Origin of the sequence: Fibrella arboris (genome assembly GCF_041321095.1) — a bacterium.
Lineage (GTDB): Bacteria > Bacteroidota > Bacteroidia > Cytophagales > Spirosomataceae > Fibrella > Fibrella arboris.
Genome location: NZ_JBGGWE010000006.1, coordinates 229,072 through 286,742, shown reverse-complemented (window position 1 = coordinate 286,742; position 57,671 = coordinate 229,072). Strand labels below are relative to the sequence as shown.

The 57,671-nt window shown below is 54.0% G+C and carries 44 protein-coding genes and 1 pseudogene; 33 read left to right on the top strand and 12 right to left on the bottom strand.

Annotation, left to right across the window (positions count from 1 at the left end):
• The first annotated feature begins 47 nt into the window (after nucleotides 1–47).
• The 7 genes from ACAW75_RS13280 to ACAW75_RS13250 all read left to right on the top strand — a co-directional run bounded on the left by ACAW75_RS13280 (nucleotide 48) and on the right by ACAW75_RS13250 (nucleotide 11,076).
• Entirely contained in the window at nucleotides 48–746 is a 699-nt protein-coding gene (locus ACAW75_RS13280; RefSeq protein WP_370729212.1) for a hypothetical protein, read from the top strand.
• Nucleotides 747–985: 239 nt separating this feature from the next.
• Entirely contained in the window at nucleotides 986–1,618 is a 633-nt protein-coding gene (locus ACAW75_RS13275; RefSeq protein ID WP_370729211.1) for a TetR/AcrR family transcriptional regulator, read from the top strand.
• A gap of 25 nt (nucleotides 1,619–1,643) precedes the next feature.
• Nucleotides 1,644–3,338 (top strand): TolC family protein, encoded by a 1,695-nt coding sequence (locus ACAW75_RS13270; RefSeq protein WP_370729210.1) that lies wholly within the window; start codon nucleotides 1,644–1,646, stop codon nucleotides 3,336–3,338.
• A gap of 111 nt (nucleotides 3,339–3,449) precedes the next feature.
• Entirely contained in the window at nucleotides 3,450–4,586 is a 1,137-nt protein-coding gene (locus ACAW75_RS13265) for an efflux RND transporter periplasmic adaptor subunit (RefSeq protein WP_370729209.1), read from the top strand.
• Between the two features lie 99 nt (nucleotides 4,587–4,685).
• A complete protein-coding gene (locus tag ACAW75_RS13260; RefSeq protein ID WP_370729208.1) occupies nucleotides 4,686–8,120 on the top strand; it encodes an efflux RND transporter permease subunit in 3,435 nt (1,144 codons plus the stop codon).
• Between the two features lie 406 nt (nucleotides 8,121–8,526).
• Nucleotides 8,527–9,756, top strand: coding sequence for an acyl-CoA dehydrogenase family protein (locus tag ACAW75_RS13255; protein ID WP_370729207.1), 1,230 nt, complete (start codon nucleotides 8,527–8,529; stop codon nucleotides 9,754–9,756).
• A gap of 270 nt (nucleotides 9,757–10,026) precedes the next feature.
• The gene (locus tag ACAW75_RS13250) at nucleotides 10,027–11,076 is read left to right on the top strand and encodes a phosphotransferase family protein (RefSeq protein ID WP_370729206.1); all 1,050 of its coding nucleotides are present in this window, start codon (nucleotides 10,027–10,029) and stop codon (nucleotides 11,074–11,076) included.
• A gap of 1 nt (nucleotide 11,077) precedes the next feature.
• Here ACAW75_RS13250 and lpcA read toward each other — a convergent pair whose 3' ends face one another.
• Nucleotides 11,078–11,656, bottom strand: a complete 579-nt coding sequence (gene lpcA / locus ACAW75_RS13245) for a D-sedoheptulose 7-phosphate isomerase (RefSeq protein ID WP_370729205.1) — start codon at nucleotides 11,654–11,656, stop codon at nucleotides 11,078–11,080.
• Nucleotides 11,657–11,699: 43 nt separating this feature from the next.
• Complete coding sequence (locus ACAW75_RS13240) at nucleotides 11,700–13,466, bottom strand: hypothetical protein (protein ID WP_370729204.1); 1,767 nt, start codon at nucleotides 13,464–13,466, stop codon at nucleotides 11,700–11,702.
• Nucleotides 13,467–13,593: 127 nt separating this feature from the next.
• On the opposite strand from ACAW75_RS13240, the gene upp reads away from it, so the two are divergent.
• Entirely contained in the window at nucleotides 13,594–14,247 is a 654-nt protein-coding gene (gene upp / locus ACAW75_RS13235) for a uracil phosphoribosyltransferase (protein ID WP_370729203.1), read from the top strand.
• On the opposite strand, the gene ACAW75_RS13230 is transcribed toward upp, so the two are convergent.
• Together ACAW75_RS13230 and ACAW75_RS13225 are read right to left on the bottom strand one after the other, a co-directional pair.
• Nucleotides 14,244–16,202, bottom strand: a complete 1,959-nt coding sequence (locus tag ACAW75_RS13230) for a T9SS type A sorting domain-containing protein (protein WP_370729202.1) — start codon at nucleotides 16,200–16,202, stop codon at nucleotides 14,244–14,246. The genes upp and ACAW75_RS13230 overlap by 4 nt on opposite strands.
• A 233-nt stretch (nucleotides 16,203–16,435) precedes the next feature.
• Nucleotides 16,436–19,555: a carboxypeptidase-like regulatory domain-containing protein gene (locus tag ACAW75_RS13225; protein WP_370729201.1), complete on the bottom strand. Its 3,120-nt coding sequence runs from the start codon at nucleotides 19,553–19,555 to the stop codon at nucleotides 16,436–16,438.
• A gap of 330 nt (nucleotides 19,556–19,885) precedes the next feature.
• Here ACAW75_RS13225 and ACAW75_RS13220 point away from each other — a divergent pair, with 330 nt between their 5' ends.
• Complete coding sequence (locus ACAW75_RS13220; RefSeq protein ID WP_370729200.1) at nucleotides 19,886–20,968, top strand: mannose-1-phosphate guanylyltransferase; 1,083 nt, start codon at nucleotides 19,886–19,888, stop codon at nucleotides 20,966–20,968.
• A gap of 81 nt (nucleotides 20,969–21,049) precedes the next feature.
• Here the strand turns inward: ACAW75_RS13220 and ACAW75_RS13215 are convergent, their stop codons facing one another.
• Nucleotides 21,050–23,659, bottom strand: coding sequence for a PAS domain-containing sensor histidine kinase (locus ACAW75_RS13215; protein ID WP_370729199.1), 2,610 nt, complete (start codon nucleotides 23,657–23,659; stop codon nucleotides 21,050–21,052).
• Between the two features lie 339 nt (nucleotides 23,660–23,998).
• Nucleotides 23,999–24,574, bottom strand: coding sequence for a peptide-methionine (S)-S-oxide reductase MsrA (msrA, locus tag ACAW75_RS13210; protein ID WP_370729198.1), 576 nt, complete (start codon nucleotides 24,572–24,574; stop codon nucleotides 23,999–24,001).
• A gap of 237 nt (nucleotides 24,575–24,811) precedes the next feature.
• Between msrA and ACAW75_RS13205 the strand changes: the two genes are divergently transcribed.
• Both ACAW75_RS13205 and ACAW75_RS13200 read left to right on the top strand, forming a co-directional pair.
• Nucleotides 24,812–25,684 carry a PPK2 family polyphosphate kinase gene (locus tag ACAW75_RS13205; RefSeq protein WP_370729197.1) on the top strand — a complete coding sequence of 291 codons (873 nt, stop codon included), beginning with the start codon at nucleotides 24,812–24,814 and terminating at the stop codon, nucleotides 25,682–25,684.
• A gap of 20 nt (nucleotides 25,685–25,704) precedes the next feature.
• Nucleotides 25,705–26,580, top strand: a complete 876-nt coding sequence (locus tag ACAW75_RS13200; RefSeq protein ID WP_370729196.1) for a PPK2 family polyphosphate kinase — start codon at nucleotides 25,705–25,707, stop codon at nucleotides 26,578–26,580.
• 1 nt (nucleotide 26,581) lies between these two features.
• On the opposite strand, the gene ACAW75_RS13195 is transcribed toward ACAW75_RS13200, so the two are convergent.
• Nucleotides 26,582–27,286 carry a hypothetical protein gene (locus tag ACAW75_RS13195; RefSeq protein WP_370729195.1) on the bottom strand — a complete coding sequence of 235 codons (705 nt, stop codon included), beginning with the start codon at nucleotides 27,284–27,286 and terminating at the stop codon, nucleotides 26,582–26,584.
• A gap of 77 nt (nucleotides 27,287–27,363) precedes the next feature.
• Complete coding sequence (locus ACAW75_RS13190) at nucleotides 27,364–28,230, bottom strand: TraB/GumN family protein (RefSeq protein ID WP_370729194.1); 867 nt, start codon at nucleotides 28,228–28,230, stop codon at nucleotides 27,364–27,366.
• 171 nt (nucleotides 28,231–28,401) lie between these two features.
• Here ACAW75_RS13190 and ACAW75_RS13185 point away from each other — a divergent pair, with 171 nt between their 5' ends.
• Both ACAW75_RS13185 and ACAW75_RS13180 read left to right on the top strand, forming a co-directional pair.
• Nucleotides 28,402–30,792, top strand: coding sequence for a TonB-dependent receptor (locus tag ACAW75_RS13185; protein ID WP_370729193.1), 2,391 nt, complete (start codon nucleotides 28,402–28,404; stop codon nucleotides 30,790–30,792).
• A gap of 44 nt (nucleotides 30,793–30,836) precedes the next feature.
• Nucleotides 30,837–31,745, top strand: a complete 909-nt coding sequence (locus ACAW75_RS13180; RefSeq protein WP_370729192.1) for a DUF4249 domain-containing protein — start codon at nucleotides 30,837–30,839, stop codon at nucleotides 31,743–31,745.
• On the opposite strand, the gene ACAW75_RS13175 is transcribed toward ACAW75_RS13180, so the two are convergent.
• Both ACAW75_RS13175 and udk read right to left on the bottom strand, forming a co-directional pair.
• Nucleotides 31,728–31,874 carry a hypothetical protein gene (locus tag ACAW75_RS13175; RefSeq protein ID WP_370729191.1) on the bottom strand — a complete coding sequence of 49 codons (147 nt, stop codon included), beginning with the start codon at nucleotides 31,872–31,874 and terminating at the stop codon, nucleotides 31,728–31,730. The genes ACAW75_RS13180 and ACAW75_RS13175 overlap by 18 nt on opposite strands.
• Before the next feature lie 198 nt (nucleotides 31,875–32,072).
• Complete coding sequence (udk, locus tag ACAW75_RS13170) at nucleotides 32,073–32,687, bottom strand: uridine kinase (RefSeq protein WP_370729190.1); 615 nt, start codon at nucleotides 32,685–32,687, stop codon at nucleotides 32,073–32,075.
• Nucleotides 32,688–32,942: 255 nt separating this feature from the next.
• Between udk and ilvD the strand changes: the two genes are divergently transcribed.
• From ilvD to ACAW75_RS13115, 11 genes are all read left to right on the top strand, one after another.
• The gene (gene ilvD, locus ACAW75_RS13165; RefSeq protein ID WP_370729189.1) at nucleotides 32,943–34,643 is read left to right on the top strand and encodes a dihydroxy-acid dehydratase; all 1,701 of its coding nucleotides are present in this window, start codon (nucleotides 32,943–32,945) and stop codon (nucleotides 34,641–34,643) included.
• Nucleotides 34,644–34,678: 35 nt separating this feature from the next.
• Nucleotides 34,679–34,831 carry a hypothetical protein gene (locus tag ACAW75_RS13160; RefSeq protein ID WP_370729188.1) on the top strand — a complete coding sequence of 51 codons (153 nt, stop codon included), beginning with the start codon at nucleotides 34,679–34,681 and terminating at the stop codon, nucleotides 34,829–34,831.
• A 33-nt stretch (nucleotides 34,832–34,864) separates the two neighbouring features.
• Nucleotides 34,865–35,041, top strand: a complete 177-nt coding sequence (locus tag ACAW75_RS13155) for a PIN domain-containing protein (RefSeq protein ID WP_370729187.1) — start codon at nucleotides 34,865–34,867, stop codon at nucleotides 35,039–35,041.
• Between the two features lie 4 nt (nucleotides 35,042–35,045).
• A complete protein-coding gene (locus ACAW75_RS13150; protein ID WP_370729186.1) occupies nucleotides 35,046–35,621 on the top strand; it encodes an O-methyltransferase in 576 nt (191 codons plus the stop codon).
• Nucleotides 35,622–35,669: 48 nt separating this feature from the next.
• Nucleotides 35,670–37,427 (top strand): biosynthetic-type acetolactate synthase large subunit, encoded by a 1,758-nt coding sequence (gene ilvB, locus ACAW75_RS13145; protein WP_370729185.1) that lies wholly within the window; start codon nucleotides 35,670–35,672, stop codon nucleotides 37,425–37,427.
• A 168-nt stretch (nucleotides 37,428–37,595) separates the two neighbouring features.
• Nucleotides 37,596–37,979, top strand: a complete 384-nt coding sequence (locus ACAW75_RS13140; RefSeq protein ID WP_370729184.1) for a four helix bundle protein — start codon at nucleotides 37,596–37,598, stop codon at nucleotides 37,977–37,979.
• A gap of 3 nt (nucleotides 37,980–37,982) precedes the next feature.
• Nucleotides 37,983–38,516 (top strand): acetolactate synthase small subunit, encoded by a 534-nt coding sequence (ilvN, locus tag ACAW75_RS13135; RefSeq protein WP_370729183.1) that lies wholly within the window; start codon nucleotides 37,983–37,985, stop codon nucleotides 38,514–38,516.
• Between the two features lie 175 nt (nucleotides 38,517–38,691).
• The gene (ilvC, locus tag ACAW75_RS13130; protein ID WP_370729182.1) at nucleotides 38,692–39,735 is read left to right on the top strand and encodes a ketol-acid reductoisomerase; all 1,044 of its coding nucleotides are present in this window, start codon (nucleotides 38,692–38,694) and stop codon (nucleotides 39,733–39,735) included.
• A gap of 118 nt (nucleotides 39,736–39,853) precedes the next feature.
• Complete coding sequence (gene ilvA, locus ACAW75_RS13125; RefSeq protein WP_370729181.1) at nucleotides 39,854–41,122, top strand: threonine ammonia-lyase; 1,269 nt, start codon at nucleotides 39,854–39,856, stop codon at nucleotides 41,120–41,122.
• A 110-nt stretch (nucleotides 41,123–41,232) separates the two neighbouring features.
• Nucleotides 41,233–41,445, top strand: a complete 213-nt coding sequence (locus ACAW75_RS13120; RefSeq protein WP_370729180.1) for a nucleotidyltransferase family protein — start codon at nucleotides 41,233–41,235, stop codon at nucleotides 41,443–41,445.
• A gap of 86 nt (nucleotides 41,446–41,531) precedes the next feature.
• Nucleotides 41,532–42,494 (top strand): helix-turn-helix transcriptional regulator, encoded by a 963-nt coding sequence (locus ACAW75_RS13115; RefSeq protein WP_370729179.1) that lies wholly within the window; start codon nucleotides 41,532–41,534, stop codon nucleotides 42,492–42,494.
• A gap of 4 nt (nucleotides 42,495–42,498) precedes the next feature.
• On the opposite strand, the gene ACAW75_RS13110 is transcribed toward ACAW75_RS13115, so the two are convergent.
• Entirely contained in the window at nucleotides 42,499–42,750 is a 252-nt protein-coding gene (locus tag ACAW75_RS13110) for a hypothetical protein (protein ID WP_370729178.1), read from the bottom strand.
• Nucleotides 42,751–43,193: 443 nt separating this feature from the next.
• Between ACAW75_RS13110 and ACAW75_RS13105 the strand changes: the two are divergent.
• A pseudogene (locus ACAW75_RS13105) lies at nucleotides 43,194–43,331 on the top strand (AraC family transcriptional regulator); the annotation flags it as partial.
• Between the two features lie 153 nt (nucleotides 43,332–43,484).
• The gene (locus tag ACAW75_RS13100; RefSeq protein WP_370729177.1) at nucleotides 43,485–44,024 is read left to right on the top strand and encodes a DUF2059 domain-containing protein; all 540 of its coding nucleotides are present in this window, start codon (nucleotides 43,485–43,487) and stop codon (nucleotides 44,022–44,024) included.
• A gap of 27 nt (nucleotides 44,025–44,051) precedes the next feature.
• Here ACAW75_RS13100 and ACAW75_RS13095 read toward each other — a convergent pair whose 3' ends face one another.
• On the bottom strand, nucleotides 44,052–44,411 hold the full coding sequence (locus ACAW75_RS13095) for a hypothetical protein (protein ID WP_370729176.1): 360 nt from the start codon (nucleotides 44,409–44,411) through the stop codon (nucleotides 44,052–44,054).
• A 349-nt stretch (nucleotides 44,412–44,760) separates the two neighbouring features.
• On the opposite strand from ACAW75_RS13095, the gene ACAW75_RS13090 reads away from it, so the two are divergent.
• The 7 genes from ACAW75_RS13090 to ACAW75_RS13060 all read left to right on the top strand — a co-directional run bounded on the left by ACAW75_RS13090 (nucleotide 44,761) and on the right by ACAW75_RS13060 (nucleotide 57,219).
• Entirely contained in the window at nucleotides 44,761–49,884 is a 5,124-nt protein-coding gene (locus tag ACAW75_RS13090) for a cellulose binding domain-containing protein (protein ID WP_370729175.1), read from the top strand.
• 313 nt (nucleotides 49,885–50,197) lie between these two features.
• The gene (leuC, locus tag ACAW75_RS13085; RefSeq protein WP_370729174.1) at nucleotides 50,198–51,598 is read left to right on the top strand and encodes a 3-isopropylmalate dehydratase large subunit; all 1,401 of its coding nucleotides are present in this window, start codon (nucleotides 50,198–50,200) and stop codon (nucleotides 51,596–51,598) included.
• Nucleotides 51,599–51,703: 105 nt separating this feature from the next.
• Nucleotides 51,704–52,315, top strand: coding sequence for a 3-isopropylmalate dehydratase small subunit (gene leuD, locus ACAW75_RS13080; protein ID WP_370729173.1), 612 nt, complete (start codon nucleotides 51,704–51,706; stop codon nucleotides 52,313–52,315).
• A gap of 93 nt (nucleotides 52,316–52,408) precedes the next feature.
• A complete protein-coding gene (locus ACAW75_RS13075) occupies nucleotides 52,409–53,929 on the top strand; it encodes a hydroxymethylglutaryl-CoA lyase-like TIM-barrel protein (RefSeq protein ID WP_370729172.1) in 1,521 nt (506 codons plus the stop codon).
• Nucleotides 53,930–54,036: 107 nt separating this feature from the next.
• Entirely contained in the window at nucleotides 54,037–55,110 is a 1,074-nt protein-coding gene (gene leuB / locus ACAW75_RS13070; RefSeq protein ID WP_370729171.1) for a 3-isopropylmalate dehydrogenase, read from the top strand.
• A gap of 239 nt (nucleotides 55,111–55,349) precedes the next feature.
• Entirely contained in the window at nucleotides 55,350–56,489 is a 1,140-nt protein-coding gene (locus tag ACAW75_RS13065) for a 2-isopropylmalate synthase (RefSeq protein WP_370729170.1), read from the top strand.
• Between the two features lie 190 nt (nucleotides 56,490–56,679).
• Nucleotides 56,680–57,219, top strand: a complete 540-nt coding sequence (locus ACAW75_RS13060; RefSeq protein WP_370729169.1) for a hypothetical protein — start codon at nucleotides 56,680–56,682, stop codon at nucleotides 57,217–57,219.
• Nucleotides 57,220–57,671 lie beyond the last annotated feature (452 nt).

The following is a 57,671-nucleotide window of genomic DNA, read 5'->3' as shown; positions in this document are numbered from 1 at the left end:
GATGAATGCCGGTCACCCAGCGGGTGAATGCCGGCTTTTTTGCGCTTATGGCACGTACCAAATATCATCCTGCACAGCTTCAGATTGATTTTCTGGCCAACTTCCGCCAGATGCTCGTCAGCCTGGGCAATGCCGATAACCTTCCTCAGAACGAAGCCCTCTTCGTTCGTATGACTGACCAGTGGGAAAGTCGGCAGGTATTACCCGCTGATTTGCTGTTTCAGAAGAGCCCTGTTGAAGCCGTGGTTTACCGACTTCAGAAAGAAGACCAGGCATCGGGCGAAGGCCGCCTGCGCTTTCCGACCGATCTGATTGCCGGTGAGCTGCGCGGCACACCGGGCCTTACTGGATTCTCGGCCAAGTTTCGTGAGCAGGGATGGATTATCCTGCCGGCCGAACTGTCGGGTATGTACAAGAATCTGTTCCTGAACATACTGACGGCATCGATAGGCCTGGAATACCTGTACCCGAACCGGCGTGAACTGCTGACCGAGGCCGAGAAAGTGGCTTTGGCGTCGTTACTGCCCGAGTCGGAGATGAAGAAATTTTTCGGCATCAAGCTGTCGCGCTTCCCGGACTCGTTTCGGAGCGAGGTGTCCAATTACTTCAACCTGCCGTTCGACTACGTTTTGAAACGGGCGCAGCACATGGGTGCCGTTACGGCTGAAGCTGTAGAGGAAGCGGCTAACCCACGCAGTGTTCGGCCAGCTACGCTTCGGAAACCAGTTAGTTCGCGGGCTGCGTAGTTACGCACGCAATCAGCCATTTAGACCGTATATGTAAAAAGGGGGCCCTGAGCAGGGGCCCCTTTTTACGTTTGTGCTGCGCCGCCGCTGGTCCAGAACCGGCAACGTACCGGCAAGAGGACCAGCCTTGTTACGACTGAATTTGGTACTAATCGCAGACGTAGTTTACCTGAATAAGGAAGTTTGAAAAAACTCAGGAAACTTCAAACTTTCTGCGAGTTTCCCGGGTTTCGGCTGCAATGAACGTACCTGCAAACGAAACCATTAAAGACAAAATACTGGCTGAGTCGGCTAAGCTGCTCTGGAAATACGGTGTGCGCACGATCACAATGGATGACATTGCCCGCCGACTGGGAATATCCAAAAAAACAATCTATCAGCATTTTTCTGATAAGGAAGACATTGTTTATCAGGCTGTTAAGCATCATATCGAGCACGAGATGCTGGAATGCGACCGGGTAATGCGTCTGGACATGAACCCAATCGACGAGATGCTGCTGGTCTCTGACATGATGCGTCGGCAAGCCGATGCGATTAATCCAAGCCTGCTGATGGATGTACAGCGCTATTACCCGAAAGCCTGGGCTTTTTTTCTTGACCATAAGGAAAAGCGGATTATCAATGACATCAAGGCCAATCTGAAACGGGGCGTGGAGCAGGGTTTTTACCGGGCCGACATTAATCTGGATACAATGGCCCGCCTACGGGTCGAGCTGGTTCAGTTGGGTTTCGATGACCGCATATTTCCGAACAACAAAGACGTGAAAGACGTGATCGCCACGCAGGAACAGCTACTTCACCACTTCGTCCGGGGCATACTGAGTGAGTCTGGCTTTGTGGCTTACAATGAACGCATCAATAGCTTTAACTAGAGTACAATCTGATTCTTCCATTACTATGAACATTTCTTTACACAAACGGTCTCTGCGACGCCTTATGCTGGCGGTAGGCTGGCTGGGTACGTCTATGGTGCCTGGCCCGGCCGGTACATTGCTGGCACAGGTACCGGCGGCCGGTACACCAACGGGAACGGTACCTACCCAACCATCTGTCGGACAACAACCAACCGGAGCTGCTGCCAGTGGCCAACAGCCGGGGGCTCAGCAGCCTGCTGCAACGGGTGCCATCACACCATCGGGGCAGGCAGTGCCATCGCAACCAGGTGCTACGCCAGCCGGAACTGCCCAGTCAGCGATTCAAACCACACCGGTCAATCTGCAACCCGGCAACGTGTCAACGTTTAATTCGGGACTGGCTCCGGCGCCAACGGGATTGAAACCATCGAATCAGGCGGGAACCGGGCAAACCTTCACGTTGCAGGAGGCCATCGATTTTGCCATCAAGCAGAACATCAACGTACGCAACAGCCAGCTCGACGCAATCAGTGCTGAAGCGCGGATTCACGAGATAAAGGCATCAGCGTTACCACAGGTGAGTGGAAGTGGCTCGTTTACCGATAACCTCATCATCCAACGCGCCTTTTTACCGGCCAACTTCTTTGACCCGAAGGCATCGCCTGATGCGCCTGCTGTGCCGGTGCAGTTCGGGGTGAATTACTCGGCCAATGGTACCGTTGCGGTGAATCAGTTGCTGTATAGCGCAGGCTTGAATGTAGGGCTGCGTGCCGCTGCCACGTACCGGGAGCTGGCGCAACGCACGACCCAGGCAACCAAAGTAACGGTGGCCGAGCAGGTAGCGAAAGCGTATTACGGTGTGCTGGTCGCCCGCGAGCGCTCGAAACTGCTTGACCTGAACATCGGTCGGCTCGATACGCTGTTGCGCGATACGCGGGCATCGAACCAGCAGGGTTTTGTGGAGCGACTCGACGTGCAGCGGCTCGAAGTGCAGGCCAACAACCTGCGGTCGGATCGGCAGAATGTGGAGAACCTGATTCAGTTGAGCTATGCGCTGTTGAAATACCAGATGGGCCTGACGGTGAACGATGAAATCACCCTGAGCGAGCAGTTACAGGACCGTGACTTCGCCGAACTGGAATCGCTAATTGCGCCCGACCCGACGTTCCAATACCAGAGCCGGATCGAATATTCAACCTTGCAAACGCAGCTGAAGCTGGCCGAACTAGACATTGAGTTGTCGAAAAAAGGTTATATGCCAACAGCTTCGGCGTTTGTTAACTACGGGTATAACAACGGTAAGAATCGGATTGGCGACATGGTCACTACGCCCTGGCTGAATTTTGCCACGGCGGGCCTGAGCCTTCAGATTCCCATTTTCGATGGTTTCCTGAAAAAATACCAGATTGCCCAGAAGCGGATTACGCTTCAAAAGGCCCAGAACAGCGGTGAACTGCTGAAGAACTCGATCGACCTGCAAATCCGGCAATCGAGCATTACGCTGAACAATGGCTTTCAGACGTTGCAAACCCAACTACGCAACCGTGATCTGGCCGTCGAAATCGTTCGCGTCACGCGGATCAAGTACAAGGAAGGGGTTGGCTCGAACATCGAGGTACTCAATGCCGAAACGTCGCTTCGCGAAGCGCAAACCAATTATTTCGCCTCCCTCTACGATTTCCTGATCTCGAAAGTAGATCAGGACAAAGCGCTGGGTCGGCTGTATACAGGACAATAAAAGGAGTTGGCTGTTTACAGTTTGCCGTTTACTGTTGCTCCGCTGGGCGACAATACGTTCCCAAGCAACGCAACAGAAAACAGCAAACGGTGAACAGTAAACACAAAAATTATGAAGCACACATACATCATTACTACACTGCTGCTAGGTACGTTACTGGCGGCTTGCGGAGAAAAGAAAAGCGATCTGCAAACGAAAAAGGCGGAACTGGACAAGCTGAAAGGCGAACAGGCCGACCTTAATGCGAAGATCAAAGGCCTGGAAGGGGAGCTGACCAAGCTTGATCCGGTAAAGCGCGAAGAAGCGAAGGTAAAAGCGGTGGCCGTGTCGCCACTGACGGCAGGTACGTTCCGGCATTTCGTAGAGCTACAAGGCTCGGTGGATGCAAAGAACAACGTGCAGGTAACCCCGAAAGGACAAGGCGGTGTCATCACGGCCATGTATGTATCGGAAGGAACACCGGTGAAGCAGGGGCAGCTGATTGCTAAGCTCGACGATCAGATCGTGCGTGAATCGCTGGCGGAAGTGCAGACGCAACTGTCGCTGGCCAACACGGTTTTCGACAAGCAAAGCAACCTCTGGAAACAGCAGATCGGTACAGAATTACAATACCTGCAGGCCAAGAGCAACAAAGAATCGCTCGAACGCCGGATCTCGACGATTAAAGCACAGTTAGGCCAGTCATCGGTAACAGCGCCTATTTCGGGCGTGGTTGATCAGGTGATCGGAAAGGTAGGGCAGGTAGCGGCGCCGGGTATGGGCATTGTGCGGGTGGTTAACCTGTCGCGACTGAAAGTTGTTGCCAAGGTGGCGGATACCTACTCGGGCACGGTGAAACGCGGTGATGCCGTGCAGGTTATTTTCCCCGACATCAAGAAGCAGATCAACGCGCCGATCAGTTTTGTATCGACCTCGGTTGACCCACTGAGCCGGACATTTACGATCGAAATTCCGCTGCCGTCGGATAATGCGCTGAAACCGAATATGCTGGCACAGGTTAAAGTCAATGACTTCTCGAAGTCGAACGCCATCGTGATCAATCAGAACCTGATTCAGAATACGGAGAACGGCCAGCTCGTGTATGTTGCCGTTACGGAGGGTAACAAGAAGATTGCCCGCGCCAAAAAAGTAGTGGTAGGGCAGAGCTACGGTGGCCAGATCGAGATTACGCAGGGCCTCAGCGCAGGTGATCAACTCATCACGCAGGGTTATCAGGAAGTGACAGACGGACAACAAATCAGTTTCTAAGTTTACCGTTTGCCGTTTACTGTTGCTTCGCTCAGGTACGTCATTATGAATTAGCGAAGCAACAGTAAACGGCAAACAGTAAGCTGAAAACTCTTTTCTATGAAATTCACAGACTATAAAACCCTCGGCTTCACCAACTGGTGCGTCGAGAACCGGACGGCGATTTACATCTTCACCTTCCTGATTACGTTCGGAGGGTTGTTCGTCTACAATAACCTGCCGAAAGAGCAGTTTCCGGATATCAAGATCCCGACGGTTATTATTCAGACCGTTTATTTCGGTACGGCTCCCGCCGACATCGAGAATACGATCAACAAGCCGATTGAGAAACAACTGAAAGCGGTTACGGGCGTAAAACGCGTGAAATCGAACTCACTACAGGATTTTTCGCTGATCACGGTTGAGTTCAACCCCGACGCCGACGTAGCCGAAGCCTTGCAGCGGGTGCGTGACGCCATTGACAAGGCCCGGCGCGATCTGCCACAGAAGCTCGATAGCGGCCCAACGGCGCAGGACGTAAACTTCTCGGAGTTTCCGATCATGAACATCAACCTGGCCGGTAATTTTTCGCTGAACCAGTTGAAAGACTACGCCGAAGATATGCAGGATGCCATCGAGGCCATGCCTGAGATCAGCCGCGTGGATATTGTGGGTGCCCTGAAACGGGAGATCCAGATCAACGTAGACCTGCCCCGTATGCAGTCGACCGGCCTGACCTATTATGATATTCAGACGGCCATTCAGGGAGAGAACATCAACGTATCGGGTGGTGATCTTGACGTTGACGGTGTACGCCGGACGTTGCGCGTGAAGGGCGAGTTTACAGACATTGCCCAGATCAGCAATCTTCAGATTCGGACCGGCACGGGCGCTACTGTTCGCCTGGGCGATGTAGCCGACGTACAGGACAGCTTTGAAGAACAGCAGGATTTTGCCCGGCTCGACAACAAAACCGTTGTGACGCTCAACGTCATCAAACGGGCGGGGGCCAACCTGCTATCGGCGTCGGAGCGAATCGAGCAAACAATTGATCAGTACAAAGAAGACCGTTTCCCCCAGGGCCTCGATATTCGGATCACGGCCGACCAGTCGGAGAAGACGAAAGAGAACGTGAACGACCTGGTAAACACCGTGGTGCTGGGCTTCATTTTCGTGGTGCTCGTGCTGATGTTCTTTATGGGCGTGCGGGATGCCATCTTCGTTGGGTTATCGGTGCCACTCTCGGCGCTGGTGGCCTTCGTGTTGATGCCTATTTTGGGACCAATTGTTGGAACGGCCTTTACGCTGAACACGATCGTGCTGTTTGCCTTTTTGCTGGGCCTCGGGCTGGTGGTAGATGACGCCATTGTGGTTATCGAAAATACACACCGGCTGTTCAACGAGAACCGGAACTGGACCATTCAGCAGGCCGTGAAAGCGGCAGCGGGCGAGGTATTCGTGCCCGTGTTCTCCGGTACGTTAACGACCATTGCGCCGTTCTTCCCGCTGTTGTTCTGGCCGGGTATTGTGGGCGAGTTCATGAAATTCCTGCCCCTGACGCTCATCCTGACCCTGTTTGCCTCGCTGTTTGTGGCCTACGTGATCAACCCGGTATTCGCCGTGTCGTTCATGAACCGGCATGATGACGATCACCACGAAGACAACCAGGGTTTTGATACCATCAAACGCCCGCTGATGATCATCGGCGGACTGGCGATCATCGGCTACGCCGTTGATCGGGGTGTGGGTAACCTGTTTGTGGTGGGCCTGCTGCTGTACGTGTTCAACCACTATGTGCTGACGCCAAAACTGATCCTGCCTTTCCAGGAAAGCTTACTCCCCCGGCTGAAGAGCGGGTATCGCAAGCTGATCTCGTTCCTGCTGACGGGCTACCGGCCAGTGTACACCGTAGCCGCCGCATTTGCCTTACTGGTGGTGACGTTCATGCTGCTGGGTGTTTTCCCGCCGAAAGTGATCTTCTTCCCAAGTGGTGAACCCGATTACATCTACGTCTATAACGAGATGCCGCAGGGCACCGACGCCCGCATAACTGATTCGGTAACGAAGGTGATTGAGAAGCGCGTGTACAAAGTGCTGGGCGATAACAAAGCAACGGGCACCGTCAACTCGGTGATCTCGAACGTTGGTAAGAATGCCGGTGATCCGCAAAACCCGGATCGGAACGCCACGCCGCAGAAATCGAAAGTGACGGTTGCGTTTAAAGGCAACGAAGAACGCGAAGGCATCTCGACGGATACGCTGCTGAATAAAGTACGGCTTGCCATGCAGGGAATTCCGGGTACCAACATTTCGGTACAGCGCGAAAGCAACGGGCCACCAACGGGTAAACCCATTGCGATCGAAATTGCCGGCGATGACTTTGTTGAGCTTCAGAAACTGGAGAAACAGGTACGTAACCGGATTCAGCAGGCGGGTATCGAGGGAATCGAGCAGTTGAAGTCTGATCTGGTGACCAACAAGCCCGAAATCGTGCTGAACATAAACCGCGACAAAGCTGAACGGGAGGGGATCTCGTCGCAGCAGGTAGCGTTCAGCGTTCGGACGGCCCTGTTCGGAACGGAGGTGTCGAAATTCCGGGACGCGAAAGATGAGTACCCAATCATGGTTCGGTTGCAGAAAGACAACCGCAGCCAGATTGAGCGGCTGCTGAGTCAGAACATCGTGTATCGGGATATGAACTCGGGTGGGGCGCTGCGGCAGGTGCCGTTGTCGTCGGTGGTTGATATTCAGTATTCGACTACGTTCAGCCAGATCAACCGGAAAAATCAGAGCCGCCTCGTTACGCTCAGTTCTGATGTGGTAACGGGCTATAACGCCAACCAGATTGTGGGGCAGATTCAGCAGATCGTGAATGACCTGGACGTACCCAACGGCTACACCATTAAAATGGGTGGCGAACAGGAAGATCAGAAAGAGTCGATGAACTTCCTGGTATCAGCCTTTGGTATCGCCATCCTGATGATCTACCTGATTCTGGCCACGCAGTTCAACTCGGTCATCAAACCATTTATCATCTTTACCACCATTCTGCTGTCATTGATCGGGGTGTTCCTTGGCTTCATGGTTACGGGTAAACAATTCTCGGTCATCATGTCGGGGGTGGGTATCATTGCCCTGGCGGGTATTGTGGTGAAAAACGGTATTCTGCTCATCGAATTCATTGAAGAGTTACGCGGGCGGGGTGTGCCAACGCGCGAGGCGATCATTGAAGCGGGGGGGACGCGTCTGACGCCCGTATTGCTGACAGCGGCAGCGGCGGTACTTGGGCTGGTGCCACTGGCTTTTGGCCTGACGGTCGATTTCGTGAGTCTTTTCCGCGACTTCGATCCGCATATCGTTATCGGTGGCGACTCGTCGGTGTTCTGGAATATTCTGGCCTGGACCATCATTTACGGCCTGACCTTCTCAACCGTGCTAACGCTGGTGATCGTGCCCTGCCTCTACTGGATCAACGAGCGCGTTCGCGACAAGTGGTTCCGCAAAGGTGACGCGGTTGTTCAACCAGCCCATCAGGAAGAACCGGCCGAAGTGTAGCAGAACGTACCTGGATCAACAGTAAAGCCCCTCAACGAGAAATCGCGGAGGGGCTTTGCTGTGTAAAATAGATTTAAAGGTGAACTGTTACGGAAAGCAAACAGCTTACTGGACTTTCTGCATAAATTGATCCCGCTCAACATCTGCACGTATTGATATGCTTTATCTACTATCATTCATAGTGGTCGTTATTGCTTTTCTGAATTGCCTGTCCATGCTGGTCTGGGCTTACATAACGCACAATAGTTTGTTTCAAAGCGGCCTCATCGCTCTGACTGGCGGGCTACTGGTGATCAGTGCGGCACTTGGCAGAGAGGTCAATAAGCGGTACAGGTAACAGCAAAGCAGCCCCATCAACTGGCATCTTTTCTGTAGCTTTGATTGTACAATTCTGACAACAAACTGCATGGAGCCCATCTTTGCCACCGACCATACCCGCGAACTGATCCCCCGCATCCGCGAATTCATAGAGCAGGAAATCATTCCGCTCGAAACAGCTGAACACCTGACGGGTAACTTCTCGAAAGTGGCCAACATCCTTGATCAGAAACGTGAACTGGTGAAACGGGCGGGACTGTGGGGCTTACAGCATAGTGTAGACGAAGGCGGGCTGGGGCTGACACTCTGCGAGTTCGGTCAGGTAAGTGAGGTGCTGGCCTACAGTCCGTTTGGCCATTATACCTTCAATTGCCAGGCGCCCGACATTGGCAATATGGAATTGATGCACAAATACGCGCCCGAGCATCTGAAGCAGACGTACCTGGAACCGTTGAGAGAAGGGGAAATTCGTTCGTGCTTCTCCATGACCGAACCCGAATTTGCCGGGTCGAACCCCACGCAGCTGGGTACGTTGGCCGAGCGCCAAGGCGCTGAATGGGTGATCAATGGGCATAAATGGTTTACCTCGTCGGCCGATGGGTCGGCCTTCGCCATCGTGATGGCCGTAACAAATCCAGATGCTGCCCCACATCGCCGGGCCAGTATGATTCTGGTGCCGACCGATAACCCTGGTTTTGAGCTGGTGCGTAATATCAGCATCATGGGCGATGGGTCTGACCATTGGGGCAGCCATGCCGAGGTGCGGTACACCAACTGCCGGGTGCCCGCCGCCAACCTGATCGGAGGCGAGGGCATGGGCTTTACGCTGGCGCAGGAACGCCTGGGACCGGGCCGTATTCACCACTGCATGCGCTGGATCGGCATCGCCGAACGGTCGTTCGATCTGATGTGTCGCCGGGCCGCCACCCGCGAAATGGAGCCGGGTGTGATGCTGGGCGAAAAGCAGTTTATTCAGGGATTCATTGCCGAAAGCCGCGCCGAAATCGACGCCTCGCGCCTGATGGTATTGCGAACGGCCCGCAACATCGACGAACAGGGAGCTGCCGCTGTCCGCAACGAGATATCGACGATCAAATTTTACGTGGCCAACATGATGCTACGCGTCGTTGACCGGGCTATCCAAACCTTCGGAGCAGCAGGCATTACCGACGATGTGCTCCTGGCCTGGTATTATCGCCACGAACGCGGTGCCCGCATTTACGACGGTGCCGACGAAGTGCACAAAACCGCCCTCGCCCGCAGTATCCTGAAAGGCTACGGCCTCGACACCCGAAAGGCCAAACCAGTAGTTGGTTGACTTGCATTTTTGTCAACCTCACAAATGCTGGCTATGCTACAGTAGGTCGATTCGTAGGAGCAGGCCACAGTGCCTGCCTACTCTCGGCCGCGACAGCGACCGCCTGTAGCGCCAAAATAAAATCAACCTACAGAAGCTACACTGAACGGTAAAGCGTTGTACGTACTCCGTTTGCTTAGAAAATATATGGCGGTCGCTGTCGCGCCCGAGAGCGGGCAGGCACTGTGGCCTGCCCCTACACATCAACGATAAGGGAGAGCAAGAGCGATCATGGAGGGTAGACAAGATAGTGTACAGCCCGTGCGGGCGGGAGAAGAACTGAACGTATCGGTGCTGGAGACGTACCTGGGGCTTGGGCCGATCACGGGCGTAAGTCAGTTTCCGGGCGGGTATTCCAACCTGACGTACCTGATCACGATCGGCAAACGCGAGTATGTGCTTCGGCGGCCGCCGGTAGGGGCGAAGGCAATCAAGGGCGGGCACGATATGGGGCGCGAGTTTCGGGTGCTGTCCTTACTGCGCGACGCCGGCTATACTAAAATCCCAACTCCGGTAGCCTATGGCGATGATGAGACCGTGCTGGACTGTCCGTTCTACGTCATGGAGCGCGTGCCGGGCGTAATTCTGCGGGCGCAATCGGCGCCAAAGCTTGGTTTATCGGCCGACACCCTGACGCGCCTGTCTACGGCGCTGGTCGATACCTTAGTGGAGCTTCATGCACTGCCCGTTGAACCGAACCTGATCCAACTGGGAAAACCAGACGGGTACGTGCAGCGGCAGGTAGAAGGCTGGCACAAACGTTACCTCGCCGCCCAAACCGACGACGTACCCGCCATGACCGGGCTGGCCCGCTACCTGACTGACTATATGCCCACACAAACCCCCGACGTGACGTTGCTGCACAACGATTTCAAATATGATAACGTGGTGCTGAGCGATGACCTGACCCAAATCAGGGCGGTGCTCGACTGGGAAATGTGTACCGTTGGCGATCCGCTGATGGACGTGGGTACGTCCCTCTCGTACTGGGCCGAGGCGGGTGACGATCCGTTTCGTAAATCGTTTAACCTGACCTGGTTGCCCGGCAACCTGACCCGCCACGAATTTGCCGACCATTACGCTCAACAAGCTGGGCGAAACCTGTCGAACATCCTCTATTATTACGTGTTCGGGCTGTTTAAAAACGCCGTGGTCATGCAACAGATCTACGGACGCTATAAACAGGGCTTGACCAAAGACGAACGCTTTGCGGGGCTGCTCGCTGGTGTAAAGGCCCTGTCGGCCGTTGGGGTGAAAGCGGTAGAAACGGGGCGGTTGTAAATTATGCCAGGCCTAACTGCTTTTCAATGAGCAGAATAAACAGGTGGATCACCTTGATGTGAACCTCCTGAATACGGTCGGCAAAACCAAAATGAGGTACCCGAACCTCTACGTCGGCCTGGCCGGCTAGTTTACCGCCGTCTTTTCCGGTCAGTAATACTACTTTCATGCCTCTTTGCCGGGCCGCCGCTACTGCCTGAATAATGTTAGCTGAGTTACCACTGGTGCTAAGGCCCAGCAGCACGTCGCCGTCGATACCGAGGCCTTCTACAAAACGAGAAAAGATAAAATCGTAGCCGTAGTCGTTACCAACACACGACATATGGCTGGTGTCAGAAATGGCAATGGCAGCCAATGAGCGTCGGTCGCCGCGATACCGGCCCGATAGCTCTTCGGCGAAGTGCATGGCGTCGCAGTGAGAGCCACCGTTACCGCAGGAGATAATTTTACGGCCGTTTTTCAGCGCATCAGCCATAAGCTGAGCCGCATCAGCAATAGCCTGTATGGTAGCCGAATCGGCCATGAACTTGTCTAAAACAGACCTTGATTCGGTTAGTTCGTTGATTATGAGATTGTTCATAAGGTAAGGTAAAGAGCTTCCTGGTGCAAGACCATTGAACTCTTCAAAAGAGCCAGCTCCGGTAAGGCGCGTTCCAGCGGATGGCGAAGTTAGCGACGGTGGTATTATAAATGTCAGGAATATACTGGCTATCCTGCCTGCGGTTGAGGTAACGGGCTTCCAGGAAAAAATTATGCTTCAACATGTAGGTCAGGCGCATGTCGGCATAGGTAATGATTGTCTGCCGCCCCTGGCCGACGAAGTTGCCATAGTCGCGAAGGCGGTCTTCGTAATTCTTTGTCGGATTGCCGCCATAATTTCGGCCGGGTGAATCGGTCCCTTTCATCATGACGCTAAATGTGCCGTTTACCGTCAGCCGTTTGAACTGATACCGAACCACGCCGATCCCTTCCATGAAATTGGCCCCCAGCGGATGAGCCAGCGGCTGATTGTAATGGGTATAATTGGTTTGTGCCGATTTGTGGGCGTAGGTATAGGGGCGGGCTACGTTGAACTCGCCCTGAAGATCGAGATTGGGAACGCCCAGCACGTCGATGTATTTGACACCCAGCTGCGCCGCAAATTTATTGGTCCATGACCCGTTAGCGGCGCGTAGCTCTTTGATCAGAAATTCGTCGAGCATAAGCTGACCGTAGAACAGAAAATGCTGGGCTGCATTCACTTTCACGTCCATCCCCACAAAAGCATTATCGCCGCTGCCGCGTGCCGACTCAACGTACCTGTAGAAGATCACCGGGTTCAAGTAATTGATATCGAACTTATCACGGCTATATATCTCTGATTCAAAAAGGCCAATGTTTACCCGTTTGCTGAGGTTGATGCTGAGGTGGTGCATGGCCGTGAACTTCTGCGGGAAAAAGTTAGTGCCATCCAACACAACCTGTCCATTCTGTAATTCAGTGAACAGGTTGGTGTATAGGAACCGTTTGCCAAACCGGGTTTGAAACTTCAGGAAAAGTGTCGAGGCGGCGTTGTCGGATAGCAGGAGCGATCGAATACCATTGCCGAAGAAATTACGGTCGTGGCCAAACTGTAAATTAATGATCTTCAGGGCATTGAAGGTAATGTAGCCCCGGGCTTCAATGAAGTCGGCAGCATTGTTGAAAAGCTTCACTACGCCCTGCCCGGGGGCAAAGCCGCCACCCGTAGGCAGCGAATACAACAGCCCATAATCCTGAATGTATTTGGGGTAGTAGATCTGGTTGTCGGTAACGAAGGTGTAAAAACCCAGTCGACGACCAATACTTCCCCGCACTTCCACCCCCCGCGTGTTGGTTGTCAGGGGCGTACTCAGTACCTGATCGCGGCCGTAGCCTACCTGGAGAACCGGGCTGATATGCAGGTCAAATTCGTCGTTTTTGATGCTGTAGAAATCAGACTTTTTCCGATAGAAATAGCGCAGCAGCATTTTGTCGCTGTTGCCAGGTTCTTCATAACGCAGAATGACGGGTTGGGTAGACGATGAATCGACCGACTGCCCAAAGGCTACGGACACCGGCGGAAACATGGCCCGTACAGGCTGGGGGGTAGCCCACTCCCAACTATCATCGCGGAGGTAGTTGATGTTAAACTTATCCGTTGCCGAGAGGCTCACGCCGTCGGGATCGTTTTGGAGCGTGTCGATCAATTGCATCACCGCCTGCCGGTTATAGGGCTTCACTGTACTGTGAAACTTATCGGCCCACCGACCCTGTCGAATCTCATAGCGATCAATGAGGTGATACTGGTCCTGGTTGAGCGGAATGTAGGGGCTTTGGGCCCGAACGAAGGGCGATAGCAGGATAAAAAACAGAACGAATAGACAACGCATAGCAAACTCGGCAAGTGACGGGCAGGGCAAAAAGAACCACTACTGCGAAAAATAGCCGTTTGGGTTGGCATTACGGCATCTGGCCAGCTAAATTACACGGAAACTTAGCTACTATTTGTACGACCGTATGTTTGTCTTTGCCCAACACCCGTCGATTGCCAACCAGTACCTTGCCGAACTGCGTGATGCAACGGCCCAAACCGACCGGCTTCGATTCAGGCGGAACCTTGAACGACTGGGCGAGCTGATGGCCTACGAAATTTCGCGTACCCTGGCCTACCAGAACGGCAACGTGCAAACGCCGCTGGCTCTGGCCCCTACCCAAACCCTGTTGCAACAACCGGTGCTGGCCACTATTCTGCGGGCTGGTCTGCCCTTGCATCAGGGTTTTCTGAATGTGTTTGACCAGGCCGATAATGCCTTTGCCGGGGCCTACCGGCGGGTTGCCCGGCCGGGTGACGACGATAATGAGTTTGATATTGAAATGGACTATATCAGCGGGCCTGATCTTAGCGGTCGAACGCTGATCCTGATCGACCCGATGCTGGCCACGGGGCGGTCGCTGGAAAAAGTATACCACACCATGTTGCGCTTTGGCATACCTGCCCAAACCCATATTGCGGCCGCCATTGCCAGCCCGGAAGGAATCCGGTACGTTCAGGATCAACTCCCCCAGTGCCGGTTATGGCTCGGCGCGATAGATAGCCACCTGAACGATCACTATTACATTGTGCCCGGCCTCGGCGATGCCGGCGATCTGGCTTTTGGTGAGAAAATCTAACGTACCAGCACCTTACGTACCTGCGTGGGCAGGCCATCGACCTGTAGCGTGAGCAGATACATGCCCGCGGGAAGTCCACTGACAATCAGTTCAGTAACCTCGCCTGTTTTAACCTGCTGGCGAACGAGCCGACCGGTCAGGTCTGCCAGATCAAAACGGCCCGCTGCCACGCCCGTTTGCCAGCGTACCCAGACCCGATCGGTGGCCGGGTTGGGGTACACCGTGAGCAATTCGGTCGTTGGCTCTGCGGCCGTGATAACATAATTCAGGGCTTCGGATGGCAACGATGAGCACCCGCCCGACATAGCTACTACGTAGTAGGCGCCCCCGCCGCCCGGCCGGAACCGTGGACTCGTGGCCCCGGCGACCGGCTGCCGGGAGTTGGTATACCACTGGTAGGTGACACCCGCCACACTGCTGGTGCTGACCACCAGTTCTTCGCCCGACTGCGCTACGGCCGGTATGGATGGCGCAGTGCCCACCGTGACCGAAATGGGTTCGCCTGTGTAGCTGGGTAGCGGAGAAATAGCCCTGAGCCTGTACCCTGTTCCAGCGGCTACGCTGGCAGCCAGCGGCACTGTACTGGTAAAACTGCTCACCGAAAACAAATTTCCAACGGTACCAATCGGAATGGTCCCAACTGACTGAGCCGCCGTGAAGTCACCCTGTGCGTTGGAGAGTTGGATAACCGGTGCCTGTTCAAAATAACCGGCGTAGGTACCACTGAGTGGCGCGCTGCTGCCGGCACAAAGTACTACCGAAGTGGGGGCCGGACGAAGCACAAACGGCTGCAATTGGGTCAGGTAATAGGCCGGGCTGGCTGGTGTGCCCGTTATCGACAACGTACCCAGCGTTAGCGTTCCGGTGGTTTTGCCGAGCAGCAGCACTGAACCATCGGCAGCGCGGGCAGCACCAATAAGGCGATCAGCACCCGCAGGGGCATTCAGACGTGTCGACCAGCGCAGAGCCCCGGTAGGCGCGTACCCGGCAACGCTGATATAATCGGCCGGGCCATATTCATTTGTCGACTGATCATAAGGGCCATTGTAGCCGCCGTACACCACAAATGCACCCGCCTGATCGGAGAGCACCCCCATAGCTACCGCTGAATCGGCACGGGAGACACCCGTTTTAACCCACTGATTCTGCCCGCTGGCCGCATAACGGAGTAGCACCTGTCCGGTTTCAATGGAAAGGCCTATCGTCTTATCGGTGAGTGTGTAGTTGCTCAGCACCACTGCGTTATCATCTTTATCGAGGGCCAGACCCAGGGGTGATGTGTCGTAGCTGCGGAAGGCATTAACGCCCAGTGCCTGATCTATATACGAATGCCAGCCCAGGGTATCTTCTTTGGTCGCTACCAGTAGCCCATAGGACCCCGTGCGGGTACGTTCGGTAATGGCTAGCAACGCTTCTCCCTGAGAGTCGGGCGCCACAACCACAGCCTGAGGGGCCGGAATGGTGGGTGCACCGTAGGTATTGGCATTTAAAAACCGACCATCAGCATCGAAGGTGCACAGGAAAGGAATGCCGGTGTTGGCCTGTTGGCCAAACACCAGGATCGAACCTGACGAATTGGCCGCCAGGCTAACAGGCTGACTCATCAGGCCTTTGGCCGTCAGTACATACGTAACCCACCGGCGAGCGTGCGCGCTGTCGAACTCAGCAATGAACGTACTGCTCTGAAAGGGATTGTCGAGGCGATACGTTGAATCGCCAATGGTAAACTGACCAGTAAAGTTACCGGCCACAATCAGGCTGCCGGCGGGCGTAGTAGCAATTCGTCGAATAGCTGGCCAGCCTGTGAAGGTCTGTTTCCAGCGTTCGCGGCCTTTGCTGTCGAGCTGAACAATCGTGTTATTCGTTGCCAGTACATAAGCACCCCGTGGGCCATCGGCGGCCACTGCCAGTGGTTCGCTGGAGAGCACTGTTGCCCAGTTAAAGTTAGTAGTCACGTTGGTGGCTACCTGCGCACGGCAAGGGCCTGACAAACACAACAGAACGATAAGTAGCCTGCGTAAACGTTTCTCCATCATCAAAAAGATCCCACAAAATCGACGCCAGCAACGAAGATAAGCAAACAATAAAAAGGCATACCAATCCAACGGGACAGAAAACAGAGAAGGGCGTTGCTGCTGAACCTGTCTCTTCAGCAGCAACGCCCTTCTCTGGCGGTTATAAACAGATACTAGCGCATCAATTCGTCGAACGTCAGACCAATATAGAACATAGAACCAACCGTTGAGCTACCGTACGCCTGGTAGTAAGGAGTGCCACCAATGTTGGTGCCGCCCACTTTCACAATTGATTTCATACTGGTCAGCTTGTAGCTCACCTGCGCGTCGAGGTTGTTGATAGCTGGCACCGTCGTGTTGCTGAACGGCGTTACACTTGCATCAGAAGGCTGCACAATGCTCGACTCCCAGACGAACGCATCCTGGTGCTTCAGATTCACGCTGAAGCCAAATTTAGAGGCGTCGGTAGCCCGCTTGGTCAGTGTCAGGTTGTAGCGATACTTGGGCGTGTTGAAACCCGAATATTGTACTTCTTCAGAGGCGGTGAAGTTGTTCAGGTTGTTGTTGGCGATGTTTCCGCTGACAATGTACCCTTTGTTCAGTGCGTAGTTCAGGCCAAGTGCCCAGCCCGACGCCGTGATATCCTGACTACTGTTGGCAGGCAATGAGAATACCCGACGCGTGCTACCCCCAAACACACCACTTTTCACATCCAGGAGGCCGGGTGCTGCCGAGGCCGTAGGTTGAATTAATACGGCGCTGCCAATAAAGTCGGTGTAAACGCTGTAGTAGTAGTAGGCATCGACAAACAGTTTTTTGCCGAAAATGCCCCGATAGCCAATCTCATAGTTGGCTACACGCTCTGGCTTAAAGGCCCGCTGTGTGTAGGGAACCAGTTTACCGTAGTTGTTCAGTACCGCAACACCCTGTTTCGTAGCAGCCAGGTTAGCCGAGATAGCACCCGGTAATTGCGCGGCCACGTTTTGCTGAATCAGGCCCTGAACCTGGGCCGTGGCGAGTTGTGCGGTCACGCCCTGCTGAATGGCCGCCGCCGCTGCTGAAGCCGGAATCTGCCCCGCCGCTACGGCTGCATTTACCTGTGCGGTAACGCCAGCTGTAACCTGCTGCGTTACCGCAGCCAGCACACCCGATTGTACTTGCTGGGTGATCAGTGCCCTGGCGGTGGCCTCTGTGGCGGGGTCAGCCAGTGCCTTGGTGATGTCGGCGCCAACCGCCGATACATTGCTCAAGGTGTAGGAGTTCGACAGATTATAGCGGTTGTAAAATTCTGGCAGGCCACCAATCAGGCGGGCGTTGGGCGTTTGCAGGTCGATGTACTGGTTCTGCGTGGTCGGAATCCGGAAGCCCGTCTGATACGACAGCCGGACGTTATGATCGCCAAACGTAGTCACGGCCGACACGCGAGGGGTAAACTGACCCTCGAAATTCTGGTTTTTGTCGTAACGAAGTGAAGCCGTGATTTTCAGGTGGTCGCTTAGCAAATTCTTTCCCGCCTGCAAAAACGCTCCGTATTCGTTAATGCTGATCCGTCCGGTTCGTCCTTCGGCCAGATCGGCAAACAGCGTACCTTCCGAGCCAAGCTGATATTGCCGGAAGTTGGCCCCCACCAGCACATCCGCAAACTTGATCATGTCTTTGAAGTTATACACCCCTTCGGCATGATACAGGTTCGACTTGTCGAGAAAAGCGCCGCCACCCTGCGAGATGGGCTTGTTCCGGTAGGTATCAAACAGCGTCTGGTAAGCCGACGTACCTGGCAGCGGCCGGCCCTGATCGGCTACGCCCCGGGCAGTCACCAGCGCCTGATCTTCGCTCTGACCGGCACCACGTGCCTGGGCAAATGCGCCCGCAAACTGCCCAAACCAGGTAGTACTGGGCTTCCAGGCTTCGTTCATGTAAATACTGGCCAGCCCGGCCGCGTATGAATCGCCCGAGCGTTCCTGCGTGGTATAGGCACGCAATGAATAGTTGCTGCCGCGTAGTTCGAGTTTTGCCTGCGTAATGCTGAAGTTCCGTAGTGAGTACCGACTGGCCCCCGTATATACCGTTGTTCCCTGCCCGTAGTTGAGCTGACCAATCAGCTCAGCCTTTTCTGTGATTCGGTAGTGGAGGGCTCCATTAAACTTCAGGCTTTTGGTGTTGTAATCCACTAGATCCTGCTCTTTGTAGCCCGTCCGGCTCACACTTCGGTTTGGTAACAGGCCTAATGCTGCCGATGGCAATAAGCCTGCCGTGACCAGACTTTGCCCGACCGACAACAGGTTAGCCTGGGCTTCGTCGCCGTATACGTTCACGCCATCGTAGTTAGGCGCTACGCCCGCCCCGCGAGCAGGGTCATTAACGCCAACCTGAGCCCCGTTGATGTTCAGATTGCTATAGTTCGTAGCCTGCCAGTCGTCGGCTTTGATGTAGGCGAGGTTCAATTTGAACGCGAGCTTGTTATTGAACGCTTTGGCATACCGGATCGAGGCATCGTAGAAACCGGTCGTGGCTGTGCTGCGGCTGCTTTCGTTCATAATCCCGGTTTTAACGTTGGCGCTCAGGCCCTGATACAGGAAGGGACTTTTGCTGCTCATCAGAATCAGCCCGTTGATCGCGTTCGGGCCATACAGGGCCGAGGCGGCACCCGGCAGGATCTCAACGCTTTCCACATCCAGCTCGGGCATACCCACAATATTGTCGACCGGGAAGTTCAGGCCGGGAGCCGAGTTGTCCATCCCGTCGATCATCTGTACCGTGCGTGGGTTACCGGTCGCACCAAAACCGCGCAGGTTGATCGACTTGAACAGGAAGCCCTGCGTAGCCATGTCTACCCCTTTGAAGTTGGCCAGGCCGTCGTAGAAGTTGGCGGAAGGCGTTTCGCGAATGGCCCGAATGTCCATTTTCTCAACCGCCACCGGCGACTTCATCACGCTTTCCTCTACCCGCGAAGCGGCCACAACGATCTCTTGACCCTGCAAGGCCTGTTCGTCCAGCTTGACAGAAAGCGTGGCGGTGTTACCGGCCACACTGACTTCCCGGGCGGCAAACCCAACCGACGAAACAACCAGGGTGAAGGGGGGTGGCGTATTCGTTGTCAGTGAAAAATTGCCCTTGCTGTCGGTGGTGGTGCCCGTTACTTTGTTCTTCACTTTCAGACTGGCACCGGGAATTGGTAGCCCGGCAGCATCGGTAATCTGGCCCGATACTTTAGTTTGCGCTAGGACTGTTGCCGACACAAGCAGCATGAACAGGCATAAAACGGAAACGAACTGATGTATGCGTTTCATCATATAAGTTTTTGTTGATTGTTTCTGGTGGTTGTTCAAGTGTCGAAAATACAGATACTATGGGATGTGTACAATTTAATATAAGAATCATTACTTATTTTTTAACCACAAATCGCTCAAACACTTAGTTGCCAATCAGTTACATATCATATTATTTTTTTGCTCTTCACCTGTAAGTCAGTGAGTTATTGATTGAAATATAATAAAAACGGCGATTCATGCTACGCAGTCCTGTTGTTTCGTGCAAACAGACCGTCTAAAAAAGCGCATTGCATAAGAATTAGAAGGCCACTTTCAGCTTTGCTTTACCTTTGCAGCAACATCGAGTTCACTATGAATCACACATATGTAGTAATAATGGCAGGCGGCGTTGGTACGCGCTTTTGGCCGTTTAGCCGTACGAATTATCCAAAGCAGTTCCACGATGTGCTGGGCACAGGGCGCACGCTGCTTCAACAAACTGCCGATCGTTTCGATGGCATTTGTCCAGCCAGTAACATTTACATTGTAACCAGCGATAAATACAAGGACCTCTGCCAGCAACAGTTACCCCAACTCGCCGACGATCAGGTATTGTGCGAACCAGTAGCGCGCAACACGGCCCCCTGTATTGCCTATGCCTGTTACAAAATCGCGCAGAAAGACCCGCAGGCAAACATCATCGTGGCCCCAGCCGATCACATCATTCTGAAAGAAGAAGCCTTCCGTGAAACAATCCGTACAGCGCTGGCAGCTACCGAAGGGAAAGACGTGCTGGTTACACTCGGCATTCAGCCTAGCCGCCCCGACACAGGATACGGCTACATCCAATACCTGTCCGACTCGACCGATGACGCGGATGAAAAGGTGAAAAAGGTGAAGACATTTACGGAGAAACCGCACCTTGACCTGGCTAAACAGTTTCTTGAAAGCGGCGAATTTGTCTGGAATGCGGGCATTTTCGTTTGGAACGCACAGGCCATTCAGAAAGCGTTTGAACAGTATTTGCCCGAAACGGCGGAGATTTTTGCCGAAGGCAACAACGCGTATTATACCGACGACGAAACAGCCTTTGTTCATAAAGCCTACTCGCTCTGTAAAAGCATTTCGATCGACAACGGTGTAATGGAAAAAGCCGACAACGTATATGTTGTTCTGAGCGAGTTCGGCTGGTCGGACCTGGGTACGTGGAAATCGCTGTATGAAGTATCGGATAAAGGCGATAATCTGAACGTGATCGACGGCCATATTATGTTGTACGACACAAAGAACTGCATCATCAAAACGCCGAAAGACCGCCTGGTGGTCGTGAATGGCCTAGACGGCTACATTGTTGCCGAGTACGATAATGTACTGATGATCTGCCGCAAGGACGAGGAGCAAAAAGTGAAAGAGTTTGTGGCCGACGCTAAAGAGCGGGGCAACGAATTCGTATAGGTGAGCATAGGAAGTTGGGACAAATGAGTTCGTACGACAGAAGCCCGTTTATCCCAACTCCACCATCATGCAAGTACCCACTTACAAAACCGGCAAATACACGTTGAACGTGGCTCCTTCGCCAGGGCGGCTGTGGGCTGTGATAGTGCCGTCGTGATTGATCACTACTTTTTCGCAGATGGCCAGGCCAATACCCGTTCCGGCATATTCATTTCTGCCGTGCAACCGCTGAAAGACCTGAAAGATTCGGTCTGCATATTTTTCGTCGAAACCGATGCCGTTATCGGCTACCGAAATCTGGTAATAGGCCTCAGCTGTTCGGGGAAGCGTTAGCGATGTGGGCAGATCATCGGTCGCTATCAGTTGCGAGCTGATGTGAATCCGTGGGCTAAGCAAAACACCCGACGAATCGGTCCGTCGAAATTTCAGCGCGTTGCTGAGTAAGTTCTGGAAGAGCTGCCCCAGTTGCATGGCATCGCCCAATACCGTTGGTAAACGGTCAATGTCAATGATGGCACCTGTTTCCTGAATCAATAAATCCAGGTCGGAGAGAATAGTATTGACAACATCGTTGAGCGAAACAGGCACAAACTCGTCCTGTTTTGACACAACGCGCGAAAAGCTGAGGAGATCCCGAATGAGGGTCGACATACGCAGGGTTGCTGCCTGCATTCGATCCAGGTAACTAACGCCTTCGCCCAGTTCTGTGGCATACCTGGTCTTCAGCAGGTCGCCAAACTGCTGCACCTTCCGAAGCGGTTCCTGCAAGTCATGCGATGCCACATAAGCAAAGCGTTCAAGGTTTGTATTCGACCGAAGGAGCAGCTCGTTAGATTCGTGCAATTCCTCATTCATGGCCAGATACTCTTCATTGATACTGGCATACTCTTCGTTTAGTGTTGCCAGTTCTTCATTGGTAGACTGAAGCACCCGGTTGGCCGCGGCCAGTTGGTCGGTACGCTCTTTTACCTGCTGCTCCAGGGCAAACTGGATTTTACGCTGCTCAGTGATGTCCCTGGCCGTACCACTCAGCAACATGGCTTTGCCGGCGGCATTATAAAAAACCTGTCCCTGTGCATGAATGATACGTACCTGACCGGTAAGCCGGTTAACAATGGGGTGCTCATTTTCGTATAAACCAGATGAGCCCGGCCGAATCGCCTCCTGAATGGCGTCGGCTACAGCTTGTCTAAACTCATCTGGAATTGGATTATAGGCGGCGTCAATGTCTTTGGTCGACTCTGAAAAACCAAGCCAATTCATAAATCGACTCGAATAATGGAACGTTCCCTGCTCAATATTCAAGCTCCAGGTAGCCAGTTCGGCCAATTCGATGGCCCCCCGCAACGACGCCTCGGCCTCTTCAATCTTCTTACGGGCAAGCACTTGCTGCGTAATGTCGGTAGCTACTACCAGAATGCCTGTAACGGGGCCGCTACGATCCGGATGGACGGTGCGGGTGACCGCTGATAGATCTTGTTTCGGGTCCCATTGAGGCTGGTACGTTAAATCTACATAGATGGTTTCCAGTTGGTTGTGCCGTTTGATCTCCACGGGTACCTCAGTGGCTATGTAAGGGATGCCCGTAGCGACGACCTCGTTGAGTAGCCTGTCGAACCCTTGTCCCTGCAACTCGGGCAGGGCCTCCAGCAAGGGCTTATCAAGCAGTTCATTGGGTGAACGACCAACCAGTTGGCCATAAAACGGATTGGCCATCCGAAAGCTGAGGTCACCGGCATTGATGATGGCAATAGCAACCGGCGACTGCTCGAACGATGCCAGTAACTGCTGCTGACTTTTTTCGATCCATCGCCGCGACAAGACCCGTTCAGTGACATCGATAGCCACGTTCAGGATCGCGTACACCGCCTGGTCATCGTTCAGCAGCGGTTGGTAAGTAAAGGTGAACCAGTATTCCTGTAGTCGGCCATCAACAACCAGGTTGGCTTGCTGTTCGTTGGTCTGGTAAGCTACGCCGGTGTCATAGACCCGTTCCAGCAACTCAATAAACGGTTGCCCGTCCAATTCAGGCAGCGCATCGGCCAGTCTGGTGCCAATGACGGCCGGGGTTTTGCCCCACAGCTTGATCATCGCCTCATTGGCGGTTTCGATAACCAGGTCGCGGGTAGCATAAACGGCCGTGGCAACTGGCGACTCGTCGATCAGCGTCCGGTATCGCTTCTCACTCCGTTCCAGTTCCTGATGGCCGTTTAGGGTACTGGCCATTTCCACGCAGGTGACCTGTACGCCCGCCACCGCACCGTTAGCATCAAAAACAGGCGACAGGCTGATTGTCAGGCAGGTGGCTTTACTTGCCCGCGTGCGGAACAGGGGGCTGGGCTGATTATCCAGCCGAACAGGCTTACCAGTAGCCAAAACGCTGCTGAGTGGCGGCCCGATAGCTGACCAATGAGCCGCCCATACGTCGCGGGCCGGTTTGCCTAGCAGCGCATCTGCCTGTTGACTATCCCGAAAAGCATCGTTATAAAAACATAGCAGATCATCGCCCCAAAGCAACAGCATGGGCAAAGCCGTATGAAGTAAGGTGCCTAATGAAGTGCAAAGGCTGGGCGGCCATTGGTGAAGCGGACCCGCCGACGTGGTTGACCAGTCGTGCTGGCAGATGAGTTCCCCCATTTCACCGCCTCCCCGCAAAAAAGGGTAAGTGTGGTTCGTAGTCGTTTTTTCCAACGTAAAAAGTGGTAGCTCAACTAATGATTAAGTAGCTCCCTCTCTGGTCAGACCGTGCCAACAAGCAACCGAACACGCTCGGCTGGCCGAGGCTCATAAACAGATTAGAACGGGATTAAGAGGCTTAACCAACCGAAATCGTCGTGTGTTTAAAATATGATTCTGTTCGCCCGATTAATCAGCAGTGGCCAGGTGCGTTGCTGCTGAAAGGTTACCTAATCTGGCCAATGGAACGTACCTGGCTGGTGTTTCGACCTGTTGTGTTTAGAAGAGTGGCTAGCCATTCCAGCAAAAAAGGCCCGTTAAGGGCCTTTTTTGCTGGACGTATGTTGCTGTTGATCAATGAACGCTATCGGCTTTCAATTTCTCTTTAAATACTTTTTTGAACTTGTCGAGCTTGGGCGCGATCACAAAGGCGCAGTAACCCTGATCGGGATTTTGGGCGAAATAGTTTTGGTGATAGCTCTCCGCTTCATAAAACGTAGTGGCGGGGCTAATCTCCGTAACGATGGGTTTGTTGTAGGCACCCGATTTGTCGAGTTCAGCTTTAGCCGTTTCGGCCAGGCGTTTCTGCTCGTCGTTATGGTAAAAAACCACCGACCGGTATTGCGTGCCAACGTCGGCGCCCTGCCGGTTCAGGCTGGTCGGGTCATGGCTGCGGAAGAACGCTTCGAGCAGTTCGGCATAGGTAACCTTGCTTGGGTCGTAGGTCACCTCTACGCATTCGGCATGACCGGTTGTGCCTTCGCAAACCTGCTTGTAGGTAGGGTTTTTCACCTGGCCGCCTTCATAACCAGATACGGCGGCCTGAACACCATCCAGCGTTTCAAACATGGCTTCTGTACACCAGAAACAGCCAGTGCCGAAAGTCGCTTTCTCCAGTTGTGTCGTTGAGGCTGTGCTTTGAGAATTCATAGTTTGTTTTTTTACAGAGGTGGCCGACTGAGCAACCGCAGTTGAGAAGCTGGCACTACCTCCGAATAGGGTAAGCCAGGAGGCAAAAAACAGATACAGTCGGGAGCTAGCCAGGGTAATAACCATTTGGGTTGTTTTGCGGTTAGATTGCCTACGGATAGAACAGGACTAGGTACGTATAAGTTTTCCAATCTGCGCCTGCCCGATCCGTACACCATCAACTTTGTACCAGAACGAATGAGTAAAATAGATGCCTTCCGTTACGACGGTTCCACTAAATTCTCGGCCAAAAAAGCCGATACAAAAGTTAAAGACTGGTATGACGATGAGGCTGACTACGAAAGCCAACTCCGCGAACAGGCCGCTGAGATAGATGCGCTCCAGACTCGTATGTATGCCAATAATCGGTATGGCGTGCTGGTGATTTTTCAGGCGATGGACGCCGCCGGCAAAGACGGTACCATCCAGCATGTATTTACCGGGACCAACCCGATGGGTTTACGCGTATACTCGTTTAAACGCCCTACCGAGCAGGAGCTGGATCACGACTGGCTTTGGCGAACGTATGTGAATCTGCCCGAACGCGGCACGATCGGTATCTTCAACCGGTCGTACTACGAAGAGGTGCTGGTGGTGAAAGTACATCCCGAGATTCTGACCAAGAGCCAGCATATTCCTGCCGACCTGACGGAAGACCTCGACAAAGTCTGGAAACATCGTTACGACGCCATTGTCGATATGGAAAAGCATCTGGCCCGCAATGGTTTTCCAACCATCAAGTTTTTCCTGAATGTGTCGAAAAAAGAGCAGGCCGACCGGTTGATCGCCCGCATTGAAGACCCCGAAAAAAACTGGAAGTTCGAGGAGCAGGATGTGGATGAACGTGAATTCTGGGACGATTACCAGGAGGCCTTCGAAGACGCGATCAACGAAACGGCTACCAAAAACTCCCCCTGGTACGTTGTTCCCGCCGACGACAAAAAGAACATGCGCCTGATTGTAGGCCGTATCCTGATCGACGAGCTGAAGAAACTGCCGATCAACGACACAAAACCCGATACGGCTCGGTTTGAAGCCCTCCAAAAGCTGATCCCGAAGCTGAAGGAATAGGTGTTCAGCCAACTCGACCAATGAAAAAACTACAGTCAGGTACGTTCCGCTTCGACGGGAAGAAACCCTACTCGGCCAAAGAGACCCCTACGCTCATTGACCCGTTCTACACCGATGAAGCCGACCGCGCCCGCCAGCTCGATGCCCTCAGCGAACGGATGGACCAGGCACAGAACCAGATGCATGCCCACGAAAAATATGGGCTGGTGGTGTTGTTTCAGGCCATGGATGCGGCTGGTAAAGACAGTAGTATTCGCCACGTGTTTAAAGGGGTGAACCCATCGCGGTTTAAAATTGCCTCGTTCACCAAGCCCGGTAAAACCGATAGGGCGCATGATTTCCTGTGGCGCTTCTGGCAAAAATTACCCGAGCGAGGCACCATTGGCATCTTTAACCGGACGTATTACGAAGAGGTGCTGGCCTTGAAGGTGCATCCCGAACGACTGGCAGACGGCAACGTACCCGACGAATTCATCGGTAATCTGCCCCGCCTCTGGAAAGAGCGTTATGCCGATATTACCCACTTTGAAGACTACCTGTACCGCAACGGCTTCCGGGTAGTGAAGTTTTACCTGCACGTCTCGAAAAAAGAACAGGGAAACCGGCTGATCGCCCGGTTAAGAGACGATGAGAAACAGTGGAAGCTGAGTGACAGCGATCTGGTAGAACGCGAGGAGTGGGCCAATTACATGACCGCCTACGAGGCCGCCATCAACGCTACGGCTACCAAAACGGCCCCCTGGTACGTGATTCCCAGCGACAACCGGGACAATCAGCAGCTGATCATCGCTCATATCATGACCGATGTGCTGGAATCATTACCCGTCACGTTTCCCGAAAAAGATGATAAAGAAGCCAGCCGATTGATTAAGAAAATTGAAAAGCAGGACGGGTAGTTCAGCGCCTGAAAGACATTAAGTTGAGCACCGCAGACCATTCCGACAGGTCACGCATATCCAGATAATTTGTAGGTTTTCCTGTCAGGTACTCGGCCGTGGCGGGATTTGCCAGAAAAAGCGACATGTCGAGGCTGGGAAAGATGGACTGAAACGAGTTTGGGTCTTTGAACGCACTTCCCGCCTGCGTCAGGATGAGCGCGAGTGGCACCTGGATGGTTTGGCTTTCGCCTACGTGTAGATTTATGGTGGGGGTTGCTATCGTAAACTGACCATTCAACAGCCCACCGGGCCCGGTACCTGCATCGCCAAAGGTGGTCGACAAATTCTGCCCTTTGGTGTACAGGCGTGTTAAAACAACATATTTTTCAGTGGGCTTAGCAGGTGGGGCTACCCGGCGGATAGTCAGGTTCAACGTAAATGTGAACTGGCGTAGCGGGAATTTAGGGGTGGCCATAATTTCTCCTTCCTGCGCCTGATTCGGGTTGAGAGTAATCCCTTTTCGGCTTTGATTGGGTACGTTAGCCAATACGGGGTCAGCGCCGGTTATGGTCAGCTTCTCCACCGTGAACTCGCAGTCAGCGGCCCTCTTTTGGCCGGTAAAGGTCAGACACTGCGTGTTGGGAGTACATCTGATCTGGGCAGGCAACGTAAGTACGACAACTAGAGCGCCAACAAAGCTGGGCCGCCACCGATTGATAGCCATAGTGTTTTTCTGTAAAACAAGTCTATTTATCTGATCGGAGCCTGATTTCGCTCAACTGTTGAGCCAATGGTCAGCGGCTATTTCACGGCCTTGACAACGTACCCAGCTTCGCGAAGGAGATTCAACAGGCCGTTAGGGCCAGTGAGGTGGCCAACACCCACGGCAATAAACGTAGAGCGTTCGGCTAGGAGGGGGCGCAATTGGCTCATCCAGCGAAGGTTGCGGTCGTCGATGAGTGCATAGAGATCGGCGGGCGTGTCGCTCTCGCGCTGAAACAAAGTCCACATGCCGTCAAGGTCAGCGCGCAGGTATAGGTCTGTCAGGGTACTGCCCTGTGGCCTGGGTACGTTCTTCTGCTTCACCATCCGCACCAGGTTCTCGGCCTGCTTTTCAACAGACTGCCGGTTGTAGAGCAGCGTCAACTGCTCGTCGAGGGTTTCCAGGCCTTTGAGTGGTTTTTGGGCGGCCTGAGCCTGTTTCACGAAGTACAGATCGATGGGTTGCCCCGAAAATCTGGTGAGGGTATCCGATCGTTGCCGGGCGTAGGCGACGCTGAGAGCCGTGGCGATAATGACCGGTTTGATCTGGTTGTAAAACGACAGCTCCTGACCGGTAACGGCATTGAACTCGTCGGCCACCAGTTTGTAATCGTTGGCGTCGATGAGCCGGATCAAATTATTATCGGCCATCGTCGCGTACTGCCTCACTTTCCCCGCCTCCGACGAATCGAACACCATTTCGACCACTACCCCTTCGGCGTTTTCGAAGTGGCGCCGGGTCAGGGAATCCTGCCTGAGGTAGCTATCGCGCAGAATGTGGTAAGTGCCAAAAAGATAAGACGGCTTGGCCAGGCCATTACCCGACACCTCCCATAATAACGACTGCCCTGTTGCTGCCAGGCAGGAGAGCAGGAGAATAAGGGAAATAAGGACAGGTCGCTGCATGGTGTGATCTTGGTTTTATACTGTGATACTGACCGTCTACCCCGGAAAATCGCGGTTTTGTCTATTTCTTAACATACGGCCAGCCGGGTTACTGTACTTTTGGTGTAGTACTAACAAATAGCGTGCCCCTGCCGTTATTTATGTGATTCACCGGACACAACCACAACAGGAATGAGAGCTCTATTTTTACTTTGTTTAGCCTTGACAGCCAGTGTCTTAGCGCCTGTCGTTCAGGCGCAGGATAAACTCACGGTCAACGGGTATGTAAAGGACGCATCCGATGGCGAAGGGCTGATCGGTGTATCGGTTTACAGCAAAGAAAGTAGTACAGGTGCCGTAACCAATAACTACGGATTTTACGCCATCACGCTGCCAAAAGGTACCTACACCTTCGTGATCTCGTATGTAGGCTACCAAAAACAGACCCGCACCGTTACCCTCACCGATCAGAATGTGCGCCTTGACCTTGAGTTGACAGAAGAAGGCCGCGATCTGCAGGAACTGGTTGTATCGACCCGGCGCGACGACGACAATGTGAAAAACATTGAAATGAGCGTCAATAAAGTAGACATCAAAACCATCCAGCGGATTCCGGCCTTACTGGGAGAAGTCGATGTGGTGCGTAGTATCCAGCTGCTGCCCGGCGTATCGACGGTGGGTGAAGGCGCTACCGGTTTCAACGTGCGTGGTGGCGGCATCGATCAGAACCTGGTGTTGCTCGACGAAGCGCCGGTCTATAACTCCTCCCACCTGTTCGGCTTTTTCTCGGTCTTCAACCCCGACGCGGTGAAAGATGTCAAGCTGATCAAAGGAGGCATTCCAGCCCTCTATGGTGGTCGGATCGCCTCGATTCTGGATGTTCGCCTGAAAGAAGGCAACTCGAAAAAAGCAGAATTGAACGGTGGTATCGGGCTTATTTTTAGTCGTTTATCCTACGAACGCCCGTTGTTCAAGGGGAAAGGCTCGTTCATTGTGGCTGGTCGCCGGTCGTATGCCGATATTCTGGCGCAGCCGTTTCTGACGGGCAACCTGAAAGGTTCGCAGTTTTATTTCTATGACCTAACCGCCAAAGGCAACGTACACCTTAACGAGAAAAACACGCTGTTTCTGTCGGGCTATTTCGGGCGCGATGTCTTCGGGGCCGATTTTGGGTTCAACTGGGGAAACGCCACCACCTCGCTCCGCTGGAACAAGGTGTTCAACGACAAGCTGTTTCTGAACACCACGGCGTTCTACAGCAACTACGATTACTCGCTCGATTCTGACCTTCGGAAGAAAGCCGAAAACGCCAACGATTACTTCCGCACCAATTCAAAGATCGTCAATTACAGCATCAAGCCCGACTTTACACTGTTCTGGAACAAGAATACGATCACCTTTGGCGGGCAGGCACTGTTCTATGATTTCCAGCCCGGCACGGCTACGGCAGCCAGCGCAGGCGTGGTGCGGTCGTTTGGGCTGAAAAGCAAATACGCCCTGGAAAGCTCGCTGTATGTGGGCAACGAGCAACAGGCCACCTCACGCCTGCAACTCCAGTATGGCTTGCGGTACTCGTTCTACCAGTACCTCGGCCCCGGCGAAGTGTACACCCTGGGCCAGTCAGAAACGCCGGGCCTGCGCAGCCGCCCCATTACCAACACAAAGACGTATACGGCCGGTCAAACGATTCAGACCTACGGTAATCTGGAGCCGCGTTTCGCCCTGAAATACGACCTGACCGCCAGTAGTTCAGTGAAGCTGAGCTACAACCGGCTGGCGCAGTACGTGCACCTCCTCTCGAATACGACGGCCTCCACCCCTCTCGACGTCTGGACACCTTCGACCAACAACGTGGCGCCGCAACTGGCCGATCAGGTCGCGGCGGGCTACTTCCGTAACTTTGGCGGGTCGGATGGTAACCTGTTCGAGGCGTCGGTGGAACTGTATTACAAGTCGCTGCAAAACCAGATCGACTACATTGACCGGGCCAATCTGGTGCTGAACCAATTCCTGGAGGCCGATCTGCTGTCGGGTAAAGGCCGGGCCTACGGGGCTGAGTTCTACCTGCGGAAAAGCAAGGGGCCGATCAACGGCTGGCTGAGCTACACATTGGCAAAAACGGAGCGGCTCGTTGAGGGCGTCAACGAAAACAACTGGTATCCGACCCGCTTCGACAAGCGCCACACGCTGAACGCCGTGGTGTTGTACGATCCCATCAAATCGAAACGCTGGAGCTTTTCGGCCACGTTTGTGCTGGCCAGCGGAACCCCGGCCACCTTCTTCACAAACCGCTACACGTTCCAGGGCATTGCTACGGGTACCAACCCCGACGATGTGCGCAACAACTACCGGATTCAGCCCTACCATCGCCTCGACCTGGCCGCTACGTTGCAGGGGCGCCGCAAGCCGGGCAAGCGGAAAGAAGACAACTGGGTGTTCTCGGTCTACAACGCCTACGCCCACAAAAACCCCTTCTCGGAGTATTACCGGGCCAACCCCGAGAATGTTTTCCAGACGCAGGCCATCCGGTATTCGGTTTTTGCCACGGTTATCCCATCGGTCACCTACAACTTCAAATTCTAAGCAGCCAACGTACCTGGCTCATACGCTTCAGATTCCCACTCCCCATGAAATTACCTGCTTCTATATCCATCCTCTCGCTGTTAACCGCCGTAGCGCTGAGCAGCTGCGAAACGGTGATTGACGCCAACATAGCATCGGCCCCGTCGCAACTGGCCGTCGATGCCTGGTTAACCGATCAGCCCGGCGAGCAACAGATCAGGCTGACGCAGACCGTCAATTATTTCAACAATGCTACCCCTACGCCTGCCTTAAGCGCCAGCGTGACCGTGGGCGACAACACCGGTCGGCTCTTCAGCTTCACCGACCCAGACCAGGACGGCGTATATACCTGGAAGCCCGCGAATGCCCAGGACACGACTAAACTTGGGGTGATTGGACGTACCTACGGCTTGCAGATTCAATACCAGGGCGAAACCTATGTAGCCGTTTCTCAGATGCCGCGCATTCCCCGTATCGACTCGCTGACGTTCTTCAAAGATCGGGTAACGCCTGTATCATCCGAGGAGGGCTATCGGGCAGAATTTTATACGAATGACCTGGCTGGTGCGGCCGACTATTACTACATCCGGTTTTACCGAAACGGGAAGTTGCAGGTGCGTACCCAGGATATCATACTAGCCTATAACGGGGCGTTCCGGGGAAGTGCCGACACCGACGGGCTAATGTTCATCCGGCCGATCAGGCGGTCGATCAATCCAGAGAAATTATACGCGCTGAATGACTCTGTCCGCGTAGAGCTACGGACAATAACGGCCGATGGGTATTTGTTCTGGGAGTTATTGAAAGCCCAGTTGCAGAACGCAGGGCTATTTGCAACGCCGCCATCCAACGTACCTACGAATATTCGGAACCAGAAAACAGGTGGTCAGGCGGCCGTAGGTTTCTTCCTGGTGTCGCCCGTCCGCACGCGTACGGCGGTGGTGGCGAAAGAGAACCTACGCAACGGGGCGTGACAGGCCAACGATTTTGCGGCCGAGTACGTAAACAGCCATAGCACCAATAATAAACAGGCTGGCCGAAACGGTTAAAAACACGCCAACGAAGGCGAAGCACGTCAGAATAAAGAGGAGCAGGCTTTTCATGAATACGGCGATTAGAATAAAACTAATTCTTCTAATCGCCGTGCAATTTTTGTGCCAACTTGTTGAGCAGCAGAGGGAATTTTGTCTTCTATCGTCCCGACGACCGGAGGGATCCTGAGGGTAGCCTGACAGCAGGAATAAGCCACCGCAAGCTCCCTCCGGTTGTCGGGACGAAAAAAAAACTTAGCTAAAGCACGTCTACGCAATCTTAGCCTTCAGGTACTCGATCACCACGTTTAGCCCTTTCTGGTAGTGTATATTATTGGGAATCACGATATCCGCTTCGGCGCGGTAGGGCTTGATGAACTGCTTGTAGGTTGGTTTCACATGATTTTTCCAGCGATACATCACGTCATCGAGGTCATAGCCGCGCTCTTCGGCATCGCGTTTTACCCGCCGTTCCAGCTTGATGCTGTTTTTGGCGTCGATAAAAATCTTCAGATCCATCTGGTCGGATAGCTCCCGGAAGTGAAACACGAAAATGCCTTCCACCACAATGATCGGGGCGGGCGTAAAGGTCAACATCGTTGGAACGACATCCGGATTATTGAACGTGTATTCCTTCTGCGTGACGGTCTCGCCCCGGCGCAACTGCCCGATATGTTCGGCGTACAGGTGATGATCGATCGTTTCGGGCATATCGAAGTTATGGATGCCCTGATCATCGACGGCAATCTCGTGGAGGCTGCGATAATAATTGTCCTGTGAAATCAGGCAGACCTGATGCGGTTGAAAGGCATTCAACAGCCCCTTTAGAAACGACGTTTTGCCGGACGCGCTGCCGCCGGTGATGCCAACAATGTATGGTTGCACAAGTATTGATGAATAAGTCTGGAAACAACTGGCTGCCCAACGTACCTGGCCATCCTTATACAAAGGTACGTCAGACGCGTAGTTCAATGTCAAGGTGTATGGCCGAAGCGGGAAAAGTTCAGAGGTGTAGGTCGTGCCAGCGATACGGAAGCAATAGACCGTTGACTTTTAGGACGAAAACGCTTGCGTAATCAAGCAGAACACTGTTCCTTTACAGCGTGATTACGCAACCAGCGAAATTTCGCTAAAAGAATAATGATTCCAGAAGCCCCTGCCACGCAACTGAACCGGTTTAGCCAGACGCTTACCCAGAAAATGGATAACCCCGCCGCCAAAGCCATGCTTTATGGCGTTGGGTTGACCGCCGACGACATGCAGAAGCCCCAGATTGGCATTGCCAGCACGGGCTATGAAGGTAATACCTGCAACATGCACCTCAACGGCTTGTCGGTCTATGTAAAACAGGGGATTCAGGCAAACGGGCTGGTAGGGCTCATTTTCAACACCATTGGCGTATCAGACGGCATGACCAACGGCAACGATGGCATGCGTTATTCGTTGCCCAGCCGTGACCTCATCGCCGACAGCATTGAATCCGTGGTGATGGCGCAGTGGTACGACGGCGTGGTGACGGTGGTGGGTTGCGATAAGAATATGCCCGGTGCCATCATGGCTATGGCCCGCCTCGACCGGCCCGGCATCATGGTCTATGGCGGTACCATCCGGTCAGGTCAATATAAAGGGCAGAAACTCGATATCGTATCGGCGTTCGAGGCGTTGGGCAAGAAATACGCAGGCAACATTTCCGACGAAGACTACGAAGGCGTTATCCGCAATGCCATTCCCGGCGCGGGTGCCTGTGGGGGCATGTATACGGCCAACACCATGGCCAGCAGCATTGAAGCGATGGGTCTGAGTTTGCCTTTCAGCAGCACCTACCCGGCTACCCACGAAGGGAAACAGGAAGAGTGCAAGAAGATTGGCGCGGCCATGCGCATCCTGCTCGAGCGCAACATTACACCGGCCGACATCATCACGAAAAAGTCGCTCGAAAACGCGCTGACGATCGTGATGGCCTTGGGCGGTTCTACCAATGCCGTGTTGCACTATCTGGCCATTGCCCGATCGGCCGGCCTCGATCTGTCGATCGACGATATTCAGGCGATCAGCGACCGGGTGCCACTTCTGGCCGACCTGAAGCCAAGCGGCAAGTATTATATGGAGGATATGCTGGCGATCGGCGGTGTGCCGGCGGTGATGAAATACCTGTATCAGAACGGGATGATCCACGGCGATTGCCTGACGGTGACCGGTAAAACAGTAGCCGAAAACCTGGCCGACGCACCCGACCTGAATTTCGAGACACAAAGCATTGTCCATTCGTTGGATAACCCCATCAAGGCAACGGGCCATATCCAGGTTCTGCGCGGCAACCTGGCCCCTACGGGTTCAGTAGCGAAGATCACGGGTAAAGAAGGGCTGCGTTTTGAAGGCACCGCCAAAGTGTGCGAACATGAAGGGGAGGTGATCGACGCCTTATCAAAAGGCGAGATCCTGCCCGGTCAGGTCATCGTGATTCGGAACAGCGGCCCCAAAGGTGGCCCCGGTATGAGCGAAATGCTGAAGCCAACATCGGCTATCATGGGTGCCGGGCTTGGCGACAAAGTGGCCTTGATCACCGATGGTCGTTTCTCGGGTGGTACCCACGGTTTTGTGGTCGGTCACGTAACGCCCGAAGCGTTTGAGGGTGGCCCGATCGCGTTCGTAAAAGATGGCGACCGCATTACCCTCGACGCCGTTGGCCGCGAACTGACGCTGCATATTTCAGACGAAGAAATGGCCGACCGTCGTAGCCGCTGGACACCGCCCGCTCCGTTATTCACGAAAGGCGTATTGGGTAAATACATTCGCAGCGTGAAATCAGCCAGCGAAGGCTGCGTAACGGATGAGGCTTAGTTTGCGTTACTGATAAAGCGCTGATCGACAGGCATATGAACGTCATTGAACAAACAGTTGAACCTAAAAATGGCGCTATTGATCTACATATTCCTGTTCCAGAAGGAGGGGAAGATTGCGCCGTCAAAGCAGTGATCATTTTTGAGAAAACGGACGTACCTGTTAGCAAAAACAAGGTACAGGTTTGAGTAAGCACAAAGGCGCTTTCGCGCATTTGCCACTTGTCTGAACCCATCATTCTTCAAACCGTTAAGCTCCGACGGCATTACAAAGGATTGAAACTGCCAGACGCCATTATGGCAGCTACAGCCATTGCTCATGACTTTACATTGCTGTCGACCAATGATAGTGATTTCAACAAGATAACGGACTTAAGATACCGAAGTCTAACCGCCTGATTCGATGTATACCGACACTGTTCACACGCTTCCCAAAGGCTTTGCGGCCATAGAAATTGCCAGCAAGTCCATCCGCTTTTCGATGCCGTCTGACCTACAGACCGGGGCGTTGTTGAAAGCGCTGGTCGGGTCGAAGCCGAGGGCGCGGGTGCTGGAGATCGGTACCGGTACCGGTCTGGCAACGGCATGGCTGCTGGCCGGTATGGATGCCGACTCGTCGCTGATTTCGATTGACAACGACGCCACTTATCAGGCCGTTGCTGACAATATCCTGGGCGACGATGCCCGCCTGCAATTGCTGTGCACCGACGCAGGTGCGTGGCTGGAAGACGAACAGCAACAGTTCGACTTCATCTTCGCCGACGCCTGGCCCGGTAAGTACGCCAATCTCGACGCTGCGCTGGGTACGTTGTCGGCGGGTGGTATGTACGTCATCGACGACATGCTGCCGCAACCCAACTGGCCGGAAGGGCATGCCGACAAGGTAGATAAACTAGTGGCGGATCTGGAAAGCCGCGACGACCTGCAGCTAGTCAAAATGGCCTGGTCGACCGGAATACTGATCGCTACGAAGAAGTAAACGATTACATACAACGAACTGAACAGCATACTATACACGCACCACTCTATGGAAACGGTCAGCGTCTTACCTGAATTAACAATCGAACCGGCTGTAGAGACGCAACAGATTGCGTCTTTGATGTCGGGTTCGGAGGCCCTCATGCGCTCGCTGGTGGCCGAGAAGGTCGATACCATTTTTGGGTATCCTGGCGGAGCCATCATGCCGGTGTATGATGCACTCTATGATTTTCAGGACCAGATCAACCACATTCTGGTACGCCATGAGCAGGGCGCCGGCCACGCCGCACAGGGCTATGCCCGGATGCAGGGCCGCGCCGGTGTGTGCCTGGTTACGTCGGGTCCTGGTGCCACTAACCTGGTTACCGCCATTGCCGATGCCCTGATCGATTCAACGCCATTGGTGTGTATTGTGGGGCAGGTGGGCAAAAAACTGCTGGGCACCGATGCCTTTCAGGAAGCCGACGTGATGGGCGTAACCATGCCGATCACGAAGTGGAACTACCAGATCACGAGTGCCGACGAGGTGCCCGAGATCATGGCCAAAGCATTCTACATTGCGCAGTCGGGGCGGCCCGGACCGGTGCTGATCGACATGACCAAGTCGGCGCAACTGGAATTGATGACGCAGCCATTTGTGTACGAACGTTGCCAGACCATCATCAGCTACCGGCCACGTCTGGTGCCGAAGCAGGATCAGGTCGAAGCGGCCGCCAGACTGATCAACGAGGCAAAACGCCCTTATATCTTCGCGGGTCATGGCGTACAACTGGCCAAAGCCGAAGCTGAATTGCTGGCTTTTGCCGAAAAAACGGGTATTCCCGTGGCCACCACGTTGCTGGGCCAGTCAACCATTCCAACCAATCACCCAAACTACGTGGGCTGGCTGGGGATGCACGGTAACTACGGCCCCAATGCACTGACCGATCAGGCCGATGTGATCATTGCCATCGGTATGCGGTTCGACGACCGCGTAACGGGCGATGCCAGCAAATACATCCGGCAGGCCAAAGTCATTCACGTTGAGATCGACCCCGCCGAAATAGACAAGATCATCAAGGCGCATGCGCCAATCGTTGGCGATGCCAAAGAAGTGCTGAAAGCATTACTGCCACTGGTCAATGCAAACGACCATACGGTCTGGCGCAACGAGTTCCGCAAGTACGACGCTATCGAGAATGAGGCGATCACCGCGCCAGAGCTGTCGGGGGATACCGAGAAGATCAAGATGGCGGAGGTGATTGACCTGCTTTCCCGGAAAACCAACGGTGATGCCGTACTGGTTACCGACGTGGGGCAGCACCAGATGATGGCCTCACGCTACTATCAGTTCCGGCAGAAAAACAGCCTCGTAACCTCGGGCGGCATGGGGACGATGGGCTTTGCGCTACCCGCCGCGTTTGGGGCGCAGGTGGCCGCTCCCGACCGGCAGGTAGTAGCCATCATTGGCGATGGCTGTTTCCAGATGACCTTGCAGGAACTGGGCACGATTGTGCAGAATAAACAACCCGTAAAAGCGATCATCCTGAACAACAACTTCCTGGGTATGGTACGGCAGTGGCAACAACTTTTTCACAGCCGCCGCTACTCATTCGTAGAGCTGCAAAACCCTGATTTCGTGACGATTGCGAAAGGCTTCGGCATGGCTGGCCATACCTGTAACGAGCGCGAAACCTTGTCCGATTCCCTCGATCAGATGCTGGCTCACGACGGCCCGTATCTGCTGGAGGTGATCGTTGAAAAAGAAGAAAACGTGTTCCCGATGGTACCAGCCGGCGCCAGCGTGTCACAGATCAGACTAAAGTGAGTTTGCGGTTTTCTGTTGCTTCGCTTCTCAAAGCCAGATACGTTGGCAAGCAACGCAACAGAAAACGGCAGACTGAAAACTTTAACAGAATTTCATGGCCACTATCCATCGGTTTGAGGACTTGAATGCCTGGAAAAAGCGCGAGGGTTAGCTAAAGCAATTTTCGAAGTGACAGGCCAAAAACCGTTTTCTACAGACTACGATTTAGTCAGGCAGATAAGGCGAGCCAGTGGTTCGGTAATGGATACTATAGCGGAAGGGTTTGGTCGGGGCGGACAAGGAGAGTTTAGTCAGTTTCTGGGCGTGGCTAAAGGCTCAGCTACTGAAGTGAACTCTCAACTATACCGAGCGCTTGACTGTAGATACCTTTCGGCCGAAGTTTTCCAACGCCTTTATGAGCAGGCCGATGAGACAGCAAAAATTATAGATGGCTTCATCATCTATCTTAATAAAACGGATGGCAAAGGTCGTCGATATGCACATGAGCCCGAGGCTGTTTACAGGGTTCAGCCTAACGAAACAGAAGACAGTGAACAGCAAACAGTAAACTGAGAAATGACAACCTATACCATTTGCATTTTCACGGGTAACACCATCGGGTTGTTGAACCGGATCACGATCATCTTTACCCGGCGGCGGATCAACATCGAGAGCCTGACGGTGTCGGAAACCGAGCGGAAGGGCGTGTCGCGCTTTACCGTCGTTATCCGGCACGAGTCGCGCGATGAGGTGGAGAAGATCGTGCGGCAGATTCGGAAGATCGTGGAGGTGTTGGCTGTGTTTGGCTACCTCAACGACGAGATCGTGTTCAACGAAATCGCCCTGTTTAAGATCTCGACGCCGCTTGGCAGCAAGCCGCTCGATGTGGAAACCATCAACAAGCGGCACAAAGCCTGGGTGGTGTATTGGGGCCTCGATTACGTGGTGATCGAGAAGACGGGCAGCGAGACCGAGATTTTTGCCTTTTTCGAGTACCTGCGTCAGTACGAAATCCTGGAGTTTGTCCGCTCGGGCCGCGTGGCCGTTGGCAAAACGGAGAAAGGCCTGGTCGAGTACCTGCCCGAAGCAGATTGGGCGTACTACTTATAGTGTTTTTTGTCATCCCGACCTAGGAGGGATCTTGAGGTTAGCCTGCCAGTAGGATAGAGAAACCTCAAGATCCCTCCTGACGTCGGGATGACAAAAGAGCCGGGATGATAAAAATTGACACTAACAGAGTCGAAACACTACAATTAATTTTTACAATCTAAATACAGTACCTAGCATGGCACAGATTAACTTCGGCGGAACAGTCGAGAATGTTGTAACCCGCGAAGAATTTCCGCTCGAGAAAGCCCTCGAAACACTTAAAAACGAAACAATCGCCGTAATCGGTTATGGTGTACAGGGCCCCGGCCAGTCACTCAACATGCGTGAAAATGGCTTCAACGTAATCGTTGGGCAGCGCAAAGGCAAGACGTACGACAAGGCCGTGGCTGACGGCTGGGTTCCCGGCGAAACGTTGTTCGAAATAGAAGAAGCCCTCGAAAAAGGAACGATCATCTGCTTCCTGCTGTCAGATGCCGCTCAGATTGAACTGTGGCCAACGGTGAAGGCTGCTCTGAAGCCTGGTAAATCCCTGTATTTCTCGCACGGTTTCGGCGTGACCTACAAGGAAAAAACCGGTATTGTTCCGCCCGCCGATGTTGACGTGTTCCTGGTGGCCCCGAAAGGCTCAGGTACGTCGCTGCGTCGTTTGTTTGTGGAAGGAAAAGGCCTGAACTCGAGCTTCGCCGTGTATCAGGATGCCAGCGGAAACGCCCGTAACAAGTGTATCGCCATGGGGATCGGTGTTGGCTCGGGCTACCTGTTCGAAACCGATTTCTACAAAGAAGTAACGTCTGACCTGACCGGCGAGCGGGGTACGTTGATGGGCGCCATTCAGGGCATTTTCGCGGCTCAGTACGAAGTGCTGCGTGCCAACGGCCACAGTCCATCCGAAGCCTTCAACGAAACGGTGGAAGAACTGACCCAGTCGCTGATGCCACTCGTAGCCGAGAACGGCATGGACTGGATGTACGCCAACTGTTCGACCACGGCCCAACGCGGTGCCCTCGATTGGTGGAAGCCTTTCCGCGACGCCACGAAGCCTGTTTTCGAGCAACTGTACAACTCGGTAAAAACCCAGGAGCAGGCCGAAATCAGCATTACCCGCAACTCACAGCCCGACTACCGCGAAAAACTCGAAGTAGAACTGGCCGAACTGCGCGAGTCAGAAATGTGGCAGGCCGGTGCCGCTGTACGGAACCTACGCCCAGAACGGAGCTAATCAGTAACAGACTAAGTAAAGTTGAGTGCCCTTACCTTTAACGAATTGTTTTGGGTAAGGGCATTGTTTATTTTACACTACGTATCCGCGGCGCTTTTGCGGGCTACTCTCATCAACTATGATCGACTCTGAAAAAGCTGTTCAACTTCCTGATCTTGACAACATCTATCTGGCCGCCGAACGGTTAAGGGGCGTTGCTTCTCATACGCCTTTGCAGGAAAATCTAAACCTGTCGGAGCGTTACGGAGCCACTATTTTCCTGAAGCGGGAGGATTTGCAGGTGGTGCGGTCGTACAAGATTCGGGGAGCGTATAACAAAATGGCCAGCTTGTCGGCCGATGAACTGGCGAAAGGCGTTGTATGTGCCAGTGCCGGTAACCACGCGCAGGGGTTGGCTTATGCCTGCCGGAAGATGGGCGTAAAGGGCACGATTTTCATGCCGACAACTACGCCCAACCAGAAAGTAAAACAGGTAAAACTGTTTGGGAAAGAGTTCGTCAACGTGGTGCTGATCGGCGACACCTACGACGACGCTTTCCACGCGGCTACCGAGTACGTACAGACCCACGACAGCACGTTTGTTCATCCCTTCGACGATGTGCTGGTGATGGAAGGGCAAGGCACGGTTGGGCTGGAAATCTTCAAGGATTCTAATTTCAAGATCGATTACCTGCTCATGGCCATCGGTGGGGGCGGACTGGCTTCGGGCGTCTCAACCGTATTCAGGCAGCTCAGCCCCAAGACGAAACTCATTGGTGTAGAGCCGCTTGGGTCGCCATCGATGAAAATAGCGATCGAAGAAGGCCACGTGGTGACGCTCGACCACATCGACAAGTTTGTGGATGGGGCCGCCGTGAAACGAGTAGGCGATACTACTTTCGAAATCTGTCGCCGTAACCTCGATCGGGTGTTGTTGGTACCGGAAGGGAAGGTGTGTACCACTATCCTGGAACTCTACAACGAGGAGGCCATCGTGGCCGAACCTGCCGGGGCGTTGAGCATTGCCGCGCTGGATCTGATCAAAGACGAAATCAGGGGCAAGAATGTGGTTTGTCTGGTGGGTGGCGGTAATAACGACATTACCCGAACCGAAGAGATCAAGGAACGGTCGCTGTTGTACGAAGGATTGAAACACTACTTCATCATCCGATTTCCACAACGCGCTGGTGCCTTCCGCGACTTCCTGGAGCTAGCCCTTGGCCCCAACGATGACATTACGCTGTTTGACTACGCCAAGAAAACAAACCGCGAACGCGGCTCCGCGCTGGTGGGTATCGAACTGAAAAGCAAAGCCGATTTCGACCCGCTGATCGAACGCATGAAAGAGGCCAAAATCCAGTTTGAATACATCAACGACAAACCCACTCTGTTCGAATTTCTGATCTGACGAAGCCATGATAACCGCCGTTCAAACTAAAGAGCAGGCCTTCGAGCGCATGCAGTCCCATCAATCGGCGTTGAAGCAATTCGGCGCGGCTGGGCTTATTCGGGTCGTTTGTGCGCGGCGAGCAAACGGATGCGAGTGATATCGACTTCGTGGTGGAGTTTCAGGAAGGCAGAAAGAAACTTCATACTTTTCTGGACCTTGCTGACTATCTGGAAACGTTGACGGGGCGCAAAACCGACGTTTTAACCTGGGAGGAAATGGCTGATTTCGTTCGTAGACACGTAGCAAATGAAGTTGAATACGTCACCTTTGCTTCCCTCTAATGCTGCTTCGCGAGGTAGGCTCAGGGCCTACCTCGCGAAGCAACGTTGAGAAACGTCCACTTTCTTTAGTAGAATGCACTTTTCATATGCTTCGCGTCCCCTCGTCTATACAACCCCATCAGTTTCAGTCGCTGACCATTCAGCGACCGGACTCGGCTGGGCCTGATGACTCGCGGTCCGACGGGGCGCGGTCCGACGGGTCGGAGATGACGTTTGTGGCGTATCGCAGCGATGTATACCCCGAACGGAACGAGATTTTCTTCGAGGAGCACGCCGTAGTGGTGGTGCTGGAAGGCGAGAAGAAATTTAGCTCACCCACGCAGGAACTGCACGTCCGGAAAGGCGATATTCTGTTCTTTCAGCGGGGGTGTTACTCGATGAATGAATCCATCGATGTGAATTACCGGAGTCTGGTATTTTTCGTGAACGAGCGGCTCCTGAAAGAGTTTGTCAGCCAGCATATTACTCTATTTCAACGTACCCCGCGTGGATTCGCCCAGACAGGTTTTGAACCCCTGCCCGAGGCGGCAATTCTGTCATTTGCTTCCTCAGGTACGTCCGTGCCAGGTACGTTCACCAACTTCATTCAGTCGCTGCTGCCGTATTTTGGATCGCACACGCCCTACCTGAACGAACTGCTCCGGCTGAAATTCCAGGAACTGCTGCTTCACCTGTTTGAACTCGACACGACAGATCAGCTTCGCACCATTCTCTGGCACCTCTATCAGGGCCAGAAAACCGACCTCGACTACCTGATGAGCACGTACCTGCTCAAACCGCTGTCGATGAACGAGCTGGCCCGGATCTCGGGCCGTAGCCTATCGGCCTTCAAGCGCGATTTCGAGGAACACTTTCACACCTCGCCCGGCCACTGGATTCGCCGTAAACGCCTCGAACACGCCCATTTCCTGCTTCGCAATACCGACAAGAACGTTTCGGAAGTCAGCATGGAAATCGGCTATGAAAGCGTGTCCCACTTCATTAAAGCCTACAAGCAGCAGTACGGGTTTACCCCGAAACGAGTGCTAGCCTCTACAGAAACTAAGTAGGGTATCATTTCAGCCGTTCTAGATTATCTAAATCATTTTGATCTCGGGCGCGACCAGCCGCTCGTTTAGCCTGGAGCAGATGATTGTAATGAATGAGGCGAATGAGCAAACCATCAACGTCAACATCAGAAGCTTGCTCGTATGCTTCGCTGAATGAAAGGCCTTTTATGGCTGTAATGATGTCAATCGCAACTGGTTGTCGACCAAATGTAAAGACGTCTAAGGCTGGATTAGTCAGGAAATTGTCGGCTGTCATATCGAACATTGACATTCCGAAAATGGCAAAAGCTTGACTTAATCGGAGATAGTTATCTAATGACTCTCAACCCAAATGTCCATGTCGCCTGTAGTACGACTATATCCGTGTAGAATTACTGAGTAACCGCCAACCAGAATGTAACGTACCTGAACTTGGCGAAGGGCTTTGAGGAAATCCTGAAAATCGTCGTTGAACAGATTCGCCATATCAATGCGAATGTTTACGCGCAGAGAACGCCGTTCTGTCCAGGCTTGGAGGGTTCTCTACATTATAGCGGTAAGCAACACTGTTCAGGTAAGCCGCCGTACGAAGCCGTTCAGCATAGGTGGCTGGCTGGCACTCAGCATGATACTGCGCTGTCTGCTCGTGCGTGCCAGCGTGAAAAGCGGTTCTATCAAGGCGATAAGGCATAAACAAAGATAAACGTCCAGGCTCAATAGGCCTATTTACGCTTACGCAATACCGACAAGAACGTCTCGGAAGTGAGTATGGAAATCGGCTATGAAAGCGTGTCCCACTTCATTAAAGCCTACAAGCAGCAGTACGGATTTACCCCGAAGCGGGCCTTGACCGCATAAAGAGAGGTTGTCACGGACTTTTAGGTACGTTGCCGGGGCCCACTGCGCAAAAGCAATGCGAGCGGCTAAGTGGCAGGCTACCAGAGATAGGAGATCGATAGATATCTGCTAGCGAAAATATTGGTTACTTTGAGGCAAACTATACAAGCTGTTATGAAGCCACTTCTGTTTACTGCCCTGTTCCTGCTTGGTGTGGCGTTTCACGCTCAGGCGCAAAGCACCCCGAAACGAGACCGGATCAAGTACCTTTTTGTGCTTATGAAGCAGGATTCCCTGGTGTTGAAGCAGATGGATGCCACCATAGACATGGCCCGGAGCCTCTCAAGAATGAGAACGGGAATGGCAAAGCAGCTGGTCGGCGCAGATAGTGTTCGCATACCGATCGATTCAGCCATGCTAAAAAGGCATGATGCGTTTATGCAAAAGATGGTCAAGGTGGCGAAAGAAAATACCCTGAAGCTGCTCAATGAAGATATGGTCGAGGTCTATGACCAGCACTTTACAGCGCAGGAAATCGACGCGTTTTGCACGTTTTATCAAACGCCGGCTGGTCGCAAACTGATCGATAGTACGCCTGCTATTTCAAAAGACATCATGATGCGTTCGATGAATAAGTACCAGCCCGAGATCATGAAGTTGTTCAAGGAGTACATGGACGAGTCGAAGCGAGAGATTGACCAGAAATATAAATGAGAACGTGATAGGCCGCTCTGTTGGCGTTCAGTTCAGCGATAGAATAGATCGATTTAACCCATTGACCGCCAGCGGTTCCAGTTGAGGCCAAATCTCTTTGCGGGCTATACAGATCGTTACCAGTGGCACTGTGCGGCGGCTGTGTTCGGGGTGTGGGATCTGCCGTATAGTGGGTGGAGAGACCACCACGTAGTGGCCCGAATGCTCGGGATTGCCGAATGAGGTTACCCTAAATTCAGCCCCATATCTATAGTCGCCACCAAGGGCCGATTCCCTATCTGTCCAGATGTCGGGCTTTATATGAATGGCTTCTTTAGGGTCGAGGCTAGTATAGCATACAAAGCGCAGGAGCACCTCCGGCTTGAGTATGCGTGCATTGTTGTCCATCTGTAGGTTGCAGTTATTGGGCAACCAAGATAAGCAAGAGTTTAATACAAGTAAAATATAATACCCGTACTTATAATACATATCAGGTATATTGTATAGGGCAAAATAGAGCTATACGCTCTGTCAGCCAGTGTCGTATAACCTGTAAGCGGTTGTGAGCAGTAAGCTACAACCGTCCAGTAACAATTAAATTATAATAGTATCATATATAATTATTTTGCGTCCATGCTGCCGGTCGGTACTGTGGTGATCGCGCAGCGTAGTAAACACATCTGTTCGGCCACTATGCAGGCTTGTACTGTGTAAGTCAACTAACAAAATTCATCGCTGTTTCTTTTCGCTCAATCGTATGAAAAAACTACTACCTATTCGTCTGCAATGGCTACCCTGGCTGCTCGCCAGTTGCTTAAGCCTACTACTTTTAGTACCCCAACAGAGCCAGGCCCAGCTTTATTACGTGCTAAACGATGGTGCCCTGGCTACAACGGCCGATCAGCTACGGCGCGTCAATCTGGATGGCAGTACTAACATCCTGATCAAAGATAACTTCATTCAGTCGCCGGGGACCACGGTGCTGGATGCGGCCAACAACCGGGTACTGGTCGCGAATATTGGCGTGACCAATGCCGATAATCCTGACCGTACTCGCATTATAGCCGTTGGTCTGGGAACGGGCAACCCGGTCAGTACGCTGGTGACGGCCGGGCTGCTGCCGGGGGCTACAACCACACAGATCACCGGTATGGCCCTGGACGCAGTTAATGGCTACCTCTATTACGTGCTAAACGATGGGGCCCTGGCTACAATGGCTGATCAGCTACGGCGCGTCAATCTGGACGGCAGCAATAACATCCTGATCAAAGACAACTTCATTCAGTCGCCGGGGAATATAGTGCTGGACGCGGCCAACAACCGGGTACTGGTCGCGAATATTGGCGTGACCAACGCCGCTAACCCTGACCGCACCCGTATCGTAGCCGTTGGCCTGGGAACGGGTAATCCCGTCAGTACGCTGGTGACGGCCGGGCTGCTGCCGGGGGCTACAACCACACAGATCACCGGTATGGCCCTGGACGCGGCTAATGGCTACCTCTATTACGTGCTAAACGATGGTGCCCTGGCTACAATGGCCGATCAGCTACGGCGCGTCAACCTGGATGGCAGCAATAATATCCTGATCAAAGATAACTTCATTCAGTCGCCGGGGACCACGGTGCTGGACGCGGCCAACAACCGGGTACTGGTCGCGAATATTGGCGTGACCAATGCCGATAATCCCGACCGTACTCGCATTATAGCCGTTGGTCTGGGAACGGGCAACCCGGTCAGTACGCTGGTGACGGCCGGGCTGCTGGCGGGAGCTACTACCACGCAAATCACCGGCCTGGCCATAGTTAATCAGACCTCGCCAACGGTGACCACTACGTCGCCAGCCAGTAATATCACCAGCAGCAACGCTACGGTGAGCGGCAGCATCACCAGTGATGGCGGCAGTGCCCTGACAGACTATGGGGTGGTTTTCGTGGCGGGCAACGGCAGCCCCACTACCAGCAATACCAAAGTTCAGGTAGGTACCAGCTCACCGGCAGCATTTCCAAGTAACTTCTCGGCCAACCTGACGGGGCTGACGCCCAGTGCCACTTACACAGCACGGGCCTACGCCACCAACGGTGTTGGCACCAGCTACGGTAGTGCCGTGAGCTTCACTACGTCTCAGCCTACCCCCACGGTGGCCCCAATGCTGCTCGCGCCCGCCAACGGGTCGAGCCAAAACCCCATCCGGCCTACTTATACCGGCACGGCCCCGGCCAGTAGCACCGTGACCGTCTACGTAGACGGAGCGCGCATCGGCAGTGCTACGGCAACCGGCGGCGGCGGCTTTAGCTTCCTCCAGCCGACCAACCTGACCGAAGGCACCCATAGCGTGTATGCCACCGCCCAAAGCAGCGGTCAGTTGACCAGCCCCGGTAGTAATACCAACACCTTCGCCGTGGACGCCACCCCACCTACGGTGATGGTTGCCGGGCCAGCCAGCAACACCACCTCAAGCTCACCATTCTCCGTTACCATTACCTTCTCCGAGCCTGTAACGGATTTCATCTCCGCGGATGTGGCCTTTACGATCACTAATTTTAACTCGGCGACATTGACTGCCCTTAGCTCGACGGCGTATCGACTGAACATTGCCCCTCGAAACGCTGGCCCAGTGAGCTTTAGTGTGCCTGCCAGCTCAGGCTTCGACGCGGCGGGGAACGGCAATACGGCTGCCGGCCCCTTTATCGTTTCCTACATACCTAACCAGGCTCCGACCGATGTTAACCTGAGCGGAACGGCCGTGGCCGAGAACGCCGCCGTAGGTACGTTGGTAGGTACGTTAAGCACCACCGATGCCGATATACCCGCCCAGGACTTTACTTACTCGCTGGTCAGTGGGGCCGGTTCGGATAATAATGCGTTGTTCACCATCTCGGGCAATAACCTGCTCACGGCCGCTGCCTTCGACTTCGAGACAAAATCCACCTACAGCATCCGGGTACGTTCCACCGATAGCGGAACGCCAGCACTGAGCTATGACAAAGTGCTGACTATCAGCGTGACCAATGTCAACGAGCTGACGGCCAGTATCACCAGTCAGACCAACGTCATCTGCTTCGGAGGGGCTACCGGCGCGGCGACCGTAACGGCCAGTGGCGAAAACGGTCCGTTCAGCTACGACTGGCTGCCGGGTAACCCCGCCGGAGACGGTACGCCTACAGTAACAGGCCTGGCGGCGGGTAGCTACTCGGTAGTCGTCACTGCCACCAGCTCCGGCTTCTCAACAACCGCCTTGGTCAGCATTACCCAAAACGCGGCGCTGGTGGTGAGCGTGAGCCCGGCCACCAGCGCCGTCTGCGGCGGCACGGTATCGCTTAGTGCTGTTACCACTGCCACTAACCCCAGCTTCAGCTGGAGCGGCGGCTCGCCCACCACAGGGCCAGTAGTGACAGTCAGCAACACGGGGGCCTATTCGGTGACCCTGACCGATGGCAATGGCTGCACGGCGACGGGCAGCGCCTCGGTAACGATCAACCCTGTGCCGGGTAGCCCAACGGTTGTCGCTTCCGTTTCGGCCTGCCAGAACACGACGCCTGTATCGCTGTCTACAGCCGTAATTTCCGGCAGTAATCTGCGCTGGTACACCCTGGCCACAGGTGGAGCCGCCTCAACGCTGGCGCCCGTTCTTCCCACCAGCAGCATTGGTTCAAGGACGTTCTACGTCAGTCAGGTCAATGCCAACGGCTGCGAGAGTGATCGGACCGCCATTACGCTGACCATCACGCCACTACCTACTGTGAGCATCAGTGGCCTGGCCACCGCGTATTGTAAAAACACGGACCCTGTGACCTTGACGGGTCTGCCCGCCGGAGGTGCCTTTACGGTCGATGGTGTCGCTGCCACGCAGGTTGACCCGGCTTTCCTGACGGTGGGTAGCCATACGGTGGCCTACAGCTTCACCAACAGCAGTGGCTGCGTGGGTACCACGACCCAAAGCGTGACCATCAACGCCCTGCCAACGGTGACCATCACGGGCCTGGCCGCAGCCTATTGCAAGAGTGCAGCGGCCGTTACGCTGGGCGGCAATCCGGCGGGTGGGCGTTTCACTGTTAACGGCACTCCTGCCACACAGTTTGCGCCAGCTACCCTGGTGGTGGGTACCTACACGGTGGTTTACAGCGTTACCAGCGGAGATGGCTGTGGGAACACGGCTACCCAATCGGTGCGGGTAGATCCTCTGCCCGTCGTTTCGATCATCGGGCTGGGCGCAGCGTATTGTAAAGATGCTTCGCCCGTTTCCCTGACGGGATCACCGGCGGGGGGCAGCTTCACCATTGACGGCACGGCAGCAACCAGCTTTAACCCCTCCCTACTGGCGGTAGGTAACCGCACCGTTGATTTTACCTATACCGACGGCAACGGCTGCACCAACACGGCCACTCAGGTGGTCACCGTTAAGGCTACCCCACCCGCCCCAACGCTGCTAACCCAGAGCGGGGGATCCTACCTCGCCAGCCAATCGGCAGTAACGGTGGATCTCAATTCGGGCAACGTTAACCTGGTGGTTGGGGGCTGCGGGGGCACCATCGCCTGGAGCGGCCCCAATAACAGCTCGGGTAACGGCTCTTTGATCAGCGTCTCGACCAATCAGCCTGGTACCTTCACCTATCAGGCTAGCTGCACCGTGGATGGCTGCACCAGCCCACTGGCTACGGCCGTGGTTAGGGTGGGTGGCCGCCTGACCGTTTTGCACCGCGATGTAGACAACTATGTGAACAACAACGCCATCCAGCCCCTGCTCGTGCTGCAAAACCAGGGAGCAGGCGCTCTGCCGCTCTCGGGCCTGACCCTGCGTTACTACCTGACGGTGGAAGGGGCCTCGGCCCTGAGTAACCTCTCGATCAACTACGCCCAGGTGGGCAACCAGAACGTGCGTTTGCGCTACGTACCCCTGAATCCCGCTCAGACTGGTGCGGCTGGCTACGTGGAGTACAGCTTCACCGCGGGGGCGGGTAGTCTGGCCCCTGGAGCCAGCTCGGGACCTATCCAGGCCTATTTCGCCAAGGGCGACTACTCAGGGCTGAATGAGGCCGACGACTATTCCTACGCCACCGTGCGCGATCAGCTGGTGGGCAATCTGCAGATCACGGCCTACTTCAACGGGGTGCTCATTGCGGGGCAGGAGCCCGGTGGGGTCTTCACCCCCATCAAGGCGTTGCGCGCCTTGACCGAGAGCAAGAACGGACCCTCGGCTACCCAGATCAACACGTACCTGACTATCCGCAACGAGGGCAACGTAGCGGTGAACTTCAGCGATTTGAACGCCCGTTATTACTTTACTTCCGACGGTACTGAGCGCCTTCAGGTAGAGGTCGACGAGGGGCAGGTAAGCACCCGGCTGGTGGCCTTGAGCCCGGCCGTCGGTGGGGCCAACTACTACCTGGAGATCCGCTACAACCAGGGGGGGCAACTGGCTCCGGGCGCTTCTACAGGCCGGGTACGTTACCGCATCAGTAAGCCCGATGGCGGACGCTTCAACCAGGCCAACGATTACTCGTATCAGGAGCAACCCGCCGAGTCGAGTTCCAACAACCGGGTGGTGGTTTTCGTGGGCCAGGATCGGGTGTGGGGGAATGAGCCAACCGGGTCTGCCCGTATGGCATCAGCGGAACCGATGCCTGAGCTGGAGGTGACCGTACTGGGCAACCCCGTGCGTGGCGACGTGGTTTCGGTGCAGATCAAAGGAGCTGGTTCTGAACCGCTGCAACTGCAACTGGTCAGCGCGCAGGGCCGGGTAATTACCCAACGGCAGGTGGCCAGTCCGCAAGCGGTCGAGCAGCACGAACTGTCGGTAGCCGGACAGGGGCCGGGCGTATTACTGCTTCAGGTAAGCACGCCTACCCGGAGCCGAACCAGCCGGGTACTCAAAGTCGAATAAACACCTTTTTTAAGTCAGCCAATTAGATAACTGCTCCCCTGATGACTGAACCAAGCGTTTGGTCATCAGGGGAGCAGTCGTTTTTACACGCTCTGTACAGGACAACTGTCGAAGGATAGCAAGAAGATGCCAATGAAGCAGAAGGGTAGTCTTCAATACGTTAACAGCACCGTGCGCCCAAACGACCTATGCAGTTTTACACCCATTACAGCTCGCTGAACTAAAATCGCTATTTACTGGACGGATGGCGTGATGCGTAGTTCTACACGATCTGCCACTTTTGTAGGTACGTAATACGATGTCCTCTATAGGTATGAGTACCCCAAAAACATTATTTGATAAAGTCTGGGATGCGCACGTCATCCGCAAGATCAGCGATGGTCCCGACGTGCTGTTTATCGACCGTCATTTCATTCACGAGGTGACCAGTCCAGTGGCGTTTCTGGGCCTTGAAGGTCGGAATGCGCCGGTGTTGTTCTCGAAACGCACGTTTGCCACTGCGGACCATAACACGCCTACTATCAATCAGCACCTACCAGTTGCCGACCCATTGTCGGCGAACCAGCTGGATGCCTTGGAGCGGAACAGTGCAAAGTACCACATCTCGCACTGGGGACTGGGCAATCCAAAAAATGGCATTGTGCACGTGGTTGGGCCCGAAAACGGCATCACCCTACCCGGCATGACCATCGTTTGCGGCGACTCACATACCTCGACCCACGGCGCGTTTGGTGCTATTGCGTTCGGGATCGGTACGTCGGAAGTCGAGATGGTACTGGCTACGCAGTGTATCATGCAGCCCAAGCCCAAGAAAATGCGGATTTCGGTCAATGGTACGCTGGGTAAAGGCGTGTTGCCGAAAGACGTGGCCCTATACATCATTGCGCAGATTTCGGCGAGTGGTGCCACCGGGTATTTCGTAGAGTATGCCGGCGATGTGTTCCGTAACATGAGCATGGAAGGCCGTATGACGGTCTGCAACATGAGCATCGAAATGGGCGCGCGCGGCGGCATGATTGCCCCCGATGCCACCACGCTAACGTACCTGAACGGCCGCGACCTGGCTCCCAAAGGCGAGGCCTGGGACAAGCTGGTTCCGTACTGGGAATCGCTGAAAACCGATGACGGCGCCCTGTTCGATCACGACCTGACGTTCAACGCCGCCGATATTGAGCCACAGATCACTTACGGCACCAACCCCGGCATGGGCACGGGTGTAACCAGGCAAATTCCGCTGGCCGCCGATCAGCAGGATGGCGATGCCAGTTACAAGAAATCGCTGAACTACATGGGTTTCGCCGAAAACGAATCCATGATTGGCAAACCCATCGATTTCGTGTTCCTGGGAAGCTGCACCAACGGTCGTATCGAAGATTTTCGGGCGTTTGCATCCATCGTAAAGGGCCGGAGAAAAGCCGATAACGTAACGGCCTGGTTGGTACCTGGGTCACACATCGTGGAGGCGCAGATCAAGGAAGAAGGTATTCTGGATATTCTGACCGAAGCCGGTTTTGCGCTGCGTCAGCCTGGTTGCTCGGCCTGTCTGGCCATGAACGACGATAAAGTACCGGCCGGTAAATACGCCGTATCGACGTCGAACCGCAACTTCGAAGGTCGTCAGGGCCCCGGTGCCCGCACGCTGCTCGCCAGCCCCCTGGTAGCCGCCGCCGCCGCCGTAACGGGCGTAGTGACAGACCCAAGAATACTGTTGTAAAAAGTTTGCTGTTTGCCGTTTACTGTTGCGCTGCTACCATACCTAACCACAGTTTAGCAGCGCAACAGTAAACGGCAAACAGCAAACAGTAAACTCATTTCCCCCATGGCTTACGATAAATTTACTATACTCCGTAGCAGTGCCGTTCCGATGCCGATCGAGAACGTAGATACGGACCAGATTATTCCCGCCCGTTTCCTGAAAGCCACTGAGCGTACAGGCTTTGGCGACAACCTGTTCCGCGACTGGCGGTATAACAACGACAATACGCCCAAGGCTGATTTCGTGCTGAACAACCCGACTTACTCGGGCGAAGGGTCGCCCCGCAAAATCCTGGTTGGTGGCAAGAACTTCGGGAGCGGATCGAGCCGGGAACATGCTGCCTGGGCTATTTACGACTATGGTTTCCGGTGCGTGGTGTCGAGCTTCTTTGCTGACATTTTCAAAGGTAACGCCCTGAACATCGGCATTCTGCCCGTACAGGTTAGCCCCGACTTTCTGGAGAAGATTTTCGCCGCCATCGAAGCCGATCCAAACACCGAGCTGGAAGTGAACCTGCCGACGCAGACCATCACGTTGCTGGCTACTGGCGAAAGCGAACCCTTCGACATCAACAGCTACAAGAAGGACAACCTCACCAACGGCTACGATGACATCGACTACCTGCTCTCGATGAAGCCTGAAATCGAAGCCTTCGCGGAATCGAGACCATTCTAAAGAGTGAAAGCGTGAAAGAGCGAAAGAGTGACTAATGTGGTCTATTTGTCACTCTTTCACTTTTTCGCTCATTCGCTCTTTCACTCTTTGACTATGAAACGTCGCTACATTGAAATCATGGATACGACGCTCCGCGATGGTGAACAAACCAGCGGGGTGTCGTTTTCTGCATCCGAAAAACTGGCTCTGGCGCAGTTGCTACTCACCGAAGTCAAGGTTGACCGGGTGGAAGTGGCTTCGGCGCGGGTATCGGCTGGTGAACTGGAGGCTGTGAAGCAGATTACCCGCTGGGCTGCCAGTGCCGATCTGCTCGAAAAAGTGGAAGTGCTCACCTTCGTGGACGGGCAAGCTTCGATCGACTGGATGCGGTCGTCGGGGGCAAAGGTGATGAACCTGCTCACAAAGGGCTCGTTGAATCACCTCACGCACCAGCTCAAGAAAACGCCCGAATGTCATTTCTCCGATATTCAGCAAGTCATCGCCGACGCGCAACAGGAGGGTATCTCGGTGAACGTGTACCTGGAAGACTGGAGCAATGGCATGCGTAACTCGCCTGAGTACGTGTTGCACTACCTGGACTTTCTGCAAACACAGCCCATTCGTCGCGTTCTGCTGCCCGACACGCTGGGCGTGATGACGCCCGCCGAGAGCTTCTCGTTTGTCGATCAACTGGTTACCCGATACCCAACGCTTCACTTCGATTTCCATGCCCACAACGATTACGATCTTGGCGTGGCCAACGTGATGGAGGCAATCCGGGCGGGTGCGCACGGTATTCACCTGACCGTGAACGGCCTGGGCGAACGGGCGGGCAATGCGCCACTGGCGAGTACACTGGCTGTTATCCGTGACTTCATGCCGCAGGTACGTATGGGCGTGGCCGAAAAATCGTTGTATCAGGTCAGTAAGATCGTCGAGACGTTTTCGGGCCTGCGCATTCCCGATAACAAGCCTGTTGTTGGCGACAATGTGTTTACCCAAACAGCTGGTATTCACGCCGACGGCGACAAGAAAAACAACCTGTATTTCAACGCCTTACTACCCGAACGCTTTGGCCGGAAACGGAGCTACGCGCTCGGCAAAATGTCGGGCAAGGCCAATATCGAGAATAACCTGCGCGAGCTGGGCATTCAACTGGCAGACGATGATCTGAAGAAGGTAACGCAGCGAGTCATTGAACTGGGTGACCTGAAAGAGACCGTTACGCGGGAAGACCTGCCCTACGTCATTGCCGACGTGCTGAACACCAACGCCATTGCCTCGCGGGTAGAAGTGCTCAATTACGTGCTGACGCATTCGAAGGATCTGAAGCCATCGGCTACGCTCCGGGTACGTATCGATGACGAGCAGTTTGAAGAAAACGCCCAGGGCGACGGGCAGTACGATGCGTTTATGAATGCCCTGAAGATCATCTATAGCCGCAAGAAAATGGCTCTGCCCATGCTGACCGACTATGCCGTACGGATTCCAACAGGTGGGCGAACCGATGCCTTGTGTGAAACGATCATCACCTGGAAATCAAAGAACAACGAATTTAAAACCCGGGGCCTCGATTCTGACCAAACCGTGTCGGCCATCAAGGCAACCCAAAAAATGCTGAATACTTTAGAATAGAGGAGGAAAGGGAGAAAGGAGGAATGGAGGAAGGAGACGGGGAACGTACCCGGCCCTCCCTTAATCCCCCCTCCTCCTTTCCCCCTTTCCTCCGTTCCTCCTTTTTTATGAACAAACACATACTCATTGTACCCGGTGATGGCATCGGGGCCGAAGTAACCACTGTTGGTAAGCAGGTTCTGGAAGCCATTGCCCGCAGGTTCAAACACGAATTCACCTACGACGAAGCCCTGATTGGTCACGTTGCCATTGAAGCCACCGGCTTGCCACTGCCCGCCGAAACGCTGACTAAGATGCGTGCTGCCGACGCCGTTCTGTTTGGCGCGGTAGGTCACCCGAAATACGACAACGACCCCTCGGCCAAGGTACGTCCCGAGCAGGGGCTGTTGCAGATGCGGAAAGAACTGGGCCTGTACGCTAACCTGCGGCCGATCAAACTGTTCGATGAACTGCTGGAAGCGTCGAGCATCAAACCGGAGATTCTGCGTGGGGCCGACATTCTGTTCTTCCGCGAACTGACCGGCGATGTGTATTTTGGCGAAAAAAACCGCTCGGAAGATCGCAATACCGCCTCTGATCTGATGGTCTACCAACGCTACGAAGTAGAGCGCATTGCCGTGAAAGCCTACGAAGCCGCCCGCACCCGTCGGGGTAAACTGTGTTCGGTCGATAAGGCAAACGTATTGGAAAGCAGCCGGTTGTGGCGTGAAGTGGTGCAGGAAGTCGCCAGGCGTTATCCCGATGTGGAGACGGAACACCAGTTTGTCGACTCGGCGGCGATGTTGCTCATCAAAGATCCAACTCGTTTCGATGTGGTCGTAACGGGCAATCTCTTCGGCGATATCCTGACCGACGAAGCGTCCCAAATTGCCGGGTCGATGGGGATGCTGGCCTCGGCATCGGTGGGTGACAGTACGGGCGTGTATGAGCCGATTCATGGTTCAGCCCACGACATTACGGGCATGGGCGTGGCGAATCCGCTGGCGTCAGTTCTGTCAGTGGCCTTGTTGCTGGACATCTCGTTCGGCATGAAAGCCGAATCGGAAGCCGTCATTGCTGCCGTTGATGCTGTCCTGAAAGACGGTTACCGCACCCGCGACATTGCCGATGCTGATACGGCCGCCGACAAACTGCTGGGTACGTTCGCAATGGGTGAGCAGGTGCTGGCCCATCTGGCCTAATAAATTTCTGGTTAATCGTTTGTCGATTTCAGTAGTTGCTCTATTTTTGTAGTGAAATAACGCAGTCAGCGAAATTTCACTACAAACCAATGCAAACTCTTCTCCTTCTGGAAAACCAGCTATTACTGACTTGTTTTTAAGTCTGAAGGGGAATTATTGATCATATAAAATCAAGCCCTTTCAGCGAATGAAGGGCTTTTTTTACGCGAACGCAAACCGAAACGTAACTGAATACCGCTATGAGCAACCGGATTTACATCTTCGATACGACATTGCGCGATGGTGAACAGGTACCAGGCTGTCAGCTAACAACCGACGAAAAAGTACAGGTTGCCGTTGAGCTGGAGCGACTGGGTGTTGATGTGATCGAAGCGGGTTTTCCCGTTTCAAGCCCCGGCGATTTCCGATCAGTAGTCGAAATTTCGAAGGCCGTGACCAACCCGACTGTCTGTGCCTTGTCGCGGGCCGTTGTGGGCGATATCGATGCGGCTGGTGAGGCGCTTAAGCACGCCAAGCGCGGCCGGATTCATACCGGTATCGGCGCGTCGGATATTCACATTCGCAACAAATTCGGCAGTACCCGAGAGGCTATTCTGGAGCAGGCCGTAAAGGCCGTCAAACACGCCCGTGGGTACGTCGATGATGTGGAGTTCTACGCCGAAGACGCTGGTCGGGCCGATCTGGAGTTTTTGTGCCGCCTCACCGAAGCCGTCATCAAGGCCGGTGCTACGGTGGTGAACATTCCTGATACGACGGGTTATTGCCTGCCCGGCGAATACGGCGAGAAGATCAAATACATCTACAACTGCGTTCCGAACGTGGATAAAGCTACGATCTCCATTCACTGCCATAATGACCTGGGCCTGGCTACGGCTAATTCGCTGGCGGGCATCATGGGCGGTGCGCGGCAGATCGAATGTACGATCAACGGCATCGGCGAACGGGCGGGCAACACCTCGCTTGAAGAAGTGGTGATGGCCATGAAAGTGCATAAGGAGCTTGGTTTTGAAACGGGCATCGACACCACGCGGCTCTATCCGGTCAGTCAACTCGTGTCGGGCCTGATGCGGATGCCGGTACAGGCCAACAAAGCCATCGTAGGCCGCAATGCCTTCGCCCACTCATCGGGCATTCATCAGGACGGCCACCTGAAGCATACCGAGAATTACGAGATCATGAACCCGCTCGACGTGGGCGTCGATAAGTCGCTGATCATCCTGACGGCCCGGTCAGGTCGCCATGCCCTCCGCCACCGCCTCGAGCTGCTGGGCTACCGCTACGACAAACCCACCCTCGACACCATCTACACCCGCTTCCTCGACATGGCCGATGTTCGGAAAGAGGTGAACGACAAGGACTTGATGGAGTTAGTACGCTAACCAAAAAAAATGCCCCGCCTTTCTGACGGGGCATTTTTTTGTGGGATCGGCAACTACCTGGGTGCGATTAACCGATGCTTTCTGCAGCAAAAGCGCCGACTCGATACTATATATTCCCTCAAAACCAGTATACTCATTGGCATGAATGTTGTTCTGGATAGCTGTTGTATCACGTGTTTTTGCAGCTCCTGTGAAAAAAGCGGTTTCCATCGGTCTGTTCGGATTACTTGTTTACCACACGTTAGCGTATGTACTGGTGTGCATTACTACGTGGTGGCAGGCAGAGCATGACCTGTCACAACGCCTGCAGGTGTACCGCTCCGTTGATAGTGTCGTCGAGTTCCAGATTCCGCTGCATGGTAAGACCGACGGTGCCGCCATGGCCCGTACCACCGAGGATGGCTTTCGGTACCGGGGCCATTATTACACCGTGATCAGTCTCGAGGTGGCGGGTGATACGCTGCACATTGCCAGTATGGAGGCCCAAAACCACTCATTATGGCAGGATGACCTGCTCATGTTTTTAACGAAGCATGTAGCCGGGAGCAGTGATCATAATCAGAAAGCAACTCAATTTCTTAAGTTTCTTCTCAAGGAATATTCGGCCACACCACGAACCGAATTTACGTTCGATTTTCCTGACTGGCGGGAGGCGCTCCGCATTCCCAGCCAATTGTTTATGGTGGCCTCACGCGCCCTGCCGGTTCATTCGCCCCCTCCCCGCTACTAAAAAGGGCGGTTGTCAACAGCCTGTGTTTCACTTACTGGCTCTGGTTTCTGCTTCCTCCACGAGAGGTAGCCTTGACTTGTATGCTCGTTTGTTGGCCAATCCATAAAACGGGTTGACGGAGAGGGGGAGGTAGTTTCGTCGCCTTCCCACAACGCCTTGTCGACAGGACGCTGACTGAACAACCATGGCCGTTCAGTCAGGTACGCACTAGCTGACGTTTTATCAGATAAGCCATCAAGGCAACATGTCTTCCTGCAAAGGGCTACCAGGAGTCATCTGGTTTAGTCTATCAAGGAAGCTTACGCCCTGTCTGATTGGTGAAGTCAACAGGGCTGTTCTCAAAACGACGAATGTACACCCTAGACGGTGGCCAGGCTCTATGCCCAATTTCTGCAAAAAGCGGGCTCTTTCAACCGCTTCTGTCCTGTAAGGATGCCTTACAGGTATCGATC

Coding starts and splice junctions, on each gene's coding strand:
- ACAW75_RS13280 (WP_370729212.1), top strand. CDS start 48: ATGGCACGTACCAAATATCATCCTGCACAGCTTCAGATTGATTTTCTG.
- ACAW75_RS13275 (WP_370729211.1), top strand. CDS start 986: ATGAACGTACCTGCAAACGAAACCATTAAAGACAAAATACTGGCTGAG.
- ACAW75_RS13270 (WP_370729210.1), top strand. CDS start 1,644: ATGAACATTTCTTTACACAAACGGTCTCTGCGACGCCTTATGCTGGCG.
- ACAW75_RS13265 (WP_370729209.1), top strand. CDS start 3,450: ATGAAGCACACATACATCATTACTACACTGCTGCTAGGTACGTTACTG.
- ACAW75_RS13260 (WP_370729208.1), top strand. CDS start 4,686: ATGAAATTCACAGACTATAAAACCCTCGGCTTCACCAACTGGTGCGTC.
- ACAW75_RS13255 (WP_370729207.1), top strand. CDS start 8,527: ATGGAGCCCATCTTTGCCACCGACCATACCCGCGAACTGATCCCCCGC.
- ACAW75_RS13250 (WP_370729206.1), top strand. CDS start 10,027: ATGGAGGGTAGACAAGATAGTGTACAGCCCGTGCGGGCGGGAGAAGAA.
- lpcA (WP_370729205.1), bottom strand. CDS start 11,656: ATGAACAATCTCATAATCAACGAACTAACCGAATCAAGGTCTGTTTTA.
- ACAW75_RS13240 (WP_370729204.1), bottom strand. CDS start 13,466: ATGCGTTGTCTATTCGTTCTGTTTTTTATCCTGCTATCGCCCTTCGTT.
- upp (WP_370729203.1), top strand. CDS start 13,594: ATGTTTGTCTTTGCCCAACACCCGTCGATTGCCAACCAGTACCTTGCC.
- ACAW75_RS13225 (WP_370729201.1), bottom strand. CDS start 19,555: ATGATGAAACGCATACATCAGTTCGTTTCCGTTTTATGCCTGTTCATG.
- ACAW75_RS13220 (WP_370729200.1), top strand. CDS start 19,886: ATGAATCACACATATGTAGTAATAATGGCAGGCGGCGTTGGTACGCGC.
- msrA (WP_370729198.1), bottom strand. CDS start 24,574: ATGAATTCTCAAAGCACAGCCTCAACGACACAACTGGAGAAAGCGACT.
- ACAW75_RS13205 (WP_370729197.1), top strand. CDS start 24,812: ATGAGTAAAATAGATGCCTTCCGTTACGACGGTTCCACTAAATTCTCG.
- ACAW75_RS13200 (WP_370729196.1), top strand. CDS start 25,705: ATGAAAAAACTACAGTCAGGTACGTTCCGCTTCGACGGGAAGAAACCC.
- ACAW75_RS13195 (WP_370729195.1), bottom strand. CDS start 27,286: ATGGCTATCAATCGGTGGCGGCCCAGCTTTGTTGGCGCTCTAGTTGTC.
- ACAW75_RS13190 (WP_370729194.1), bottom strand. CDS start 28,230: ATGCAGCGACCTGTCCTTATTTCCCTTATTCTCCTGCTCTCCTGCCTG.
- ACAW75_RS13185 (WP_370729193.1), top strand. CDS start 28,402: ATGAGAGCTCTATTTTTACTTTGTTTAGCCTTGACAGCCAGTGTCTTA.
- ACAW75_RS13180 (WP_370729192.1), top strand. CDS start 30,837: ATGAAATTACCTGCTTCTATATCCATCCTCTCGCTGTTAACCGCCGTA.
- ACAW75_RS13175 (WP_370729191.1), bottom strand. CDS start 31,874: ATGAAAAGCCTGCTCCTCTTTATTCTGACGTGCTTCGCCTTCGTTGGC.
- ilvD (WP_370729189.1), top strand. CDS start 32,943: ATGATTCCAGAAGCCCCTGCCACGCAACTGAACCGGTTTAGCCAGACG.
- ACAW75_RS13160 (WP_370729188.1), top strand. CDS start 34,679: ATGAACGTCATTGAACAAACAGTTGAACCTAAAAATGGCGCTATTGAT.
- ACAW75_RS13150 (WP_370729186.1), top strand. CDS start 35,046: ATGTATACCGACACTGTTCACACGCTTCCCAAAGGCTTTGCGGCCATA.
- ilvB (WP_370729185.1), top strand. CDS start 35,670: ATGGAAACGGTCAGCGTCTTACCTGAATTAACAATCGAACCGGCTGTA.
- ilvN (WP_370729183.1), top strand. CDS start 37,983: ATGACAACCTATACCATTTGCATTTTCACGGGTAACACCATCGGGTTG.
- ilvC (WP_370729182.1), top strand. CDS start 38,692: ATGGCACAGATTAACTTCGGCGGAACAGTCGAGAATGTTGTAACCCGC.
- ilvA (WP_370729181.1), top strand. CDS start 39,854: ATGATCGACTCTGAAAAAGCTGTTCAACTTCCTGATCTTGACAACATC.
- ACAW75_RS13115 (WP_370729179.1), top strand. CDS start 41,532: ATGCTTCGCGTCCCCTCGTCTATACAACCCCATCAGTTTCAGTCGCTG.
- ACAW75_RS13110 (WP_370729178.1), bottom strand. CDS start 42,750: ATGACAGCCGACAATTTCCTGACTAATCCAGCCTTAGACGTCTTTACA.
- ACAW75_RS13100 (WP_370729177.1), top strand. CDS start 43,485: ATGAAGCCACTTCTGTTTACTGCCCTGTTCCTGCTTGGTGTGGCGTTT.
- ACAW75_RS13095 (WP_370729176.1), bottom strand. CDS start 44,411: ATGGACAACAATGCACGCATACTCAAGCCGGAGGTGCTCCTGCGCTTT.
- ACAW75_RS13090 (WP_370729175.1), top strand. CDS start 44,761: ATGAAAAAACTACTACCTATTCGTCTGCAATGGCTACCCTGGCTGCTC.
- leuC (WP_370729174.1), top strand. CDS start 50,198: ATGAGTACCCCAAAAACATTATTTGATAAAGTCTGGGATGCGCACGTC.
- leuD (WP_370729173.1), top strand. CDS start 51,704: ATGGCTTACGATAAATTTACTATACTCCGTAGCAGTGCCGTTCCGATG.
- ACAW75_RS13075 (WP_370729172.1), top strand. CDS start 52,409: ATGAAACGTCGCTACATTGAAATCATGGATACGACGCTCCGCGATGGT.
- leuB (WP_370729171.1), top strand. CDS start 54,037: ATGAACAAACACATACTCATTGTACCCGGTGATGGCATCGGGGCCGAA.
- ACAW75_RS13065 (WP_370729170.1), top strand. CDS start 55,350: ATGAGCAACCGGATTTACATCTTCGATACGACATTGCGCGATGGTGAA.